This is a genomic window from Glutamicibacter sp. NPDC087583 (assembly GCF_044743685.1).
In the GTDB taxonomy this organism is placed as follows: Bacteria; Actinomycetota; Actinomycetes; order Actinomycetales; family Micrococcaceae; genus Glutamicibacter.
On the sequence record NZ_JBIUWY010000001.1, the window covers coordinates 905,646 to 963,316 of the forward strand.

Here is a 57,671-nt window from a genome sequence, read left to right on the forward strand (position 1 = left end):
ACCTCAACGCCATGCTGAACCTTTACGGACCAGATGGAAAGATCCAGTTTGAGGTGGACCGCTACGCGGCTCGCCAGTACTTCTTGGACCACGTGAACAACAACACCGTGTTCTTCCATGACCTCGATGAGAAGCTTGAATATCTGGTCAAGCACGAGTACTACGAGCGTGAAACCCTCGATCAGTACTCGATGAACTTCATCCGGGATTTGTTCAAGCACGCCTTCGGCAAGAAGTTCCGTTTCGAAACCTTCTTGGGCGCCTTCAAGTTCTACACCTCGTACACGCTGAAGACCTTCGATGGCAAGCGCTACCTGGAACGCTACGAAGACCGCGTATGCATGGTTGCCCTGCACCTGGCACGTGGCGATGAAAAGCTGGCCATGCACCTGGTCGATGAAATCATTGAAGGCCGCTTCCAGCCTGCCACCCCAACCTTCCTGAACGCCGGCAAAGCACAGCGTGGCGAACTCGTCTCCTGCTTCCTGCTGCGCATCGAAGACAACATGGAATCGATTGCCCGCGCAGTCAACTCGTCGCTTCAGCTGTCCAAGCGCGGAGGTGGCGTTGCCCTATCGCTGACCAACCTGCGTGAGCACGGTGCGCCGATCAAGCAGATCGAGAACCAGTCTTCCGGCGTCATCCCGGTGATGAAGCTTCTTGAAGATTCCTTCTCCTATGCAAACCAGCTCGGTGCACGCCAGGGCGCAGGTGCCGTTTACCTGAACGCACACCACCCGGATATCTACCGCTTCTTGGACACCAAGCGCGAAAACGCTGATGAGAAGATCCGTATCAAGACCCTGTCCTTGGGTGTTGTTATTCCGGATGTCACCTTCGAGCTGGCTCGCAAGAACGAAGACATGTACCTGTTCAGCCCGTACGACGTCGAGCGCGTCTATGGCGTACCGTTCAGCGAAATCTCCGTCACCGAGAAGTACTACGAGATGGTAGACGACGCTCGGATCAAGAAGACGAAGATCAGCGCCCGCGAGTTCTTCCAGACCCTGGCCGAGATCCAGTTCGAGTCCGGTTACCCGTACATCATGTTCGAAGACACCGTGAACAAGGCCAACCCGATTGCCGGCCGCATCACCATGTCGAACCTGTGCTCGGAAATCCTCCAGGTTTCCTCCGCTTCGGAGTTCTCTGACGACCTGAGCTACAAGACCGTCGGCAAGGACATCTCCTGCAACCTCGGTTCGATGAACATCGCCAAGGCCATGGACGGCAAGGATCTGGCTACCTCGGTAGACATCGCCATCCGTGCCCTGAGCGCAGTCTCGGACATGTCCTACATCGCCTCGGTTCCTTCGATTGCTGACGGCAACAGCAAGTCGCACGCCATCGGCCTGGGCCAGATGAACCTGCACGGCTTCCTGGCCCGCGAGCACATCTACTACGGCTCCGAAGAAGGCATCGACTTCACGAATATCTACTTCTACACGATCCTGTTCCATGCACTGACTGCATCGAACAAGATCGCCATGGAGCGCGGCGAGACCTTCGATAACTTCGAGAACTCGAAGTACGCCTCGGGTGAATTCTTCGACAAGTACACCGAGCAGGAATGGGTTCCAGCTACCGAGCGCGTGCGCGAACTGTTCGACGGCATGCAGATTCCTACCCAGGAAGACTGGAAGGCGCTGAAGGCTTCTGTCATGGAGCACGGCATCTACAACCAGAACTTGCAGGCAGTTCCTCCCACCGGTTCGATCTCGTACATCAACAACTCGACTTCCTCGATCCACCCGGTCGCAGCGAAGATCGAGATCCGCAAGGAAGGTAAGATCGGCCGCGTTTACTACCCGGCTCCTTACATGAACAACGAGAACATCGACTTCTACGAAGACGCTTACGAAATCGGCTACGAGAAGATCATTGACACCTACGCTGCCGCAACCCAGCACGTAGACCAGGGCCTGTCGCTGACCTTGTTCTTCAAGGACACTGTCACCACCCGTGACATCAACAAGGCCCAGATCTACGCATGGCGCAAGGGCATCAAGAGCCTGTACTACATCCGCCTTCGCCAGCTTGCGCTGGAAGGCACCGAGGTTGAAGGCTGCGTTTCCTGCGCACTGTAAGACCTTGATCCATTGACCGGTTAGCCGGGCAATGGCATCACGCAACAGCTGCCGCATGGTTTCGTCCAACGGCAGCTGTTGCATATCAAAACGACCTCAGATCGTGTCAGCGATCTGACAATAACTTGGGGCCTTGCTGTACAGGCGGCGTTCGAAAGAACGGTAGAGTTGTAAGCAAAGTTCTTAATACGATTTAGCTTTTCGATGAGGGGCAATGACCGAGAAGATTCAGCTCACCAACAAGGTTGAGGCAATCAACTGGAACCGTATCCAGGACGACAAGGACGTAGAGGTCTGGAACCGCCTCGTCAATAACTTCTGGCTGCCGGAGAAGGTGCCGCTGTCCAACGACATCCAGTCGTGGGGAACCCTGACCGAAGACGAGAAGCTGCTGACCATGCGCGTCTTCACCGGTCTGACCCTGCTTGATACCTTGCAGGGCACCGTTGGCGCTGTTTCGCTGATTCCAGATGCGATCACCCCACACGAAGAAGCCGTGTACACCAACATTGCCTTCATGGAATCGGTACACGCAAAGAGCTACTCCTCGATCTTCTCGACCTTGGCATCGACCAAGGAAATCGACGAAGCCTTCCGCTGGTCCACTGAAAATGTGAACCTGCAGAAGAAGGCTCAGATCATTGAGAGCTACTACCACGGCGAAGATCCACTGAAGCGCAAGATTGCTTCGACCCTGCTCGAATCGTTCTTGTTCTACTCGGGCTTCTACCTGCCAATGCACTGGTCCTCGCATGCGAAGCTGACCAACACTGCAGACCTGATCCGCCTGATCATCCGCGACGAAGCTGTTCACGGTTACTACATCGGATACAAGTTCCAGAAGGGTCTAGAAAACGAGACCGAGGAGCGCAAGCAGGAGCTGAAGGACTACACCTTCGAGCTGATGTATGAACTGTACGAAAATGAAGTCCAGTACACCCACGATCTCTATGATCCGGTAGGCCTGTCCGAGGACGTCAAGAAGTTCTTGCACTACAACGCCAACAAGGCGCTGATGAACCTGGGCTATGAGGCGATGTTCCCATCGACCGTGACCGATGTGTCGCCAGCGATTTTGGCTGCGTTGAGCCCGAACGCTGATGAGAACCACGACTTCTTCTCCGGTTCCGGTTCGTCGTACGTGATCGGCAAGGCAGTGAACACCGAAGACGAAGACTGGGATTTCTAATCTAGAAAATCTTCAGCCTAATTGGTGATGGCCAGCAGGCCCGGACTCATGCAGAGTCCGGGCCTGCTGGCATTTAAGCTGTTCCGAAGTTGACGTATCCGGCTGGGCTAACGGTACGTCAGCGGTGGACCGAGCAAGATCTTGGGGAGCCTGTGGTGTTGGAAACGCCAATGGTTATCACGTGCGAACCCGGTGCGTGGACAAATGTCCCGTTTGCGCGGTGAGCAGCGGTTATGAAATCTGGAGTTCGTTCTCGCAGTATCCCCATCGAGACAAGGACAACCGCCAGATCGCGGGGAATTATGGCTTGGGCGGAAGCAACCTGGCCCGCAACCGCAGATGAACGCGAAATGGCGAGATTTCGCAGGTATCGTGAGCAACGGGGTTTGACTAGCATCCACGCGAGTCCAGCCTCTTAAGGCAAAAACTCCTTCGGCCACAAAAGCAGAAGGGAGAGACCTCAGCACGGCGGCCGAATAATCAGATCGCTGCATCATTATGGTTCTCTGCCAAAGCAAGAATGGGGGTCCAAATGCCTAGCTTGCCAGGCAAACTGGAGCGATTGAAACACCAATTATCGGGGCTTGGCGAGGTCTTTATTGTGCCTCCTGCTGAAGATGGATACGTATTCTTGCGGTATGCCGACTCCCAAGAGCTATACGCATTCGACTGCACTTTCGAAGAAGTGCTCAATCACGCGGTTCAATCTGGTGGCGAAGAGATCTGGCCTCAACTCGAACCACTTGAAGCTCAAGTGGCGCTCTTCGCGGTGCACGTCATGGAAACGATCGAGACTGCGCCGGACAAGGCACGTATTTTGAGCTTTGGAGGCAGTGGTCTTGAGGCAGCGAAAGGTAAGCTGCCTACGGCAGCGATTCGTGAAAACGAGTAACTTGAGTAGGCGTAATAGCAATCTCGGTATGCTTCCACAGAAGCATGCGCCGCCGTTGCCCTATTCGAAAGGACCGATCTCACATACGGGTCCGAAATTTTGCGCCTTCGCCGACGGCTCAGCCAAACTGGGGTCTGAAGACCGCGAGATGGACTCCAATCCGGAGCCGCAGAGGTGTTCGCTGTTGATGTGAACCGTGAACTTAAAGTGGGACTGCCTGCTGACCCGGCAGAGCGATACGCCAGTATTATTCGAGCGTCGAAAGATGCGGATCCGCAACCAATGTGAGTTACCTAGCCCATTGAATTGGAAATTCATGGGGATGCGACCACTCCGGCTATAGCCCAGCTTCGGTGGGTCCATAGTCATGCACAGCGGCGCACTCAACGCTCGGAGATAAATAGTAGATACTTAGACAGTACAGGTAGCTATAAATGCGGGGGAGTCAATGTGCAGATCGAATCCACTTCGGATGAACAGCGTTCATTGGATGACCAGCAGATTCAGCGGATTCGACGCAAGTCGATTTCCGTCCTCGCTGCGGGACAAATTCTTGGAGGTCTAGGCGGTGGCGCAACCCTGACTTTGGGGTCGCTGCTGATCGTAAGCATTTCCGGACTCGATGCATTGGCTGGCATGGCCGCGACCATGAATACTTTAGGTGCTGCCATCATGGCGTTGCCTTTGGCATTGCTTGCCCAGAAGTTCGGCCGGCGTATTTCGCTGTCGACCGGCGCATTGCTGGCAGCCAGCGGTGTTGTCGTCATCATTGCCGCAGCTTTTCTGAGATACTGGCCGTTGCTGCTGCTTGGAATGCTGGTTCTGGGAACAGGTTCGGCAATGAACCTCCAATCTCGATTCGCCGCCACCGACTTGTCCACCACGGCTACACGAGGCCGTGACCTTTCCCTGGTTGTGTGGTCAACAACTGCGGGTGCAGTCATCGGCCCGAATTTATTTGAACCTGGAGAAGAGCTAGCGCAGTTCATTAGCCTTCCACCGTTTACCGGCGGCTTTCTTATTGCGATGTGCGCCCAGCTGGTAGGGGTTCTTGTCTACTGGCTGGGCTTGCGTCCCGATCCGTTGCAGATCGCACAGCGTCAGGCGGCTGCCCAAGCGAGCGAGGTTCAGCTTCGCCGCCGCGGCTGGAGCATCCTAAGAAACACTTCTGCTGCCAGGCATGCCGTGCTTACCGTCGCCTTGACTCATCTTTATATGGTGTCCATGATGTCGATGACTCCAATTCACATGCAGCATCAAGGGGCAAGCCTCACGCTCATCGGGATCACCATTTCGGTCCATGTTGCGGGGATGTATGCGCTCTCACCAGTCTTTGGCTGGCTCACAGATATGCTAGGTCCACGAACGGTCATCTTTACCGGGCAGGCGTTGCTAGTTACCGCAAGCATCTTGGTATGGAGCAATGCAGAGAACCATACCGTGACAACTTTGGCGTTGCTTAGTCTAGGCCTCGGTTGGTCGGCGTCGACGGTTGCAGGCGCAACGATGATTACTGGATCAGTTGGCCTTGCCGAACGTCCGAAGTTGCAGGGCACGTCGGACCTCTGCATGAATCTGGCTGGTGTGCTTGGCGGTCTCACCGCTGGCCCAATTTTGGCAGCTGTAGGGTTCCGCGGACTGGCCGTGGTGCTGTTGATTTTCGCGATGTTCATGATCGCTGTGAATATGAAGTCTAATAGCGCTGGAACTGTTCACGAGTAGGGTGCAAATCTAACTCGATAATAGGCATTTCAAATGAAGGAGAGCATATTCATGGCAGGCAGAAGGCAGTGAATCAAAGTTGGGGGAGGGCCGGCTGGAATGGCCGCCGGTTTAATGCTGCTCGCAGCGGTGTGCCAGTAGCGGTTCATGAAAAGCACCGTGAGTTCCTCAGGGACTTTCGCGGTGGCACCATCTGTCCGTCAACTTTGCACGTGCTCGATGAACTGGGACTGGTGGGCGAATTCGAAGAATCGGGTTCAGCAAAGTTACCCAGGCAAGTAGTCCGGTCTCCAACGGATCGCCGGCAACCGTTCCTAACCTGTCGCGAATGCAGCTCCCTTTTCGATTCATTGCCGTGGCGCCACAGTGGAGTTTCCGCAATCTACTAGCCCGTGCAGTTGATAGTCGAATTCCGAGCTGAACTCCGGCTACCGATGCCGATAGCTGCTGCTTTCCGCTTGCCCCCGAAGCAGACGGAACTGCCAGGTAGATTGCTTGGCGTTGGGGTCCTTCGCGAACGACCTCCGGTCGAAGCCTGCAGCTAAGAACCGGTTAAAAGCAACAAAGGTGCAGTTCCAACCTTGCGGGGAACTACACCTTTGAAGAAAGTCTCTTAGCGAGCCTGGATGTTGGTTGCCTGTGGGCCCTTTGGACCAGCTTCCAGGGTGTACTCAACAGTCTGGCCCTCTTCGAGGCTACGGAAACCGAAGCTCTGGATTGCGCTGTAGTGTGCGAAGACGTCAGCCGATCCATCCGAAGGAGCGATGAAGCCGAAGCCCTTTTCAGCGTTGAACCATTTCACGGTGCCAGTGGCCATAGTGTTATATCCTTATTTATTGATTGGCCACGATGTGGCCTGGTTGCCGATCCGAAGTTCCGAATCGGAAAATTTAGGGGTTACCTCGCGCAGAGCTGCCGAGAACGATTCGCCTGCCGTCGATACGGAGAATCGAATACTGATTTTGCCGGTATCGGCCAAAACGGGGGTCGCTGCACTTGCTTAAACATCGTCGGATTCCAGGCTGCTAACGGGTAATGACCCCACGCTAGCGGAGTAGAACAAGGAATCCACAGAAAAGTGACGTACGGAGTCGTCGAGATGTTTTATCTGCAGTGAAGAAGAGAAGATGAAGAATTCGTTTCGATAGGAGCTCATTCGATCTGAAGATCGATGAACCGATTTGTAAAGCACAGACGATTTGTTGGCTGTGCTACAAATCCTACTGCTAACAATTACTGGCGGGGACTCACACCTGCAACCGTTGAGGTAACAAATCAAGCGTACCATTGATCGTTGGTCCGTGGGGCGTGATGCGTGATACTTGGGCGTTTTGGCAATGCAAATCGTTGCATCGACATTCGTTATTTGCCTGTTGACTAGTGTTTTAGTAAATATTATTTTTCCGGAAAATTGATGCGGGCTATTTTCATGCTCACCCTGCGGCCCTGGCTCTACCCCGTTTGGGCCGGTGCCCGAAGGGGTAGAGCCAGCAGTTACGGATTCGCTTGCGCCTGGACCTTAGCTAGCTGATTTCCGAGCAGATCCGCATTTATGGCTGCTCCGGCGATCGTTCCGGCTGCGGCTGCTGCCATGACCATCGCGCCTAGGTTGCTGGCATTCCCTGCCGCATAAACCCCTGGCAGGGCTGTGGCACCCATTTCATTGACCTGGATGAAGGTGCCAAGCGGGTGCTCGGCAAGCTGTCCGCCGAGCTTGAGATAGAGCGAGGCTTGTGCGTTCATTCGGCTTGCAACTACCAGAGCTTGAGCGCTGATCTTCTGGCCGTCTGCCAGCGTGACTGAATCCAGAGTCCCCTGGGTGTCGAAATCGATTGCTTTCACTGGCTGCTCAACCACCGGTATTCCCAATGCGGCAAGTGTCGCGCGATTTTCATCGTTCAATGCATCCGGGGTGTGGTTGACGAAGGTGATCTTCGAGCTGAGCCGGCTGAACATCATTGCTTGGTGCGTGCTCATGGGGCCGATTCCGAGTACCAGGATCTCCTGGTCACGCACTTCCCAGCCGTGGCAGTATGCGCAATGGATCGCGGTATCACCCCATGCTTGGGCCAGCCCCGGAATCGACGGCAAATCATCAATGAGGCCCGTTGCCAGCACGATTCGTTCGGCGCTAAAGGTATTCCCTTCAGCTGAGACGTTGAATCCGGTGTCCAGTGAACCGGTGAGGTTCTCCACCTCGCCTTCGATGATCCGCGCGCCATAGCTAATCGCTTCCTGCCGTCCGCGGGCCAGGAGGTCCAGCGGGTTGATGCCTTCGTTTCCCAGAACGTTGTGGGCATGCTGCGCTGCCGCGTTCCGCGGATTTCCCTCGTCGATGACCAGGACAGTGCGCCGTGAGCGGCCCAATGCGACTGCGGCCGCGAGCCCGGCACTGCCGCCGCCGATAATGATCGCTTCGAAATGTTCCATGATTCCTCTCCCTGCTATTTGTGATGTTGTGTCCACGGTATCGACGTTTTGCGCTGTGGGGTGTACCGTTTTGCGCATGACGCAAGAATTCGAAGTTGACCAAGTTATCCGCCAGCGCATAAGAACGTTGCGGCAGAACCTCGGCTGGTCGTTGGAATCGTTGGCGAGCAAGGCTTCCCTGAGCGTTTCCACGCTCAGCAGGATTGAAACGGGAGGCCGGCGTATTGCTCTTGACCAGCTGGTTCCAATAGCCAAGGCACTGAATACCAGCTTGGATGAGTTCGTATCGACCTCTGAAGCCGAGATTATTATCCGCCCGGAGCCGATTTCGATGCCCGGGATAACCATGTGGAAGCTGTCCACCGATGACGCAGTTAACGGGGTGAATGTGTCGAAAATGCGTTTCGACCCTTCGCAGGCGCCTGCTCCCACCGAGCTGCGTATTCATCCGGGCAAGGAATGGTTCACAGTGCTCCTCGGAGAAATCCAGCTAAAGCTAGGAGATCGCACCTATCACGTGAAGGCGGGGCAATCTGCGCAGTTCGACACAATGACTCCTCATGCCCTGTGGGCGGTCAATGGCATTGCCGAGGTGCTCGGAATCATGGATAATGCAGGCCAACGAGCCCATGAGCACGACACAGCCAGCTAGTTTAGTGATTTCAATTACTCTTGGATAACCTGAGGGCAGAGTATTGAACACTGCGATGCCAGGAGGGCAACGATGACGCACCAGCTCAACGAGGAGCTTGAACAGGTCCTAGCTGATGGCGATTTCTATTTCGAAGCACTCGGTGAAGGCCGCTATCGCTCGTCGTGGCATTCCCAAGGTGCGTGGAATCCCCATGAGCAGCACATGGGTCCCGCCTCTGGAATCTTGGCCTACGCCTTGGAAAATTTCCAGCCTCGTGAAGACATGCGCATCGCACGGATCAGCTATGAGATCCATGGCCTTATTCACGCCGGAGAATTCGAGATCTCAACGCGAATGGTCCGTCCCGGCCGGACGATCGAATTGATCGAGGCCGAAATGACGGCCAAGGGCCGCACCAGCATCGTTGCGCGCGCGTGGCGGGTGATTACGGGTGACACCAGTGCTGTTGCAGGGGTTGAAGACAAGGAAATCCCAGGCCCAGAGGCCTGCGCGGTGCGCGAAATCAGTGAGCAGTGGCCCGGCGGCTACATCAAATCCATCGAGATGCGCGCCAATGATGAGCTGCGGCCGGGTCGAGGTTTTGCGTGGCTGCGTACTCCTTATGACCTCGTCGACACAGGAGACGCCACAGCGTTGTCCAGCTTGGTGGGAATGATCGACACGGCAAACGGTGTGGTGCCGCGCGTGGATCCGGGTGAAGGAACCTGGATCTACCCGAACGTGGATCTGCAGATCCACATGTACCGCAAGCCCGAGGGCAAGTGGCTGGGCCTGGATGTCCAGCAGAGCTTCGGCACAGACGGCATCGGCCTGACCTCAACGGTATTGCACGATGAAGCAGGCCCTTTCGGCCGTGCTGAACAGATCCTGACGGTCCGTTCGCGCTAGCTCGATGCGCCGGTTGAAAGCTTGGCCAGCAGCTTCTTGAGCTCTGGCTTGGACTTCAGCGTGAACTGGCGCTGGCGGTACTTTTCCCGGTCTGCACCGTGGGCCCGGAAAAGTGCATAGCCGCGCTTGACCAAGAACAGGACCGGTTTCCGGCGCTGTGCTACATCGCGCACGAACCGTCGAAGAGCAGTTACCAATGCAGGTTCGTCGACGTAATACGCTTGGACGTTAATGCCCTTGGCGCGCAGCGGATCAAGGATTTCGTAGAGGAAGATGCCTTCGGCGACAATCGGCCCGTCTGCGCAAGCGATTTCACGATGCCCGTTGTAGCTCGAGGTCGTGATCGAGTAGTTGGGGACCAGAGTGGTACCGTGGTGGAGCAAATCATCGATAGCCTGCAGTGCGGCTTCCTGATTCCAGGTAGCCGAATTGTCCCAATCGATTTCGCCGTAATCGGTACGGGGGAAATCAACGGGATTCCCGTCTTCGCTGATCTGGCGGTAGAACTCGTCAAGCGGCAGGTGGGGTCGGCCGAATTTCGACGCGAGATAGGACTTGCCGGAGCCGGACGGTCCGCCGATCAGGATGACAGGGGTAGAAGAATTTGGCACGCCTTTTATTATGGCCCAGAAACCTCGGCCATCGGCAATCGGATGCTGTGACATCTACTCCGCCTGGAGCGAATTGCTGAATTAGACTCAGATTTATGAGTTTGTGGAACCCCCAGTCAGATGCGCCGTTATCTGTGGAAATCGAAAATCCTACCGGAGACCCGGCTGCTGACCTAGAACGTGGAGTGCAACTGCTGCGCAGCGTCCAATCTGGCGAAAGCGGCGCGCTGCTACGGCTCTATCGTCCGGACCCGACCCTGGCCTTCGGCCAGCGCGATGTGCGGCTAGAGGGCTATGAGGCGGCTCGTGACGTAGCGCAGCAGCAAGGCTTTGCTCCTTTGGTGCGCAAAGCTGGAGGCCGGGCCGCCGCGTATCACCGGGGTACATTGATCGTTGATCATATTGAGCCCGAAGCCGAGGCGGTGATGCGCCAGCAGAATCGCTTCGAGGTCTTCGCGCGGGTGTATGCCAACGCTTTCCAGCGCCTTGGCGTGAATGCGCAAGTCGGGCCAATCCCGGGGGAGTATTGCCCGGGAGATCATTCGGTGCATGGCCTCCCTGATGGGAAATCGCCGCGCAACTATCCAGTGAAGCTGGCAGGCACAGCTCAGCGTGTGGTTTCCGGGGCATGGCTGTTCTCTTCGGTCTTTGTTGTCGAGGATTCCGCGCCGTTGCGGCAAGTCCTCGATGGGGTCTACCAAGCAATGGGCATTCCAATGGATCCCACGACGGTAGGCGCGGCTAATGATCTGCTCGCCGCTGTCACCACCGAAGCATTTATTTCAGCGCTGCTCGACGAATATAGCGAGCACGCCACGCTGCAAGGCATCTAGCACAGCTTAAAAAAGAATCGGCACCCGATGCGGGTGCCGATTTTGGTTCGCGGCCGGATCTAGGCGCCGACTCGCTCAACAACCTCGTCAATGCGCGGGTTGGTGGCTGCGGTGCCGTCCGGGAAGATCAGGGTTGGCACGGTTTGGTTGCCGTTGTTGAACGCCTCGACGATCTCTGCGGTGCCTTCGACTTCTTCGATATTCACCTCGGTGTATGCGACACCCTTCTGGTCCATCAGGCGCTTGAGGTTGCGGCAGTAGCCGCACCAGCTGGTGGTGAACATGGTGACTCCGCCGGCAGCGGGAACGTACTGGTCAAGGTTCAATTCGTTGCTCATACATGGTGTAACGGCAATGATGTTTACTTTGTTCCCGGAGCGGTAGAAAAAGTTCGCTGGATTCTTTTGCTCCGCTCGCTAGACTGGGGAGCAGATTTTCCTTGATGCCGGTTCTAAGGGGTAGGCGATGTGCGGACGATATGTGATGGCCAGAGCCATCGGCGATCTGGTGGCAGAGGCCGAGGCGGAAGCGGACGCCAATCTGGAACTGCGCCAGTCCTGGAACGTTGCTCCGACTACCGACGTGCCGGTTGTGCTCGAGCGGCTGATCGACGATGAGCTGCACCGCCAGATCCATGTAGCACGGTGGGGGCTGGTGCCAGGATGGGCCAAGGAGCTGGCGGTCGGGGTGCGCGCCTTCAATGCGCGCAGCGAGACGGCCAGCACCAAGCCGACCTTCCGTTCGGCGGTGAAGAAGCGCCGTGCCGTCGTCCCGGTGGAAGGGTATTACGAATGGAAAAAGGAAGGCAGCAAAAAGCGCCCCTTCTACGTGCATCGCGAGGATGGAAAGCTGATCTTCTTCGCCGGCCTCTACGAATGGTGGAAGGACCAGGACGGGTCCTGGATTCTTTCCACCTCGATCATGACCATGGATTCACCTTCGGCGGAAGAGCCCGGGGTGCTCGGCGAACTTGCGGGCCTGCATGATCGCCTGCCCATTCCGTTGGGCAAGGAGATGATGGGCCGGTGGATGAACCCTGCCGAGGAAGACGGTGAAGGGCTGATCGAGCAGATTCGCGCCGAAGCTTTCGATGTGGCTTCCCAATGGACCATGCATGAGGTCGATACCGCTGTTGGCAATGTGCGCAATAATTCGCCGGAGCTGATTGCGGCGCACAGCAACTCGCTGTTTTAGCCGCGGATGGCTGAGCCGCTGGGCTTGGACCCGAGCCGGAACCCCAGGTAGCTGCTGGCCAGCAGGGTTCCTGCCACAAGTCCCAGCTCGCCCATGACGTGGGCTGCGCTGTCAGGAACGAATGCTGCTTCGCTCAGCGGAGCATAGGCGAACCAGCCGAAGGTTCGAACCTGGTTGTAGTCCCATAGCAGTGCTCCGATGCCACCTGCTGCCAACAACAGCCCGGCGATCAGGAACCAGGCCTTGAACCGAGCGAGCTGGCGAAGCGATAAGCCGCCGGCAACCCCCAGCGCGCCAACGCCGAGCAAAGCCAGCACCCAACCGAGAACTTCGGCGGGACCCGGGCCGAAGTAGGTTTCAGAGTCTTCGACCAGCGGTACATAGGATCCAGAGTAGAAAACTACTTCTTGTTGACTGTCCCACCACAGCACGACGATGCCGACGATGATGAATACTGCTGCGCCCAGGAATAAGGCAGTGGCGGACTTGTAGCGTTTATCTGAAGGCATGTATTTAATCTTGCCATCACCAGATGTTTTGCGCATCAACTTTAAACACGAGCGGCAGCCTGCTCTAAAGGCCTGCTGCCGCTCGATGCGTGGTGCTTAGTGACCGCGCTTGATCCATTCATCCAGGTTCGGCGCTTCTGCACCGATGGAGGTGGCATCGCCGTGGCCGGTATTGACCACGGTTTCAGCTGGCAGGACCAGCAGCTTGGTGCGGATCGACTCGACGATCGTCTCGAAGCTGGAGTAGCTGCGACCGGTAGCCCCCGGGCCGCCGTTGAACAGGGTGTCACCGCTGAACAGTACACCGAGGTCTTCAGCGTAGAAGCAGGTTGAGCCCGGAGAGTGCCCCGGGGTGTGCAGGGCGGTCAGCGTGGTGCCGGCGATGGTGAATGAATCGCCTTCGCTGATTTCTGCGTCCACATCGCGCTCGGGGTAGACAGCTTCCCAGAGCATGCGGTCTTCCGGGTTCAAGAACAGCGGTGCATCCACGGCGTCGGCGAATTCGCCAGCCGCACGGATGTGGTCATCGTGCCCGTGGGTAAGCAGCACGGCCATGACTTCTCGATCGCCCACAGCTTCGCGGATCTTGGCAACATCATGTGCCGGGTCGATGACCATCACCTCGGAATCATCGCCGACGATCCAGACGTTGTTATCGACATCCCACGTCCCGCCATCCAGGGAGAAGGTGCCGGAAGTGACGACGTTCTCGATGCGGGCGGCCACTAGAGCTCCACCACCGAACGAAGCACGGTGCCTTCATGCATCTTGGTGAACGCGTCTTCGATTTCATCGATCGTGATGCGTTCGGTGACAAAGGCATCCAGATCCAGGCGGCCGAGCTTGTACTGCTCGACGAGCATCGGGAAGTCGTGGCTCGGCAGGCAGTCGCCGTACCACGAGCTCTTCAGTGAGCCGCCGCGGCCGAAGACATCGAGCAGCGGCAGCTCGAGCTTCATCTCCGGAGTTGGCACGCCTACCAATACGACGCGGCCAGCAAGATCGCGGGCGTAGAAGGCCTGCTTGTAGGTTTCCGGGCGGCCCACCGCGTCGATGACGACGTCGGCGCCGAAGCCGCCGGTCAGCGCCTGGATGGCTTCCACGGCGTCGACCTTGGAGGAATCCACGGTGTGGGTGGCGCCGAACTTCTTGGCGCCTTCCAGCTTGTCCGGGTTCACGTCCACCGCGATGATGGTGGTTGCGCCGGCCAGCTGCGCGCCGGCGATGGCAGCAGCGCCCACGCCACCGCAACCGATCACTGCGACGGACTCGCCGCGCTTGATCTCGCCGGTATTGATCGCTGCCCCGATGCCGGCCATGACACCGCAACCGAGCAGGCCTACTGCGGCCGGGTCGGCTTCTTCATCCACGATGGTGCACTGGCCGGAGTGGACCAGGGTCTTTTCGGCGAAGGACCCGATGCCCAGCGCTGGGGAAAGCTCGGTGCCATCTTCCAGGGTCATCTTCTGGGTGGCATTGAAGGTGTTGAAGCAGTACTTCGGCTCGCCCTTGGCGCAAGCGCGGCACTGGCCGCAGACTGCACGCCAGTTCAGGATCACGCGGTCGCCGACCTTGACGTTGGTGACGTTCTCGCCGATCTGGCTGACTACTGCGGTGGACTCGTGGCCCAGCAGGTACGGGTACTCGTCGCCAATTCCGCCGAGCTTGTAGTGCAGGTCGGTGTGGCAGACACCGGTGGTGAGCACATCGACAACTACTTCTCCGGGACCCGGATCCGGAACGATGATGTCTACGACCTCTACGGGTGCGTCCTTGACGCGGGAAATAACGGCTTTGACCTTATGGGACATGGGATTTAGCTCCTGGAACGATTGGCTAGTGCTCTCTCGATGCTATCGGTGTCTCAGGTGCTAATCGAGCATTCGAGACACAATGACGCAGGCAGTTTCGCGCAGAGCCAATTTGTGCAGGTTGATCACGGGTTGCCCCCGGAATGGATGTGACGGGGCAGGAGTGCTGCATCCAGCTCAAACACCGCTGAGCAGGAGGACAGCGCCTAGGCCGGAACCCAGTGCTCGCGCGGCATTGGCCCTGATCCACCGTGGCTCATATTTCGCCCAAGCCAACGAATTCTGCTCCAGTCGCCGATTGAGCGGAACATTGACCCCGATGGTGAGCAGGGCACCGCTAAGCACTAGTGCCGCTCCGATCGATATGCGGATATTCTCGTGGACGATGGAGAGGGCAAGGCATCCGGTGCTGGCGAGCAAGCCGAGGAAGAACAAGCTCAGGAATGGGGGCCGTTGGGCGTATCTGTTCACGTGGACCATGAACGTGCTTGCGGAGCGATCATCCATTCGCGCTAGCGCAGGGAAGACCACGAGGGTGAAGGAAACGTAGAATCCGGCAATGATCAAGCCGGTGGCAATTGTCAGCAGCGGCAGGAAAATAGTAAGCAACGGCAGGTTCATGATTTCATTCAACAGATGTTGGGCAGGATTTTGAATGCTCAAGGCTCGACAATGCATACGCAATCGTCCAGAGTGGTGGCGTGAGACCCGATGCATTTTTCCCTTCTGGCCCACGGGCTCGTGAAGCCTTCATTCTCCGCATGTGCATGGAGGGCCAGTGGAGTGTTGCTGTTCGCGATCATTGCCCGCTGACGATTTTGGCGGTGCGCTCGGGATCCTGCAGGGTGCAACGAGGACAAAAGTCCGTGGTGGCGCGGCAAGGGGAACTGGTCGTCATTTGCGGATCAGCCTCCTATGAGGTTCGCTCGGCCAGCGCCCAGACTCTTCCGGCCGCGGCGCCTGGCAACTATGCCATTGCCCCGGGCCAGCAATGCCTGGGGCCATCGGGCCGAGCCATGGTCCAAGAGTTGCGCCATGGGGTGCGTGCATGGGGCAATTCGCCTAATGGCCCCGACCAGCTACTGGTTGGCACCTTCACTACGACCAGCGCTGTCGCTGATCTTGTCTGCGAGGGTACCGATCTGGCAGTTATCGATGACGACGCGGCGTGGCGATGGGCTGAACTGCTGGCGACCGAAGCCGAAAGTGCGGGTCCCGCCCAGCAGGTGGTATTGGACCGGCTGCTGGACATTCTGGCGATCTGCGCCTTGCAGCACTTGCCGGGAACCAGGGCGCTTCGCTCGGCGGCGCCAGGCATTGGGTTGGCGGTGGGGGCGATGTGGGCGCAACCAGCTCGAGCGTGGAGCGTGGAGGGGCTGGCCAGAACAGCTGCGATGTCCCGTTCGGCTTTTTCGCCAGCCTTCCGCCAGGCCATGGGCACCGCACCCATGGGGTACCTCACCAAATTGCGTCTGGGATTGGCTCATGATGCGCTGCTCGCCAGCGATGCACCGCTGTCGCAGATTGCCCGGGATGTCGGATATTCTTCACCCTTTGCGCTCAGCGCTGCCTTTCGCAGGGCTTATTCAACCAGTCCGTCGGCGCTGAGATCCGCTGCACTTGGCTAACCCAAACTGTCGGTCGCGCTGACTAGTGTAACTGTCATTCGAACACGTGTTCGAATAGAATGGTTCTACTAAGTAAGGAGTGCACACGTGGGGATGTTCACCGAGTCGATCGAGGTTACTCGTGCAGCTGATGGAATGCCGTTGCGCGTGAGCTGGCAAGGGCAGGGCTATCGCTTGGTGGCCGAGCCTCAGCGCTGGTTCGAACGCCGCAAATGGTGGGATGAAAACCTGCGGATTCCTCGCGGCGCCGGTGCGGGGATTGCCGACTATGAGATGTGGCGCCTGCAACTGGTCGCGGTGCGCGGATCCCGGCAAGTGCACAGCGTTGATGTGAGTTTTGATGCGCAAACCGAACGGTGGCGTCTGGTGCGTGTGCATGAGTCGCTGGCCCGCAGCGCCTAATTCCCCTGCTGGGGAACATATATTCGAAGGACCTCCATGAGCTTCACCCACCTGAACGTCAGTTCTTCCTATAGCGCCCACTACGGAGTCTCGCACCCAAAGCGGCTGGCCCAAGCGGCCAAAGCGCAGGGTGCCCAGATGCTCGCGCTGACTGACCGGGATGGGCTCTATGGAACGGTCAAGCATGTGGCGGCCTGCATGGCAGAAGGGCTGCACCCGATTCTCGGGGTGAACCTTGCCGTGCTCGATAACCACGGAGAAACCCAAGGGCGGATTGTCCTGCTGGCCCGTGGGCGCTGCAATGGCGCAGGGTATGCGGCGCTGTGCCGAACCATCACCCTCGCGCACAGCACTGCGCACGGGGTTCCGGGGCTGAAAACCGAGCAGCTGGCACACCTGGGTGCTGCCGGGAACCTGATGATCCTGCTCGGCGGCGAATCAGACGTGGCCCGCGCAATCCTCAAGGGAAGCTACGCCCAAGCCCGGGCACTGCTTGCCAGCTGGAAGAAGCGGTTGGGAAAGATGCTGCGAGTGGAAATCACCACGCACCTCTCCAGCCCTGGATCGCGCTACAGCCTCGGTGAAGCAGCCCGCTTGCTGCGCTACGCCCAGGAGCGGGGGATCAGGGCCGTGCTCACCAACGCCGTGCGCTACGTGGACCCCGATGGAGCGGTTACCGCAGACATCCTGGACTCGGCGCGCGCCCTGCATAGCCTGAAGAACCTGGACTCCTGCCAACCCAATGGCCAAGGGTGGCTGAAAACCCCGCCCCAGATGCGCCAGCTGGCCAAGGAGATCGGCCAAGCCACAGAAAGGAGCTGGGCGCAGCAGCTTTTGCGGGAAACTGAAGCGCTCGCCGAATGGGCAGCGGCAGACCCGGTAGCCGATCTTGGATGGAAGCAGCCGGTGATCCCCGAAGCGAAGATCATCGGCCTGCACCGTCCGGCCATGCAAGAACTCTCCGAGCGAGTCCATGCAGCGGTGCCTGGGCTCTTGCCGCACGCCAATCCCAGCCTCATTGAAAGACAGCTGGCTCTGGAACTTGGGGTGATCGACCGGCTGGACTTCGCCGGGTATTTCCTGACCGTCGCCGAAACCGTCAAGCTGATCACCGGCATGGGAATCCGCGTGGCCGCCCGCGGCTCCGGTGCTTCCTCGCTGGTGAACTACCTGCTGGGCATCAGCCAGGTGAACCCGCTGGCCCACGACCTGGTGTTCGAACGCTTCCTCTCCGATACCCGCACCACCCTGCCGGATATCGACATCGACGTGGAATCCGCACGCCGCCACGAGATCTACCGCGAGATCTTCTCCAGCTTCGGGGAAGAGCGCGTCAGCCTGATGAGCATGCAGAACGCCTACCGTGCGCGCGGCGCGGTCCGTGATGCAGGGGCCGCCCTCGGGGTAGAGCAGGAGCAGGTGGATGAGATCGCGAAGCAGCTCTGGCGCTTCTCCGCATCCTCTTTCCGCGAAGCGCTCACCGAGAAGCCGGAGCTGGCCGCATTGGCAGAACGCATTACCGATGACACCCAGCTCGATATCCTCATCGACGCTACCGAGCGCCTGGACCGGCTGCCCCGGCATATCTCCATGCACCCCTGCGGGGTGATCCTCTCCGACGCGAGCCTGCTGGACCGCACCCCGGTCCAGCCCTCGGGTATCGGACTGCAGATGAGCCAGTTCGACAAGCATGACATGGACCTGATGGGCTTGATCAAGCTCGACGTGCTCGGTGTGCGCATGCAATCGGCCATCGCCTACACGCTCGAGGAGATCGCCCGCATGCACCCGGATAAGCAAGCGGCCGCCCGCGCCGGAGGGCACGCCGACGACAGCTATATCTCCGCTACCGGAGCGATAGACCTGTCCAGGGTGCCACTGGATGACGAACCAACTTTCGAATTGATCCGCTCCACCCATACGCTGGGCTGCTTCCAGATCGAATCCCCGGGGCAGCGCGAACTGATCGGCAAGCTCGCGCCCCGCGAATTCAACGACCTGATCATCGATATTTCCCTGTTCCGCCCGGGTCCCATGCAGTCGAATATGGTCAAGCCCTACCTGGAGCACCGCCACGGATTCGCCCCTGCCCAATACCTGCACGAGGATCTGATTCCGGCGCTCGCCGAAACCCACGGGGTGACCGTCTTCCATGAACAGGTGCTGCGCATGCTTGATGTGCTCACCGGATGCGGATTGGGCATGGCCGATGTCTACCGGCGCCTGCTGGGCAACCCGGAGAAGGAACCAGCCGTAGAACGTTATGTGCGCGCCGAAGCGGCCAAGCGCGGTTATAGCCAGGAAACCATTGACCAAGTCTGGGAGGTGCTCTCCGGCTTCGGCTCCTTCGGATTCTGCAAGGCCCACGGGGCTGCCTTTGCCGTACCCACCTACCACTCAGCCTGGCTCAAGGCGCACCACCCCGAAGCTTTCCTTGCGGGGATCTGGGAGCACGACCCGGGCATGTACCCCAAGCGGCTGCTGGTTTCCGAAGCACGCAGAATGGGCGTTCCCATCCTTCCGCTGGATATCAACCGATCCACCGGGCACTACCGAGTCGAACGAATATTCGAATCCGCTCCAGTGAAGGTTCCTGTGGTGCCCCGCGCACCCAGCTCGCTGCGCCCTGGGCGCTATGGAATCCGTCTGGCCTTCCGCGATATCCACCAGATGAGCGAACGCGAAGTACAACGCCTGGTCGCAGGCCAGCCCTATGAGCACCTCGCCGATGTCCGCGCCCGCGCAGGACTCTCGCGACGCACCTACCAGAACCTTGCAGCACTCGGAGTGTTCGATTCCCTATTGGCCGGGACCTCCCGTGCCGACACGATCGCCCACACGCAATCCATGGCGCACAGCTCCCTTCCGGCCAAATACCGGCCGGGACCCGGGCAACTTGCCCTGGATCTGGGGCAGATCGAATATATCGACCAGACCGGCAAAGCACTGGATCCCGCGGAAGTAGTACGTACCGAATTGGACCTCATGCATCTGGACGCCAGCGAGCATCTGATCACCTCGTACCGCCAACGGCTGGCGCACCTGCCCATTACGCAGGCAGCCGAGCTGCTGCACCTGCGCAACGGAACCGAAGTTCTGGTCGCCGGAGTACGGGTGGCCACTCAGACTCCTCCCATGCGCGGAGGCAAGCGTGTGGTCTTCATTTCCGTGGATGATGGGACTGGCTGCATCGACGCCACCTTCTTCGATGACACGCAGCAGCGCACAGCGCCCTTGCTCTTCTCCACACGCATGCTGCTCATCCACGGGGTCACACGCCGTACCGGACCGCGCGGCATCTCCCTCCAAGCGCTGAACGCCTGGGACCTGCATCAGCCGGAGACCCTGCCTGCTGCAAGCTACCTCGCGGAGCTCACCCGGCCGCAACCAAACTATCGGCCAAACCTCGGCGAGGGAGCACGCAAGATCGAAAGTGTCGGGGAACTCGCCAAACGGATGGAAGCTGAAGGCCTAGACCAGAGAGGGGCCTGATGAGCTAGTTCGCTGACAGGGTTTACCTAACAGATACATCGGGTCCAATAGGAGAGATACCTGATGTGAGGGGAGAACGGGCGTAAGCGCAGATGATTGGTGGCTCACTGCAGGTGCACTATCCCAAACAGTTTGGAACGTGCTCGAAGGCAAAGATCCGCAAAGAGGAATTCGTGACTACGACTTCATCTACTTCGATGAAGATACGTCCTGGGAGGCCGAAGATGCGCTCATTCGTGGAGCCAAAGTACTCTTCAAGGGCATGGACGCAGAAATCGAAGTACGCAACGGAGCATGCGTCCAACTTTGGTACGAAGAGCCCTTTGGGGCGCCGGCTATTCCATTCCTCAGCGTCACGGACGCCATCGACCATTTCGCAGCGAAGGCCTGCTGCTTTGCAGGCACTAGTGATGAGCCTGGGCAAATTAGCACCTATGAACCCTGGCCTGAACGGGAGGCATCAAGGAAGATCACTGAAAACTGATAATTCTCAAACCGAGGAAACATGCCCATCGGCGTCGACGACAAATGATGGGTTGTGCACAAAATCCCAGCGGAAGCCATCCGGATCAGCCACACAAGCACTCTTGCCACCCCACGGCTGCACCGTCGGTTCGGTGACAGAAGTCGCTCCCGCATCCAGCGCTCGCCGGTAGTGTCGGTCCACTTCTGCGTCAGAGTGCACGTTGTGTCCCAGTGAGATCGGTGGCGCCAGCTGGCTATGCCCGACGTCGCCGTACTCGCTGGGCATCTGCTTCACATCCCAGAGGGCGAGCATCAAGCCATAGCCGGCACGGACAAAAGCGATTTCCGGGTGGGCTGGCTGAACCAGCTCAAACCCCAGGCCCTCGGTGTAGAACTTCGTGGAAGCACCGACATCGCGCACTCCGAGGGTAATGGCACTGATGACAGGTGGGGCCGGTTTGTTCATATTCCTAGGGTAGGAGGGGTTGAAAATGAAAGCCATGGGTTTGCGGATCTTCCAAGACTTTTCCTGCCTCCTTATAAATAGATCCATTGCTCGTTGCGCAGCGCTTGATACCTCGCCTGGGCAACTGCATCGTCAGCTTGGTGCGTCAACGCAGAAGCATGGCGGTATCTTTTTTCGCTGCTGAAGATTCGCTTCCGGGCTGATCGCTTGAACCGGGAATCGCTGGGCGACGTGGGATCGGAATTCACTTTGGATACTCCTATTCGGTAGAGGCCGCTGGGGCGGGGGATTGTTGAGGGGCGGATGCGCTGGTGAGTTCGGGCGATGCCGCCATCCAATGCTCAGGAAGGGGTATGCGCCGTACCTGCGGTGAGAGCCAGGCCAAGACTGCTGCTAAGGAAACGAATGCCCCGAAAAATATCAGCGTTGGTCCCATGCCGACCGATTCCAGACCAAATCCGGTAAGCAGCGGAGATAAGGGCAAAGCGGCCAGTGCCATAAAGGTGATTAGGGAATTAGCGCGCCCAGACATTTGCTTCGGAATGGAGGCCATGAAGTATCCACCCACCGCAGCGTTGAGAGCTGGAACGCTGAGGAAGCTGATCATCAGCATGGTCCCCATCCAGAGCAGGTTCGTATTAAACCCGATGAGCAGCATGGCTACACCCAAAATGGTGAGACAGGTGCAGGTCAGTAAACCACTGCGGAATTTATCGATGAGCTTCGTTGCGACCAACGATCCGAACAGCATTCCAACGCCCATGAAGGTAGAAGTTAACCCGATAACCCAGGGTTCTTCGGAACGCTGTTGAAGTCCGTAGATCAGCGTTGTCATCAGCCCGTTGACGCCGATGTTGACGACCGTAATCAAAATCAGCAGAGCGCGCAGCTGTGGCCGGGAAAAGCACCAGTGCATGCCTGCCAGAATTCCGTGGGCCACTTCCTCTTCGGAATCATTGCTGGTGCCATTGGAATCTTGCCCAGATCGCTTGGCTGCCCGCAATGGACGACGCAGTGCAAATCCACTGGCCGCAGCGATCAGATTCAGGACACTGACGATGAGCAGGGCAATGCCACCGCCTAATCCCAGAAGCGCGCCGCCCAGGGGAGCGGAGCCGAGCATCAGCACCGAGTCGCGGCCTTGATTCGCCGCCATCGCGCTGCCGAGCTGTTTGGGGTGTACGAGATCCTTTAGGGCGGCATTGGTTGTCGACCCAAAGTACCCGCCGCGCAGTTCCATAAGGATGTGGGCAAGGCATAAGAATGCAACCGGCAGTGAACCGACGCTGCTGCCCAGGGCCATGACTGCCGTGATTGCAGCACCGGCGAAACTTCCTATGAGAATCATCCGAGCCTTGTCGGTACGATCCGCCATGGCTCCGCCGGCCAAAATTACGCTCGCCCGTGCTGCCATTCCCACTGCGGCCAGGGTTCCGGCCAAAACCGGGGACCCCGTAGCGGACAGCAAGATCAAAGGAAAGATGAACCCGTAAATACTGCCCGACAGCAAGGCCGTTGAGTCCGCCAGCAGCCACATCCGGTAGTTGCGCTGCACGCGCAAAGGCGGCAAAGGCTCCGTGATAATCGCTGTGGTGCCTGATGGATCGTTGGCCTGGATGCTGGTCATGGCACCAACTATAGATTCGCAAATAAAGTTGCGCAATAGAATTTGCGCAACTTTATTTGTGGGATTGCTATGCTGTGCTTATGAGCAACCATGAGCCACCGGTCACATTCACCACCCCCATGCTCAAGGCCATCGCAAACCCCTTGCGTCGGCAAATCCTTGACGCGCTTTCGGCAATGGAAACCGCACGCGCGGCAGACCTCGCGCAGGCTCTTGGCGTACCCGCGAACAAGGTCAGTTTCCATCTGCGTGAGCTGGCCAAAGCCGACATGATCGTTGAAGTTCCGGAACTGGCGCGCGATAGGCGTGACCGCGTATGGAAACCTGCGGCTCGCGGCTATACGACCGGCAAAGTGGGAGAGCGCCCGGAGGACCAGACCGGGACGGCTATGGATGCCTACCTCAGCCAAGTGGTCCATGACGAGCAACGCCGCCTGCAAGCGACGCTTCGGCATGCAGAAAGGCACTATCGCGGCGAAGAGTCCGGGGAGATTAAAGCGCAGATGCAAACGAGCAACCTGATGCTTACCCAAGATGAATGCGACGAACTCATGCGTCGCATGGAAGAAGTGATTCCGGCTTTCCGCGAGGATCTGAAAAACGGTAAAGTCACCAGTTCGCAGCCCGCGGGCGATCGTGAAATCTGGCATGTCATGAGCCTGTTCAACGCAGATTCGCTGTTGAACGAGTCACAAGAGGGCGATCAATCTTCGTAAAACCGGAGGTAAACGCACGCTGAGGTGGGGTCCTGAACTAAACTGGATTCTGGCTGGCTGTGGCCAAGGTATGCCACAAGCTATGAAGCCATCACAGATTGAAAGGTAGAACCCGATCTCATGAGCGAGCAGCTGACTCTCACCATTGACGGCGAGCAGGTACAGGTGGACGCGGGAACGACCGGTCTGCAGCATTTTGCCAACGATAAAGACGTGGTTGTCATGCACGTCGATGGCGTATTGCGCGACCTGGCCCGCGAACTGGAAGCCGGAACCACTGTCACCCGCGTAACCATCAATGATCCAGAAGGATTGGAGGTGCTGCGCCACTCGACCGCCCACGTGATGGCCCAGGCTGTGCAGCAGCTGCGCCCGGACTCCAAGCTGGGAATCGGCCCCTACATCACCGACGGTTTCTACTTCGACTTCGATGTCGAGGACCCATTCACCCCGGAAGACTTGAAGCAGCTGGAAAAGATGATGCAGAAGATCATCAACCAGAACCAGCTCTTTGTCCGCCGCGAAGTTTCCCCGGAGGAAGCCAAGGCTGAAATGGCCAACGAGCCATACAAGTGCGAGCTGTTGGCCAAGGCCGACTCCGCCGACACTTCCGGCGAAGGCGTCACCGTTGAGGTGGCCGCTGGCGAAACCACCATCTACGACAACGTGGACCGCAAGTCCGGCGACACTGTCTGGAAGGACCTGTGCCGCGGACCGCACCTGCCGAACACCAAGCTGATCAAGAACGCCTACGCGCTGACCCGCTCGGCTGCCGCCTACTGGCTGGGCAGCGAGAAGAACAAGCAGCTGCAGCGCATCTACGGCACCGCATGGCCAACCAAGGACGACCTGAAGGCCTACCAGGAGCGCCTGGCCGAAGCCGAGCGCCGCGACCACCGCAAGCTCGGTGCCGAACTGGACCTGTTCTCGTTCCCCGATGAGCTGGGCTCGGGCCTGCCGGTGTTCCACCCCAAGGGCGGCATCATCAAGCGCGAGATGGAAGACTACGTGCGCGACCGCCACGTCGAAGAAGGCTTCCAGTACGTGGGCACCCCGCACATCTCCAAGGATGGGCTGTTCCACACCTCGGGCCACCTGCCGTACTACGCGGACACCATGTTCCCGGCGCTGCACATCGATGAAGAGCGCGATGAAGATGGCAACATCACCAAGCAGGGCCAGGAATACCGCCTGAAGGCCATGAACTGCCCGATGCACAACCTGATCTTCCGCGGCCGCGGACGTTCATACCGTGAATTGCCGCTGCGCCTATTCGAATTCGGCCACGTCTACCGCTACGAGAAGTCCGGCGTGGTCCACGGCCTGACCCGCGTGCGAGGTTTCTCCCAGGATGACAGCCACTCCTACGTCACCAAGGAGCAGGCACCGGCCGAGGTTGAGCACCTGCTGAACTTCATGCTCTCGCTGTTGCGCGACTTCGGCATGGACGACTTCTACCTGGAGCTGTCCACCCGTGATCCGGAGTCGGACAAGTTCATCGGCTCGGATGAGCAGTGGGATGAAGCTACCGCCGTGCTGGAGCGCGTCGCCACCGAATCCGGCGTCGAACTGGTTGCCGACCCAGGCGGAGCCGCATTCTACGGTCCGAAGATCTCGGTCCAGGCCAAGGATGCCATCGGCCGTACCTGGCAGATGGGCACCGTGCAGTACGACTTCAACCAGCCAGCGCGCTTCGGTTTGGAGTACCAGGCTGCCGACGGTTCCCGCCAGGAACCAGTGATGATCCACGCTGCGAAGTTCGGTTCCATCGAGCGCTTCCTGGGCGTGCTCACCGAGCACTACGCAGGTGCCTTCCCCGCATGGCTCTCGCCGGTACAGGTTCGCGCGATCCCAGTGGCCGAGGCTTTCAACGACTACCTCGGTGAAGTTGTTGCCAAGCTCAAGGCGCAGGGTGTCCGCGTGGAACTGGATGACTCGACGGATCGCTTCCCGAAGAAGATCCGCAACGCGTCCAAGGACAAGGTTCCATTCGTGCTCATCGCCGGCGGCGAAGATGCCGATGCAAACGCCGTGTCCTTCCGCTTCCGCGATGGCAGCCAGGAGAACCAGGTTCCAGTCGACGATGCGGTAGCCCGCATCGTTGAAGCCATCAAGAGCCGCGACAACAACAACTAGTTCGGATAGGGAGTCCACCAAGCATGCAGGAACAAGCAGACCGGTCCGTCACCGACGACTTTGAACTCGCCGGAGTGCCGGATTCGTTCCAGCGCCTGTGGACTCCCTACCGGATGGCTTATATCAAGGGCGGGCAGGACCAGGTCAAGGATGAGGCCAGTTGCCCATTCTGCGCCGGTCCTGGGCGTACCGACGAAGAAGCGCTGATCGTGCACCGTGGCAAAACCTGCTACGTGATCCTGAATCTGTTCCCGTACAACCCGGGCCACCTGCTCGTGTGCCCGTACCGCCATGTGCCCAACTACACCGATATCACGGTGGAGGAAACGGCAGAAATGGCAGCGCTGGCGCAGCAGTCAATGCGCGTGCTGCGCAAGGTCTCCAACCCCGCCGGTTTCAACCTGGGCATGAACCAGGGCGAAGCCGGGGGAGCAGGCATCGCCGCGCACCTGCATCAGCACATCGTGCCGCGCTGGAACGGGGATGGGAACTTCTTCCCTATCATCGCGCAGACCAAGGCGATCCCGCAGACCTTGTCCGAGGTTCGCAGTGCCATTGCCGAAGCGTGGGACAGCGAAACCCCGAACTAGGCAATAGCTGGTACTTGGGCCCGAGAGAAAATGGAAATGTTCTGTCGGGCCCAACGTCATTTAATGCAAAAGCCACGATGTTGGCCTGCTGCAATGCAAGATCAAATAGACTGTTGCGGCATGTTGGAGCAACTTCTTCCTGAAATGAGCATCGTTGAATATTCCCAGGTCCCCTGAACCAATCGGCACCATCGAAGAAATCCGCGACTGGATTATTAGTGGATCCGAGCATGAAATGCGTTTCGCCATCCAAGGTGCAGCCCGCTACTCAATCGGCATGATTGATCAGCTGCTCGAAGACCTGAGCTACGAGCATGATGCCAACTGCGACAGGTTCCTGCGCGGTTGGCTCGATACCCTGGATCCGCTGGAACGGCTCGCGGCGGCTGTGGCCACCGAGCACCACTACCAATTGAGCCTAGTTGCGATCTCGCAAGCGGCGGACCGGGCATTGGTGCAGGTGATGGAGTCAGTTAAACCGGCAATCGAGGACCTTGCCAAAAATTTTGAATCCGTCCATCAGCGTGCCAGCGACCCGGACCCCTCCTACACCAAACACTTCACTCCGCGATTGCTGGCATATGCGCAGCAATTGCGCTCCGTAGCCGAAGATATCAACGGCGACGTTCCGCTGGTGCAATTTATGTCTGAGGAAGTGGCGCGCATTGAAGCAGCTAATCCTGAAGGCTACGGTCAGCCAGCAAAATATCAAGTGTCGGATGCAATAGCGTCACGCCAAATATTCACCGGCAAAAAGCACTCTGACTAGTTGTTTAGTAGAGATTGCCAATGTTACGCACTAACTCGTAACTGATGGATAAATCTACTATCTGCCAATTATGACGCAACACGCGAGGTAATAAAGCAAAGCGATCCTACGATTACTGGCGTACCACCTCGCTTATATCCCCGAAATTCTGGGGCAAAAACGAGTCACCGCAGTGTCGAAAGGAACCCCTCCTCACCATGTCTACGAACAACCAGAACTCCGTCGTCGGTTCGGACCGCGTCAAGCGCGGCATGGCCGAAATGCTCAAGGGCGGCGTCATCATGGATGTAGTCACCCCAGAACAGGCACGCATCGCTGAAGATGCAGGTGCCGTGGCCGTCATGGCTCTGGAGCGCGTTCCTGCGGACATCCGTGCCCAGGGTGGCGTCTCGCGCATGAGCGACCCGGACATGATCGACGGCATCATCGCCGAGGTCTCCATCCCGGTAATGGCCAAGGCGCGCATCGGCCACTTTGTCGAGGCGCAGATCCTGCAGTCCCTCGGCGTCGACTACATTGATGAGTCCGAGGTCCTTTCGCCAGCAGATTACGAGAACCACATCGATAAGTGGCCGTTCACCGTGCCATTCGTCTGCGGTGCCACCAACTTGGGCGAAGCACTGCGCCGCATCAACGAAGGTGCCGCGATGATCCGCTCGAAGGGCGAAGCCGGCACCGGCGATGTTTCGAACGCCACCGGGCACATGCGCAAGATCCGTGCTGAGATCGCGAAGCTGGCCGCATTGCCAGAAGACGAACTGTACGTGGCTGCCAAGGAGCTGCAGGCACCGTATGAGCTGGTCAAGGAAATCGCGCAGACCGGAAAGCTGCCGGTGGTGCTGTTCACCGCTGGCGGCATCGCCACCCCGGCCGACGCTGCAATGATGATGCAGCTGGGCGCCGACGGCGTCTTCGTCGGCTCGGGCATCTTCAAGTCCGGCAACCCGGTCCAGCGTGCCGAGGCCATCGTGAAGGCAACCACCTTCTTCGACAACCCGGACGAGCTGGCCAAGATCTCCCGTGGTCTGGGCGAAGCTATGGTCGGCATCAACGTCGCCGATGTGCCGGTACCGCACCGCCTCTCGGAGCGCGGCTGGTAAGCGCCGACGTTCCCAGCATTGCAGGCCCACGCCACCGAATTCCCGGTGGCGTGGGCTTGACGTTCCCAGAGCAGTGAGTCGGGTGGAAACCGTAGTCTAAACGGCGTATCCGTCGATAAAGTTGTCTACAGTTGCATCTTGACAAGCAGTCACATACTAACGCTCCCACCGAGCCAATAAACGTCTGCTGAACATCCATCTCATGTGAGCAGATCGAGTGGGTCATTCCGCATTTTGGACTGAAACAAGGTGTATTGTCCGAGATTCATCGCTGTGTCGTGGAACCTCAGGCCAACCAAGGTCCACTGTCTTGATCTGTGTCGATCCAAAAATGAGTGGGCGTTTGTTCCACACTTTGCGAGTCATCTCGGAGAGACATCCAATTGCTGTTTCTATGAATGGACCAGCCTTCGTCTGGTATGTCTGAGGTGTCACTTGGACAGTCCAACTGATGGGTTCGCTTCATCTGTCGTATATGTTTTCCATGGCACCGTTACTCAAAGTGGCGCTTCGATTGCTTCCGCGATTGCTCGTAGACCTAATGCCGAGGAGCGAGGGCTACCAAGCTCGAAACTAGAAAATTTGGGATCGTTGTTCTCGTTTGTCTTCCGGACCGCACCCGGTGCGAGTTCTTGCAAGGTACTAAGGGCCGAGAGAACTTCACTAACCGAAGGCTTGACTTCACTTCGGCGGCCATCTCTAGATATGTCGCGAGGCGTGATCGGGTCACCTGATTCCTTTGCCTCTTCGGCAAGCTGCCCGACCACGTATGTGAGGACTGCGAGCTCACGTTGTTTGTCGGCAATCGCCTTCATAGTTGCGTCGACACCGCCGTTGGACTCAAATAACGCTCCCGATAATTCAGGTCCGATACCTAGCGCTAGCGCCTTGTCCGCGATGGCTCCAAGCATTGATGCGTCGATGAGAGTCCAGTTACGTGCCCGCGCCATATTCTTGATCGTGTCGCCGACAAACGCTGGGGCAATTACCGCAACGTGATCAGCATGATGTTGAACTTTATGTGATTCAAGTGCAACATCACTGACATCCGTGTGCGAGATGCTACCGCTGGAACGCGATTTGGCTTCGACAATTGAGGTACGTTTTGCACCCTTGTGGTCTCGCCATTTTACGAGTACGTCTGTGGTGCCTGAACCACTAAGTACGCGGGCATCGAATCCCATGAGAGTGAAGGCGTCACTGATTGCCCGTTCAAAGGCCTTCCCAGCCCCTCGTTCTTTCGCCATAGGCGTGCGGGAAAGTTCGTCTAATGACTCGGATAGGCTCGAAGAACAGAAAGCTGACTTGTTGTCTGATGCAGGGATATTTTCTGGATCAGAATCGGGCTGAACTTCTGGTTCTGCCAGGGGTAGCTCTTCGAGAAGAGCTACCCCTGTGGGAGTCGTCCGCAGGCTGCCATATTTCGGTGGCACTATGAGCCCCGTGTCCATAAGGAATGCCGCGATCCAGCGGGACTTATCCACATTTAGACCATGGCGTTTTGCTTCAGCATAGACATCGGCTCGAGTCGCGCCGCCCTCCGCCGCAAGGATCATCTCACCGACGAAACGCATATTGGCGTGAAGAATCCGGATGAAGTTAATGTTGCTGCCTGACTGGAGCCATGCACGAGCCGTAGGGGATGCTTGATATATACCTAGACCCACCTCGACGATGAGTCCCGAAGCTCGTAGGAAGGGCAACATTGAGTCCACGCTGGAACGTCGAAGACTGAATGTGTTGGCGATGAATCCGAGGAGTTCGGAACGACTGAGTGGATCGATCAACGCATTCACGATGACACGTAGATTTTCCACCTTGTTTGAATGAGTAGCCGGGCTCGGCACCCAGATATTGTAAGTGCTCCGAGACGACTGCAAACGAGTTCCATCGCTCAGTTCAGCCAGCAAGTTTTTAATCTGTATTGGCGCGGGCTCTATTGTTTCAACTGGAGCTGCTTCGATTTCAAGTGCTTCCGGGGTGACCAAGCGACAAGCCATCAACATCTCTTGGCCAATAGAAGTGATCATCCACCGTCGACCCGCGGTCGCCTCAATTGCACCGAGGGCATCGAGCCAATCTAGGCGCGCACGAACGCCACCAAGGCTTTTCCAGTCGGTGTGGTAAGCAGCTTTGAGGAATTCATCAACTTCCTCCACGGTTTCTGGTGAACTTGCAATAAAATTCAGTGATTCTGAGAGTAGCCGGAAACATCTTGCTAGTGACGTACCCAGAACGGATGGTGAACCGGTGATTAGATACTCATGGCCGACACCGGTGAGCACTAGTTTGGCGTCTTCCGCTCGAACGAGGCCTGCAGCCTTGAGGAATCTGCTGTACTCGCCCCACGTCAATGGCTCTCGTACGGCTGATGCTCCTGATCGTGATTCGGAATCCTTGAATACTGTGTCAGGTATATTCGGACGGGCATTCATCATGATATCCGCACCCGCTGCTTGCACTTGTGATACCAGCTCGAAAATAAGCTTTAGCCATGCGCGCTTCCCACCATGGAGCGAAGGTAAGCTCGCAGACTGTCTACGCCATAGGGCCCGTTGGTCTTCCACGGGAAAGTTCGCTTCGGTGATTGTCGATGACATGGATCAAGTCTATGGGAAATGATCACAATAATTATGGAAGTCATTTATGTAATCTCGAAATTGATTTGTGAATCTCGAAATGCGCATGAATAGATTGGATTTTGAAGATTGTTTACATGCCTGTTGAACCATAACCGCATGTCGGGAAAGGCATCAAAAGATTTGGGTAAGGCACCAGACCAATCTGTCTAGTTACGATTGGATCGCTGGGAACCGCTGAAGATCTGTTCATTGAACCGATCAGCGCCACGGCAACCGAATGGGCCCCTCGATTAGTCGGTGCCTACATTGCTGCTGTGGGAACAGCTAGGCCTGTTAGTCTCACGGGGCCGCTCGGCAGCGAATGGAGTGAGTCTACGAATTCTTCGAGTTCAACCTCCCGCTATCGGTTTGCCTGGCCCCTACACGACCTAAGAATCTGCCTAGATCGTTGGTCGCTTGTAGCCTTTCGCTTCCCACCCAGAAGCGTACCGTGGCCTGCCGCCGAAGTTTGACCAGGGAAATCAATTGGAGAGCGGATCGCCAGATGCTCGAATTAATTCGTAGTATTGGATCATGCCAACCTATGACTGGCCGCTGATTCAGCAGCGAAGTGGCGACTCGATCGAGTCCCTTATTGCAACCCTCCTGCGCCGCGAATTCGTCGACGCGCGGCAGATTAATCCTTCGCAGGGGGATGGCGGGATCGACATCCTCCGCACATTACCCGACGGAGTTGAGATTTGGCAGGTCAAAGGCTTCACGACGTCGATTTCCAGTAATCAATTCGGCCAGGTCAAGAACTCTTGGAAACGATTCCTTGAGGAGCATGTCAGACCCGGTGGGAAGCCAATTATCCGCTATCACCTGGTCACGCCGTGGACCCCTACTGAGGAACGAGTCGCGGACTTCGACAAGCTCACTGCGGGCGTTGCATTCCCCTGTCAGTGGGCCGGTGATGCCTTCATTTCGGGGTTGGCAGACCGCTTTCCCGAGACTATGCAGCGGTTTACTTACGGTGAGGCGGTGTTGGAACAGTTCATTAGCCAGAAAGCCATGCTCGCTGCCTCGCCAGTTGAAAGGGGAGAGCCGTTGAAGATGCTTGATGCCATAGAGACCCGACAGGACGCACTCGATGCCCTCCGCAACACTATCCACGACAACTATCGGATGGAGCACGGCACCCGCACCGTATCCAGCAATCAGGAAATACCACTGCCTCACGAAGGCGATCCAGCGGTCTTTCACAGGATGACTTACCTTGGAGATTGCCGCTGGAAATACGAATCCGTTGTGCCTCGCACGCCCGAGGCCTCGAAAATTGACCCGATCTTCATGGACGTTGAGTTCCTGACGATTCCCGGGACACCCGAGCATGCCGCAGTCCAGGCTTGGGAAGCGTGGGGTACTGCGTTCAAAGACGTGCGGGTCCGGATAACAACCACAGGTGGTCCATTCGCTCATGAGGAAGCGGTGGAGTCCACAGTCTCCATTTTCGAAAGAAGTCATGCCAACATCCCCTTGCTATATCTGCGGTGTACAGAGAGCAACGGGCAACGCCGGTTCAGGATGCCACTGGAAGTTACCTCCCAAACTGTCGGTTCACAAACGGGCTGGCTGCGTCTGGTTCTCGATACGCCAGAGCGGTCGCTGAACTTAGAGCTGCGTTTCAAACCGGGAGATAACGCAGAAGCGAAAGTTCAAATGGGAAACGTCGATGGGCGTAATCCGGAGTCGGTCTGTGATGAGCTCGAGGAGTTATTTGGCATTCGCGAGAGCGACGTCATGTCCGTGGAAACTGAGGCAGGGAGCGCACTTCTCAGAGCGCATGGTGCTGTCCTCCCCTCTGCACTGGAGGCGATCTATCTTCCCGTCGCCCGTCACCTGACCCTGCTTCAAACACATACGTCTCCTGCACTTGTCATGCCTTCGGTCGTTGAGATCACCGACCGTCAATTCCGGCATCTCTCGCTCCTTGCCACTACGTACGGGGGCATTCCTCATCGCTGGAATTGGACGGAACTTACGTTCCAAGTTCCCGAGGGCGGTTTAGAGGTAGCATCCATTAAGAACGTAGTAACCAACGCTATCGCCGGCCGTGGCACCATCGTGCAGGTGGAAGCGCCCGTCTTCGCTCTCGGGAACCGGACTTACACCGTTGATCATCCCCTCGCGAGTAGTGTGCATTCAGTTCAGCTCGAACAAGGTGTTGACCTTGCAAGGCTAAAATCGGGGGACACGTTCCGGCTCGTGCCCGGAGCGGATGACTCGGTCACAACGGCGAAGGTTGTCGATTGGACTCCTGGAAGCATCCAGTTCGGCTAATTCTCTGCGAACTATTTCGTGAACAGGATGGCCGGGTCTGAGTTCAGCGTGTCCGCAGCCCACCCGTGCTCCAGTGCCAGCATGGGCCTTCGAGTGGCCATTCTGCTGTGGCGGCCCAGGCCAGGATGCACGGCGAACGTACCGAACACCGGCCAATGTCCATCGAGTCTGGCAACGGCGGAATCTGGCACGATGCAAACGGCCCAGGCCGGAATTGTCGGTGGATGCCGCCGGGCGTAGGTTGGTGGAACCCGGAATTCGCGCCGACCACAAGAAGCTGACATGTGCCGCTGGCTTCCTATCGGGGTTCCCCGATCGCCATCGCCGATATTCTCGTGCGTCCCACGCATTCGCTGATCGACCAGAGGCTGCATGCCCGCCAGCTCTACCTTCCCCTGGATGAGCTCGACTCCGGCTTCGCGGACCATGCCTTCCCGACCAACGGCGACGGGCTCGGCATGGCCTGGGCAGGGTACTCGGGAATGCTCGGACAGTACCGGCAGATCGGACCGGCCTCGGACAGCCAGAATCTGCGGCACCTGGCGGCGCAGATCGCCTTAGAATGCATCCTGGCCCATGTGTGCGCGGCGCCGGGCGGGACCATCACCGAGCAGAACTGCCAACCTTTCGTCGATAAGGGCTGGATTTTCCAGCACAACGGGTCAATTCCGGACTTCGACAGGCTCAAGCGCGAACCGACCTTCGACGTGGACCCGGTGCGCTATCCGGGAATACTGGGCAACGCCGATACCGAAGTGTGCTTCTATTCGGCATTGAGCTACGGGCTTGCCGATGATCCGATAGCTGGCCTGTCGCGCATGGTAGCCCGGGTGGAGCAGGCGCGCGCTGAGCATGCGATAGCAGAACCCTTCCGCGCGACCATCTGCGCCTCGGATGGCCATCAGCTGGTCGTGTTGCCCTGGGTTAGTCCGGACGCCGAAGACTCAATCGCGCCCTCGCTCTACCACGCCGACGGGCCGACCATGCTGCTTACCGAAGACGGGCAGGAAGACCGATTGCCGGAAAACGCCCAACTAGTGGTGTCCGAGCCATTGGAACTGCACTGGAGCCGCAATACCTGGCATGAAGTTCCTCCGGGAACCATCGGGGTCATGCGTACCGGAAGAGACCCGGTATTCGCACCCGTGGACCTTGGTATGTAGGTGCATTCCTGTGGCAAACTAAATGCCATGAGCCAGATTATTTTCGACGCGGCAGTAACCCTCAACGGCTATCTGGCAGATGAGAACCACAGCCTGCAGTGGCTCTTTGACGTGCCCGGGGCCCACGAACCCGACCCGGACCTGCTGCCCAAGAACGTCGGCGTTCATATCGAAGGCGCGAATACCTATAAGTGGCTGATCGAGAATGAGCAGTTCATCGAGAACCCGCAGAAGTGGCAGGAATACTATAAGGGGATCACCACCTACGTCTTTACCTCGCGGGACTTGCCGATTCCTGATGGTGCAGACGTGCGCCTGGTTAATGGCCCGGTCAATGAGTTCTTGCCCGAAATCCGCGAGACCGCGGGGGAGAAGAACATCTGGGTGCTCGGCGGAGGGGAGCTTCTTGGGCAATTCCTGGACATCGATGCGCTCGATTCCTTGGCATTGACCATTGCTCCAGCAGCGCTGCCAGCGGGTGCCGCCTTGCTGCCGCGAAGAATTGGCAGCGAGCGATTGGAACTGGCTGAAGCAAGGCAGGCCGGGCCGTTCGCTCGACTTGTCTATAGAGTTCTTCCGAACCGGTGAGCAAGCCTTAATGAACTCAACCGGCCACGGGAAATCCCGGGGCCGGTTGGGGTCCTGCCGTATTAGATGATCCCTACTGCTTCCAGGAGCGCAAGATCATGTGGCGTCCACGACCAAGGAGCTTGAGCCCATTGGCGCTGAAGAAGTCGGCGCTCGACGGCGTGGCGGCAGCGAGCAGCTCCTGCGGTACCTCATCGTCTGGCGGCGACAGCGGATTGATCATTGATCGCGACAGGCCATGGAGCAAGGCAGTGCCAACGCCATGGCGGCGATGTTCCTTGCCTACGGCCAAGGAATGCACCATGAGCTGGCCGTTCAGGCCCTGCTGGGCAAAGCCCCGGCCCACGATCTCTCCCTCGTCGGTACGAGCCAAGGCATGCTCGACGCGGCGCAATGCCGGATGCCCGCTGGAGAGCTGGGTGCTGGTCTCGCGCCAAAGGTTCGTCACATTCAGCTCGGCCGCATCAGCTCCCGTGGCCTCAGGCACGTTATTGCCCAAGCGGATCTTGCCGGTCCAACGATCCATTGGAATGGCCAATGGGCCGGCATGCCAGGAAACCTGGGCATTATCGGAGAAGCCGGTCGCCCTCAGCTCATCCGCGTGGGCGCCTGAGTTAACCCAAGCTTCCACACGCCGGGCGCCGAGCCGATGGCCTTCGGCTAGCGCCGGACGCAGGCCCGCCTGTTCTGGCTGTTCGGGGAACAGCAGGATCAGCCGCTTGCGTACTGGCTGCCATGCCCATGAGCATCCGTGGGTGGTAAAGATCTTGCCGCCGGTGGCGACTGCAAGTGCCTGATGCCAGTGGCTTAGTGCTTCCTGTGCGGAGGCAATAGTGGTCATTATTCTGCGTTCACCAATCCTCGACGGCGCAACAACGGTTCAACCAATGCGGTGCGGCCGCGGAATAATTCGTAGGACTCAAGGGGATCGCGCGTATTTCCGCGCGAAAGCAGTTCCTCACGGAACCGATTACCATTTTCGCGCATTAAGCCCCCATTTTCCTCGAACCACTGCACAGTGTCGGCATCGAGCACCTCACTCCAGATGTAGGAGTAGTAGCCAGCGGAGTATCCATTGGCGAAAATGTGCTGGAAATAACCGGTGCGGTAGCGAGGCGGAATCATTGCGGAGTCGAAGCCGGCGCCCTGAAGCACGTCCTGTTCGAACTGCAGCGGATCCTCGATAACAGTCCCGGCGCTGATGGTGTGCCAGGCCCAATCAAGGACACTGGCGGCAAGGTACTCAGTGGTTGCAAAACCCTGGCCCCATAGCGAAGCCGCGCGGATCTTCTCGATCAGCGCATCGTCCAATACTTCGCCGCTCTGGTGGTGGATAGCATAACCGGATACGACATCCTCGTGGAGCATCCACATCTCGTTGACCTGCGATGGGAACTCCACGAAATCGCGGGGGACCGAGGTGCCAGAAAGCGAAGCGTACTTTCCGCTGGAGAACATCCCGTGCAGCGCATGGCCGAACTCGTGAAACAGCGTATTTGCCTCATCCATGGACAGCAGAACCGGATCACCCGGCGCAGACGGGGTGATGTTCAAGGTGTTGGTGACGATTGGCCGCTCGTCCAGGAACGAAGCGGCATCGCGCAGGCTGGTCATCCATGCACCGCCCTTCTTGGTATTCCTGGTCAGGTAGTCGCCGGTGTAGAGCGCCAGCGGCTTGCCATCGGCGTCGAAAACTTCGAAGACGCGAACATCCTGGTGGTAGGTGGGAAGGTCGAACCGCTCGCTGAAGGTAATGCCAAACAGCTTGGTAGCGGTCGCGAAGACCCCATCGACCAGGACCCGGTCTAATTCGAAGTAGTTGCGCAGTGCCTCGGAATCCACCGAGTACTCCTCACGCAAGACCTGGTTGGAGAAGTATTTCCAATCCCACGCGTTGATTTCGGCACCGGCGATCTTGCCCAGCACCTGGGCTTCCTGGCGGGCATTTGCGGTGGCGGCCTTGGTTAGCTCGGCCAGCCGTTCTTCCACCGCAGCGGTGGAAGGTGCAGTGGCCTGGTCGAGCACGGTTTCTGCATGGTTGGCGAATCCGAGCAGAGCGGCGCGTTCAGCGCGAAGCTGTGCCATTTCGGCGGCCACATGGATGGTCGCGTTTTCCTCGGTGCCACGGCTGATCGAGGCATTGAACACCTTGCGGCGGGACTGGCTTGACGCGAGCGACTCCAGGACCGGTTGCTGGGTAGGCGAAACCAGCGTCAGCAAGTATCCCGATGCGTGGCCTGCTTGCTTGGCGGCTTGCGCAGCGGACTCGATCGCTTGGCTGGAAAGACCTGCGAGTTCCTCAGCATCGTCGAAGTGCACAGCGTGGGCATTCTGATTTTCCAGGACGAGGTCAGCGAACTGCGTGGAAAGCTCAGCGAGTTTGGCGTTCAGTGCCTTCAACTGGTCCTTTTCGGCGTCGCCCAAGCCTGCGCCGGCCAACTGGAAATTCTTCAGTGTTTGCTCGGCTAGACGGGCATCTTCACCCTGGAGACCCTCATAATTCAAAGCTTGTAGACGCAAGTACAAGGTTTGGTTTAGGTAAATCTCATCTTCTTGCCTAGTCCAGATCGAAGAAATCTCCGACTGAATCGCCCGCAGATCTTCGGTGCCGTGGGCGGAAATCACCGAGAAATACGTCATGAGCGCACGGCGCAGGGTCTGCCCGCTGGCTTCCAGCGCCAAGAAAGTGTTCTCAAAAGTGGGAGCCTGGGCATCGTCGATGATGCGCTGCAGCTCCTCACGCTGTTCGGCTGCGCCGAGCCGGACTGCCTCCAGGTAATGCTCAGCGGTGAGCTGGTCGAAGGCTGGCCATTGGTAGGGCCTGGTACTGGGAGTCAGAAGCGGGTTTTGCATAGGCCTAGGTTTTCATGGAAAACGTGATTTAGCTTGCATTTACACCCCAGATGCCCAGCTGAGCTAGGCTCGATGCATGCCCCAACGTGCACTGCCTGCTTTTCTTCCGCTGAGCTCAACGCTGCTGGCCGCATTGCTGATTGGCGGTTGCTCTGCAGTCCCAAGCGATCACGCAGAACCAGCAACCCCGCAGCCTTCCGTCCAGGCCAGCGTTCCTGCCTCGCCGGAACCGGCTCCGAGTTCAGCCATAGCGGATGCCTCGGCCGCACCTTCGGCACCCGAAGAGCTATCGCTGATGGTTACCGGCGATGTACTGCTGCATCCGCAGCTATTGGATGAAGCGAAGCAAGCGGCTGGAGCGGAAACGGGCAACGGCGGCGACTACGATTTCAGCCCCTTGCTTGCGGGCCTGGCACCCTATGTCCAGGACGCAGATGTGGCGCTATGCAATCTGGAAACACCGATTGGTGTCCCTCCGTATTCGGGGTATCCGCGGTTCACGGTCCCAGATCGAATCCTGGCCGACCTCGGCGCTATTGGCTACGACGGATGCACCACTGCCACCAATCACACGGTAGATGCCGGGACGGCCGGAGTAGAGCGAACGCTGGACGCTCTGGAAGCGAATGGGCTTTTCGCGACCGGCTCCTACCGCAGTGAAAAAGAATCCGAGAAGCCATCGATCCTGGACATGGAAGGCGTGAAGCTCGGTGTAGTAACCAGCACCTATTCGCTCAATGGCTTGCCGGAAGAAGCTGACTGGCAAGTCGATACCGGGGTGGATGCGCAGCAACTGATCGCCAGGGGCAAGGCAACGCGCAAGGCGGGAGCGGACATCGTCGTGGCTGCCGTGCACGATGGGGCTGAATACAGCACCGAACCGACAGCGTCCCAGAAAAGGCTCGGTCGAGCCTTGGCAGAGTCCGGTGTCTTCGATTTCATCTACATGCACCACACCCACTCGGTATTGCCCATTGAGAAGCACGACGGAACCTGGATCGTCTACGGTTTGGGCAATTCCGTGGCAAAACACGCCACACCAACCATTCTCAACCGCGAAGGCATCAGCGTAAAGGCAACGTTTACCCAGGGAGCGCCCGGCGAATGGGATGTCAGCGAATTGCGGTGGGTACCGCACCAGCTCTCAAATGAACCTGTGGCCTGGTGCCAAGTCTTCGATGCTGCTGGATGCATACGGGAAGATGAAGCAAAAGCCTCCTTGAAGCGCAGCGAGGCCACAGTGAATGCCTATGGCGCATTCGACGACGGACTTCGAGAGTGGACGCTGGACTGACCTAGCGCAATGGCCAAGGTGCCCACACGCGGCTTGAGGGAAGAATTGCGCGTGCTCTGGCTAGCCGTGCCGGCGATATGTCTTCGAGGCCGCGGGACTGCTCGCCGAATCCTGTCCGGTCAACGTCGAAACAGTGCACGAGGCGGTCCATGCCTCGATCCAGGAACTCGCCGAATCCTCCGGACGCGGCGGCACTCACCTGGATCTCGAGTTCCTCAAGGATTTCTGGGACAACTTCGTCGCATCCATCGCAGCCGCACGGCGGAAATGTCGCGCGGTACAACGCGCCGAGCTCCAGGTGCACCGCGGGAAACGTGGTGAAGACCATGCCCAGTGGCGCGCAGCGCGAATCCATCGGAAATACGCGAACAGAGCGCACCACATGGCCCGGTTGAATCCGCATTTGCCTGGCCAGCCCGGGATCTTCGAAGCAACGCACCTCGAACTGCTCGCGCAGGCAATCCAGCAACGCCTGGGCTACCTGCGGCACCGGGGCAAAGCGTTGCACATGGGAGGTCAGCGAATAGCTCTCCGCTGGAGGCTGCTCATCCCAGCGCTGGCCATAGGGGATCAGCGCACCGTGCTCGTCGAAGTAATCCGCCACTTCGATATCTGGGCGCTGGTAGCCGTGAAGCATGTTTGGGTTCTCCGTTTCTGCCGCATGCAGGTATTGCGGGAATTCAGTGCCCGAACTCATCCGAATCGGTGAAGGGGCCAGCACCGGTATCCATGGCATTGATGGCGGCCATTTCCGCCTGGGTGAGCTGGAAGTCGAAAATGTCCAGGTTCTCGCTCTGCCGCCGCTGGTCTGCCGATTTCGGTGCCGCTGCCCGCCCGGACTGGACATGCCAGCGCAAGGTCACCTGCGCGCTGCTCTTCCCATGCGCTTGGGCGATCCGGACCAGGGCAGGATGTGAAAGGAGTCCAGATTTCTTGCGTCCCAGCGGGGAATAGGATTCCGTCCGAACGCCATGCTCGGTGTTGAAACCTTGCCAATCGACGCTTTGCCGTTCAGGATCAACCTGGATCTGGTTCAGCGCCGGCACGAGCCCCGAATCCAGGACGTTCTGCAGCTGGTAGGGCTTGAAGTTCGAGACTCCCGCAGCCCGGATCTTGCCCTCGTCTACTAGTTTGCCCAGCTCAGTGAAGGCTTCGACATAGGTGTTCTGCGGGGGGTTGGGCCAGTGGATCAAGAACAGATCCACATACTCAAGACCCAAGCGGTCCAGGGAGTTCTCCAACGCCTGGCGCACGCCTTGGGTCGAATGCCATTGCTTGTTGAATTTGGTGGTTACGAAAATTTCATCGCGATGAAGCCGGCTCTGTGCCAGGGCCTTGCCCACGGCGTCCTCATTCTCGTAGTTCTCCGCTGTATCAATGCGGCGGTAGCCCACGTCGAGGGCGGACAGCACCGCTGCGGCCGCCTCGTATCCACGCATGGGCCACGTGCCCAAACCGATCGAGGGCATGCTCACGCCACCGGCAAGTTCGAGGGAAGAAATATCAGCAATCATGTCCTTGAACCTACCAAGTTCCACCACTTGCCGGGAGGCGGCGTCGAAGAATCCGCGACACACCGGGAAACAAAACAGGCGCACGGCGTCTCTGGGTTTAACGTTATTTCGGCGCATTTTTCGTGCTGCCAACCACTGAACACCATGAAGGTTAGAACCATGCCGAAAATAGGCGTCCTCGCTCTGCAAGGGGATTTCCGCGAACATCTGGCCTCTTTGGAACGGCTCGGGCAGCGCACGCACATGGTGCGCACCGTCGTCGATTTGGAGCAGGTTGACGCGCTGGTGATTCCCGGCGGCGAGTCCTCGGTGATTGACCGGCTGTCCCGCAACTACGGGCTAGCTGGTCCCATCAAGGAGCGCATCGCAGCAGGCATGCCAGCCTACGGCTCCTGCGCCGGAATGATCATGCTGGCCGATCGCATCGAGAACCCTGCAATCTCGCGAGATGGCGCGGTACAGCAAAGCTTCGGCGGCATCGACATGACGGTCAAGCGCAACGCGTTCGGGCGCCAGATCGACTCATTCGAGCACCAGCTGGACTTCAACGGGCAAAATCTCGAAGCGGTGTTCATCCGCGCACCGGAAGCCGTGCAAATTGGCCCGGACGTGCAAGTGATCAGCACCGTTCAAGCGGGGACGGATCACGAACAGGGTAGAATTGTTGCAGTACGCCAGGGAAAATTGTTGGCAACCAGCTTTCACCCGGAAGTCACCGGCAGCACCGCTATCCACCAATTTTTCATCAATCTCACGCGAGGAGACGCTTAAAGCATGTCAGGCCACTCCAAATGGGCAACTACCAAGCACAAGAAGGCCGCGATCGACGCCAAGCGCGCCAAGGCCTTCGCAAAATTCATCAAGGGCATTGAAGTTGCCGCCCGTGCCGGCGGCGCCGACATGGCCGGCAACCCGGCACTGGAACTTGCTGTCAGCAAGGCCAAGAAGAACTCCGTGCCGATCAACAACATCGACCGCGCCGTCAAGCGCGGCGCAGGCCTGACCGGCGAGGTCGTCGACTACACCGAGATCATCTATGAAGCACGCGGCCCGCAGGGCTCGGCCCTGCTGATCGAGTGCCTGACCGACAACAAGAACCGTGCAGCCTCCGAGGTGCGCGTGGGCATCACCCGCAACGGCGGCACCATCGCCGACCCGGGTTCGGTCGCCTACCTGTTCAACCGCCAGGGCGTTGTCCGCCTGCCCAAGGGCGAGCTGACCGAAGACGACCTGCTGATGGTCGTGCTGGACGCCGGTGCCGACGAGATCATGGACGAGGACGAGAACTTCGCCATCGTCTGCGACCCTTCGGACCTGCGCGCTGTGGCCGCTGCGCTGGATGAAGCGGACATCGCCTACGAGTCCGACGAAATGGAATTCATTCCATCGATGAAGGTCGACCTGGACGTTGAAGGAGCTCGCAAGTTCCTCAAGCTCTACGACGCGCTGGAAGAACTGGATGATGTCCAGGGCATCTACACCAACGCTGATCTGTCCGACGAGGTTCGCGCCGCGCTGGACGAAGAGCAGTAAGGCTTGGCCTTACGTGTTGTTGGCGTCGATCCCGGCCTGACCCGTTGCGGTCTTGCCGTGGTCGACGTCGCCGCAAACAGGCAAGTTTCGCTGGTCGACGTCACCGTCGCCGGCACCCCTCCGGGCACTCCGCTCGATGCCCGGCTCTTGAAGATCGCCAACGCCATCGACGAATGGCTGGATCTGCATCAGCCCGATGTGCTCGCCTTGGAACGCGTGTTCGCATCGGCGAACGTCTCCACGGTCATCGGCACCGCGCAGGTCACCGGCGTTGTCATCACCGCGGCAGCGCGACGCGGAATACCCGTGGCCCTGCACACGCCGACCGAGGTCAAGGCGGCGGTTACCGGTTCGGGACAGGCCACCAAGGCGGCGATCGGCAAGATGGTTGCCAAGATCTGCCGGCTCGATGAACCGCCTAAGCCTGCCGACGCCGCTGATGCGGTGGCCTTGGCGATTACCCACGGCTGGCGCGGTGCGGCCACCGGCTCGAATGCCTCGGCCTCCGCGGCTAATGCCGGTGGTTCGTCGCAGCTGACCGGTGCGCAGCAGGCGTGGATTGCCGCCGAGGCGTCGGCCAAGCGCCGTGCAGTGCGCCGCTAGCCGGCCAGCACGGCAGCGGCCCCGACCCACCGGGGAACGCGGCGGATCGATATTCGTAGGTATCTTCGATAAACTGGGTTCGATCGAACATATATCCCAAGGAGTGGCATGATCAGCTCATTGACCGGCACCGTGCAGGCGGTAGCCCTGAATACCGCGGTAATTGACGTTAACGGCTTCGGGATGCTGGTCAATGCCACCCCCGGGACGCTGTCCACCCTGCAGGCAGGACGCGAGGCAACGGTATTCACCTCCATGGTGGTCCGCGAGGATTCGATGACCCTCTTCGGCTTCGCTACCGCTGAGGAACGCGATGTCTTCGAGGTCCTGGTTTCCGTATCGGGCATCGGGCCGCGCACAGGCTTGGCCATCTTGGCGGTGCACTCTCCGGAGGAAGTCCGCATCGCGGCGAACACCAAGGACACCGCCGCTTTCACCAAGGTATCGGGCATTGGCCCCAAGGGCGCGAGCCGCATCGTGCTGGAACTGAACGGCAAGCTGATCCCGACTGGCGCGCCAGTGGCTCCGGTTTCCGGCGGCGGCAACGCGAGCGTCTGGGAACCGCAGGTGATCGAGGCGCTGACCGGCCTGGGCTGGAGCGAAAAGGATGCAACCAGCACCCTGAAATCGCTGTCCAAGGCTGATCCAGATGTCGTTGCCACCGGCAACGTCGCAGAAATCTTGCGTGCTGCACTGCGCAGCATGTCCAGCGGAACCCGCGCCTAAGCGGTCTGCGAGAGGATCAACTGATCATGAATGACTCCACCGGGCTCACGAATGCCGGCAGCGAACCCGAGGAACGGGTAATCGAAGCGGCCCTGCGCCCGCGGAACCTCGACGACTTCGTGGGCCAGTCCCGAGTGCGCCAGCAGCTCTCGCTGGTGCTTGAAGCAGCGAAAATCCGCGAACGCACCGCGGACCACGTTCTGCTCTCTGGCCCGCCGGGCCTGGGCAAGACCACCTTGTCGATGATTATCGCCGCCGAGATGAACGCGCCATTGCGCATTTCCTCCGGCCCAGCGATCCAGCATGCCGGTGACTTGGCCGCGATCCTCTCGTCGCTGACCGAAGGCGAGGTGCTGTTCCTCGATGAAATCCACCGCATGTCCCGGCCGGCCGAGGAAATGCTCTACATGGCCATGGAAGACTTCCGCGTAGATATCATCGTCGGAAAGGGCGCCGGCGCCACGGCCATTCCACTGGAGCTTCCGCCCTTCACTCTCGTTGGCGCAACCACGCGCGCCGGACTATTGCCCGGCCCGTTGCGTGACCGCTTCGGCTTCACTGGCCATCTGGAGTTCTACGCGGTCAAGGAGCTTGAACTGGTTTTGCGCCGTTCGGCCATGATGCTTGATCTGAGCGTCACTTCGGCCGCGTTCACCGAGATCGCCGGACGCTCCCGCGGTACGCCCCGTATCGCCAACCGCCTGCTGCGCCGCGTGCGTGACTGGGCGCTGGTGCATAAGCTCGAAGAGATCGATGCCCAAGCGGCCGAGGCCGCCTTGGACATGTACGAGGTCGATGCACGTGGCCTTGATCGCCTGGACCGGGGTGTGCTCGAAGCCTTGTGCACCAAATTCGGCGGGGGACCGGTGGGGCTATCGACCCTGGCCATCGCCGTGGGTGAAGAAACCGAAACCGTCGAAACTGTCGCAGAGCCATACCTGGTGCGTGAAGGGCTGATGGGCCGGACCCCGCGCGGTCGTATTGCCATGCCCGGAGCCTGGGCGCATTTGGGCTTGGCGATGCCAAAGGATGCCATCTTCGCCAGTGCGCAAAGCTATGAAAACGATGAGGATTAGGCAAGCATTACTTCACTGCCCGCGTAAATGGTCTGCCGGTTCACCGTGACGCATTAGACTAAAGACGCCCGACCTATGCCCGTTTCGGGGCGAGGTGGGGCGTCTTTGCTGTATTACGCCAGAAATAGCCGCAACAGCATCCCAGAACTTCAGATCAAATCGCAACAATTCGTTAGCAGGTAAATACGTGAATCCCCTCGTAATCGCTCAGGCCGCTGGTGGCGGCTTCAACCCTTCGCTGATCCTGATGGTCGCGCTGTTCGCAGTGCTGATCTTCATGATGTTCCGTGGCCGCAAGAAGCAGTCCGCCCAGCAGGAGAAGCTGAAGAACAACACCGTGCCAGGCGCCAAGGTGATGACCAACTCGGGTATCTTCGGCACCGTCGTCGGCGTTGACGCAGAGGATCGCGTCCAGGTCGAGGTCGCGCCGGGCGTAGTGCTGAACCTGCACCGCCAGGCCATTGCCACCTTCCTGGACAAGGATGCAGCAACCCCGGCCGTGGCCGACGGCGCTGCAGAATCCACCAGCACCACCGAAACCCCGGAAGAGTCCCTGCGTCGCCTGAACGATGAGGGCAAGGACGAGCGCAACGCCTAAGTCCCGGGCAGCATAGCGGTGGCCTGAAGGCTAAGCCACCCAAACCAGAAAGCACAATAGATGTCATCAATCAGACCTGTTAAGCAGGCGCGCAAGGCGTTGCTATGGTTGCTGATCGTCTTCATCATCGCAACCGGCGTGTTGGTAGCCGGTGCAGCGAACGGTAAAACCGGATGGGGACCGAAGCTCGCCCTCGACCTCGAAGGCGGTACCGAGATGATCCTGGCCCCTCGGGTCCAGGGCGACGAAGCAATCAACCAAGAACAACTGGACCAAGCGGTTGAGATCATCCGCCAGCGTGTGGACGGTTCCGGTGTTACCGAATCGGAAATCACCACCCAGTCCGGTCGCAACGTTGTGGTCTCGATGCCCGGCACCCCGGACCAGACCACTCGCGATTTGATCCAGGCCTCGGCCAACATGGAGTTCCGCCCGGTGCTGATCACCGGCAGCTACGCAGCCACCCCTGAGGAAGATCGCACTCCCAAGGAAGACCTGCCAAAGCCTGAGGGCAAGCCAGAGAACCCATCGGACACCAACTGGATCACCGCAGAGCTCTTCCAGGAGTTTGAAGGCTACGACTGCGAAACCGAGCTCAAGGACCGCGGAGGCGACGCTGCGGACCCGGCCAAGCCAATGATCTCCTGCGATACCGACATGGGCGTCAAGTACATCCTTGGCCCACAGGAAATCTCCGGCGACAAGATCAAGGACGCATATGCGCAGCTCGCTCGCGGCGTCAATGGTTCGGTCACCGGCGAATGGGTCGTCGTCATCGAATTCGATGCCGAAGGCACCAAGATCTTCGCCGATACCACGCAGCGTCTGATTGCCCTGCAGGGTTCGCAGAACCAGTTCTCCATCGTGCTTGATGGCGAAACCATTTCGGCGCCAACCACCAATGCGGTGATCTCCGATGGCCGTCCGCAGATTTCCGGTGGCTTCACCCAGGAAACCTCGCAGGCGCTGGCCGAGCAGCTGAAGTACGGCGCACTGCCAATCAGCTTCGACATCCAGTCAGAGCGCCAGGTTTCTGCAACGCTGGGTGCTGACCAACTGACCGCGGGCCTCATTGCCGGTGTTATCGGCCTGGTCCTGGTATTCATCTACTCGCTGTTCCAGTACCGCGCCCTGGGCTTGGTGACCATCGCTTCGCTGCTCGTCGCCGGTGTGCTGACCTACCTCTGCCTGGTCCTGCTTGGCTGGGGCATGAACTACCGCCTGTCGCTGGCGGGCGTGGCTGGCTTGATCGTGGCGATCGGCCTGATCGCGGACTCGTTCATCGTGTACTTCGAGCGTGTTCGAGATGAGCTGCGCGAAGGCCGGCCATTGGCAAGCGCCGTGGATATCGGCTGGAAGCGTGCCAAGCGCACCATTCTGGCTTCCAAGGCCGTGAACGTGTTGGCTGCAGTAGTGCTCTACATCGTTGCCGTGGGCAACGTGCGAGGCTTCGCCTTCACCTTGGGCCTGACCGCAATCGTTGACCTCGTGGTCGTGTACGGACTGACCCATCCAACCTTGGTCCTGCTGGCACGCACCAAGTTCTTCGCCAACGGCCACCCGCTCTCGGGCATGGATCCATCGTTGCTTGGCGTCAAGCCGCTGTACCAAGGTGCAGGCAAGGTTCGCCGCTTCGATGAAAACGTTGTGGCAAACCGCGGCAAGAAGAATGCGAAGGCCTCGGCTGAGGCCGCCAAGCGCATGACGATTGCCGAGCGTCGCCGTGCACAGGCCGAACAGCCAGCCAGCACGCAGGCCAAGGCCCAGGAGGAGAACAATGAATAAGCTAGTCACTTGGGGCAACGAGCTCTACACCGGCAAGCGTTCCTACCCGTTCACCTCCAAGTACCGGTTGTGGTTCCTGATCGCCGGTATTCTGGTGATGCTGTCGATCCTGCTTCCAGTGGTCAAGGGCGGCTTCAACCTGGGCATCGACTTCCGCGGTGGTTCTGAATTCACCGTTTCGGATGTGCAGAACACTGATATCTCGATTGGTGAAAAAACTGTTAGCTCGGTGGCTTCGGGTTCCGAGGCAACGGTCACCAACATTGCTCCGGGCACCATGCGCGTGCAGACTGAGCGTTTGAGCGATGACCAGACCTTGGCCATCGCCGGCCAGCTCGCGGAGAACTACGGCGTCTCCAGCGATGAAGTTACCAGTAACTTCATCGGCCCAACCTGGGGTGAAGACGTTTCGCGCCAGGCACTGGTTGGCTTGGTAGTCTTCGTGGTCCTGGTGGGCTTGCTGATGGCTGCCTACTTCCGAACCTGGAAGATGTCGCTGGCAGCGATCGTCGGACTGATTACCGTGGTGATCGTGACTGCGGGCATCTACTCGCTGTCCGGTTTCGAAATCACGCCCAGCGCGATCATCGGCTTCCTGACCATTCTGAGCTACTCGCTGTATGACACCGTGGTGGTTTTCGACAAGGTCCGCGAAAACACCAAGGACTACACCCAGCAGTCCAAGCGCACCTTCGAGCAGCTGGTGAACCTCGCTGTGAACCAGACCCTGGTTCGCTCGATCAACACCTCGGTCGTTGCCGTGCTTCCAGTGGCCGCGATCCTATTCATCGGTTCCTACCTGCTGGGTGCCGGTACGCTCAAGGACCTGTCCTTGGCGCTGTTCGTCGGTATCATCGTCTCGGCCCTGTCGACCTTGTTCGTGCAGGCGCCAATGTTCCATTGGCTCCGCCACAAGGACGACGACGTGGTAGCGCACGATAAGAAGATGGCTGCTGCCTAAACCGATCCGAAGATCTGAATTTGGTGCTCCCAGCATTTGCTGGGGGCACCAATTCGCTTAAGCGGGAAGATGCGTAATTAGTTGTCACCGCCCGAACGTGCTATAACGTTTGAACTAAAGAAGGTGTTTTTTCAGTGCACGGCTACCAGTGATCTGGTGGCCCGGAACTACCGTTGGATTCCGTCGGGCTTCACGCAGGCTCGGTAAAGAATCCAACGGCAACGGGAAGGAGCGGGGCATGGCGAATACGCCTAACCTGAACAATTCGAAACGACGCTCTATCTCTCGTTTGGTGCGCTTTGCTGGCCGGGGGAGCACCCCGAGCACATCGCCGACCCTTGAACCGCTATTGCGCACGGTCAAGTCCAAGCATCCGAAGGCGGATTTGGACCTGCTGGTCCACGCCTACGAGGTCGCCGAAAAGTACCATGAAGGCCAGAAGCGCAAGAGCGGCGACCCGTACATAACGCACCCGGTCGCCGTCGCCACGATCCTGGCGGAGATGGGGATGACCGGCTCGATTCTTGCCGCCGCCTTGCTGCACGACACCGTTGAAGACACCGATTACTCCCTGGAGTCGGTTAAGAAGGAATTCTCCGAGGAAATCGCCATGCTGGTCGATGGCGTGACCAAGCTGGACAAGGTCACCTATGGCGATGCGGCCCCGGCAGAGACCGTGCGCAAAATGGTCGTGGCCATGTCCCGCGACATCCGCGTGCTGCTGATCAAGCTGGCCGACCGCCTGCACAATGCCCGAACCTGGCGCTACGTATCCCCGGAATCTTCCTCGCGCAAGGCGAAGGAAACCCTGGAGATCTTCGCACCGCTGGCACACCGTCTGGGCATGAACACCGTCAAGTGGGAGCTGGAGGACCTGTCCTTCGCTGCCTTGCACCCGAAGGTCTACCAGGAGATCGTCCGCATGGTGGGCGATCGCACTCCGGAACGTGAAAAGTACCTCTCCTCGATCCGCCAGACCCTTTCGGGCGATCTCGGCGATGTCGCCATCCATGCCTCGGTGTCCGGCCGGCCCAAGCACTACTACTCGATCTACCAGAAGATGATCGTGCGCGGCAAGGACTTCGACGATATCCATGACCTCATGGGCGTGCGCATCCTGGTGGATACCGTCAAGGACTGCTACGGCGCCCTGGGCGTCGTGCATGCGGAGTGGAATCCACTGCCTAACCGCTTCAAGGACTACATTGCGATCCCGAAGCTGAACCTCTACCAGTCGCTGCACACCACGGTGATGGGTCCTGAAGGCAAGCCGGTGGAGATCCAGATCCGCACCCACGATATGCACGTACGCGCCGAATACGGTGTAGCAGCGCACTTCCAGTACAAGCATGGGCAGACCGATAACTCCATGCTTTCGCCGGAACAGAATATGGATTGGCTGCGTTCCTTGATGGAGTGGCAGGCGGATACCGCCGACTCCGAGGAGTTCCTGGACGGCCTTCGCTACACGATCAGCTCCGCTGAAGTCTATGTGTTCACCCCCAAGGGCGACATCATGTCCTTGCCGGTTGGTGCCACACCGGTGGATTTCGCCTACTCGATCCACACCGACGTCGGCCACCGCACCATCGGCTCCCGCGTCAATGGCAAGCTCGTCCCACTGCATACCGAGCTCAAGCAGGGCGATGTGGTGGAGGTCTTCACCTCGAAGGCCGAAGGCGCTGGCCCATCCCAGGATTGGCAGAACTTTGTCCGCTCGCCTCGTGCCAAGGCAAAGATCCGCGGTTACTTCTCCAAGGAACGCCGCGAGGAGGCCATCGAAAAGGGCAAGGAGCTGCTGACCAAGGAACTGCGTCGCAACCAGCTGCCATTGCAGAAATTGATGACTCACGACCTGCTCACGGCGGTAGCCAACGAACTGCACCACACGGACATTTCGGCCCTGTACCAGTCCGTGGGCGACGGCCATACCAGTGCACAGAACGTCATTGAGCATTTAACGGCCCTGATTGGCCCTCCAGAAGCCGAACAGGTCGATGAGGAAGCGGTAGTCCGCCCAATGGCTCCCAGCCCGGCTACGGGCAACGACGCCGGCGTGATCGTCGAGGGCCTGGGGGATGTGCTGGTGAAGCTGGCGCGTTGCTGCACCCCGGTGCCGCCAGATGAAATCCAGGGTTTCGTAACCCGTGGCGCCGGAGTCTCGGTGCACCGCACCGACTGCCTGAATCTGACGCAGCTCGCCGAGCAGCCGGATCGACTGGTCAATGTCACGTGGGCCACCAAGCACCATGGCGTGTTCCTGGTGGAGATCCAGGTCGAAGCATTGGACCGCAAGTCGCTGCTCTCCGACGTCACCCGGATACTCTCCGAAAGCCACTTGAACATCCTTTCGGCCAGTGTGCAGACAAGCAAGGACCGTGTGGCAATCTCCCGTTTCTCCTTCGAAATGGGCGATCCCAAGTTCCTGAGCCACGTGCTGAACCAAGTACGCCGCATCGATGGCGTCTACGATGTCTACCGCACCACCGCAGGGTCCCGCCGCTAATAGCGCGGTGCACCCCGCGGCGGCAGCCTAGGCCGCGTGCGCCGTATCGGAGAAGGACTGGACCAGGCGCAGGGCCCGGGAGCGCTCGGGTGAGGGAACCTCAGATGCCAGGGCTTGTTTGATGGCGTCCAAAGTCAGGTAGGGATCTGCCAGCGCCGCGACTGTGCCCAGTACGCGGCTGGCAATGGGCAATGGATCGTATTTCGCGCAGTCGCAGGCGCTGCGCAATGCGGTGGTCACCCTGATGCGGCTGCGGAACACCATGTCCGTATCCGGCACCTGCATTTGGGCGAATTCCGCCCTCAGCCCGTGCCCGGGGTAGAACGGCCGATGGTAGCTCTTGGTGTAGATGCACAATGTGGACACTGACGGCAAGAGCCCATGGATCCAGGCTGCAGTTTGGCGAGCTAGCACCGCATCGCGGGCCAGCTCGCGGCCACAGGCGAAACCTGCAATCCGTGCCCGCACCGACGCGTTGACTCGGATGCTGCTGGGCAAAAAATAATCACCGAGGACCTCGATCAGCAGGCCGTTGTGGGCCATGGCGTGCAGCTCGTTGCGGGTGAACATCTCACCAGCGATCCACAGGTCCCCGGGAATGCGCAACGCGGCGGCGCGAGGTCCGGTAGCTGGGGAATTTCTCGTTTCCATAGAGCTACTGAACCAGTTCGCGCCGCCGCGTTGGCGGTGTGCAAGCGATCTGTGGATTACTTACTGGAAGTCGGCAGCCGACTTCTCCAAGGTGCTCAGCCACATGCGGCGTGCATCCAGGGCTTCCTGGGCTGTCGCGATCTGCTTGGCGTTGCCCTTGGCCTGTGCTGCTGCCAGATCATCTTCCAAGGCGGAGATGGTGTCCTGCAGCTGCGAGAGCATCGAGTTGGAGCGGGCCTTGGTCTCCGGGTTGGAACGGCGCCACTGTTCGTCCTCGGCACCCTTGACCGCGTCCTCGACCTGGCGCAGGGCCGATTCAATGCGCTGCAGGTCGTTGCGCGGCACCTTGCCGGCAGCTTCCCAACGGGTGCGGATCGAATCCAGCTTGTTCTTGGCAACAGCCAGATCCTTGATGGGAAGCAGCGCGCGCGCTTCTTCCAGCAGGGCTTCCTTCACCACGAGGTTCTGGGAGTACTCTTCATCGATCTTGGCGTTGGCCGCGGCGCGGGCCTGGAAGAAGACATCCTGGGCGGCACGGAAGCGGCTCCAGAGCTGGTCGTCGTCCTTGCGCGAGGCACGGCGCGACTTCTTCCACTCGTCCATGAGCTTGCGGTATTCGGCGGCGGTAGCGGTCCAGTCGGTGGACCCCTGCAGCACCTCGGCGCGAGCGATCAGCTCTTCCTTCACTTCCTTGGCGGCCGCGTTGGTCGAATCCAGCTGCGAGAAGTAGGCCCGGCGATGGCGGTCGAAGGTGGTGCGGGCGGAGCGGAATCGCTTCCACAGCGCATCTTCGGTGGACCGTGGCAGGCGCACCGAGGAACGCTGCGAACCCTTCCAGGCGTCGAACAGCTCGTTCATCGCCGCCGAAGCGGTCTTCCACTGGATCTGCTCCGGGCGCTTGCCGGCCAGCTCTTCAGCCTGTTCGACGATGGCTTCGCGGGCAGCGAGCTGTTCCGCGCGAGCTTCGTCGTTGGCCTTGCGCTGTTCGCTGGTCAATGCCTCGACGGCTACGCGGGCATTCTCGAGGCGCGTTTCCAGCGCCGGGATGTCGCCGACCATATGGCGTTCGGCAACGGTGGCCGAGAGCGCCTGCACAGCCTTGCTGAGCTCGCCGGCCGGGGCCTTGGCAACGACGCGCTGCTCCAGGAGCATCAGCTGCGAGAGCGCGTCGTCGTATTTGCGCACGAAGTAGCCCAGGGCTTCGTCCTGGGTTGCGTCGGGGTATTGGCCCACTGGGAATTCGGCGCCGTCAATGATCACGAAGACGTGGCCGTCCTCGGTCACACGGGCGAACTTTGCCGCTTCGTCGAGGGGAGTGGTATGTGCGACGCTTGGCGCTACAACCGGCTTTGCGGCAGGCTTCTGGGCCTGTGGCAATGGGGTCTTCTGGCTGTCGTCGGATTGCTGACTGGTGGTCACCGCTGAAACTCTTTCACTTTACGAGCACTTGCTTTAGCCAACTCTACCTGTGACCTCCGCTTCTTAGTAAGCCGACGTGCACAGGTTTCTCGGGTTTCGGGCTATAAGATGGGTAGGTAGCCCAATTTGCACTAAGGAGTTTCATGGCACGCAAGGCCTCACTATCAGGTTTCCCGGAATGGCTTCCCGCCGAACGGGCAGTTGAACAGCATGTGCTCGATACCTTGCGCCACGTCTTCGAACTGCATGGATTCGCCAACATCGAGACCCGTGCGGTGGAAACCCGAGCGCAACTTCTGCGCAAGGGCGAAATCGACAAGGAAGTCTACGGACTGTCACGGCTGGCCGCGGAGGATGAGAAGAACGATCCCAACGCGTTGGCCCTGCACTTCGACCTCACCGTGCCTTTCGCACGCTACGTGGTGGAGAACGCAGGCCACCTGGCCTTCCCCTTCCGCCGCTACCAGATGCAGAAGGTCTGGCGTGGCGAACGCCCGCAGGATGGCCGCTTCCGCGAATTCACCCAGGCCGACATCGATGTCGTGGGCGATGGCACCTTGCCCTTCAGCTACGACGTGGAGCTGGCGCTGACCATTGCCGACGCGCTCTCCGCCCTGCCGATCGGTGATTTCCGCCTGCGGGTGAATAACCGCAAGCTGGCCGAGGGCTTCTACCGCGGCCTGGGCCTGGAAGATCCGGATGCAGTCCTGCGCGCCATCGACAAGCTGGAAAAGATCGGCGATGATGCCGTCGCCAAGATCCTGGTCGAAGAAGTCGGCGCCACCGCGCAGCAGGCCGCCGCCGCCCTGGCCCTGGCCAAGATCCGCACCATGGACACGTCCTTCGTGGAGCAGGTCCGCGCACTGGGCGTCAGCCACGAACTGCTGGATACCGGCTTGGATGAGCTCTCGCAGGTCATCGATGCCGCATCCAAGCGCGCACCGGGCAAGGTCATGGCCGATTTGTCCATCGCCCGCGGGCTGGACTACTACACCGGCACCGTGTACGAAACCGTGCTGGTGGGCCACGAATCCCTGGGTTCGATCTGCTCGGGCGGGCGCTACGAATCGCTGGCTTCCAAGGGCAAGAAGAACTACCCGGGTGTGGGCTTGTCCATCGGCGTCACCCGCCTGGTCTCGCGCATCCTTGCAGAAGAGTCCGTGTCCGCAAGCCGTTCGGTGCCTTCGGTGGTATATGTCACCTTGGCCAACGACGAGTCCTGGCACGAAGCGCAGGATGTAGCCTCGCAGCTGCGCGAGCGCGGCATCGCCTGCGAGGTAGCAGCCAGCGCGGAGAAGTTCGGCAAGCAGATCAAATTCGCTGATCGACGCGGGATTCCGTTCGTCTGGTTCACCCATGCCGATGGCGCCCACGAGGTCAAGGACATCCGTTCCGGCGAGCAGGTCGCCGCGGATCCGTCCACCTGGATGCCGGCCGAAGCGGACCTGAAGATCGCCATCAGCTAGTTCTCGGGCATGATCGCCCGCCCGCGCACCAATCACGGTGCACTAAACTTCATGGGAAGAAACTTTCCCAACCGACCGAAAGGATCGTAGTGCTACGCACTCATCAGCTGGGCGTCTTGAACGCCGAGCACATTGGACAGCAGGTCACACTCACCGGTTGGGTCGCGCGTCGCCGCGACCACGGTGGTGTCGCCTTCCTGGATTTGCGTGATGCTTCGGGCGTGGCCCAGGTCGTCGTGCGCGATGAAGAGGACTTCCATCCGCTGCGCAATGAGTTCGTGCTGCAGATTCTCGGCACCGTCGAGCGCCGCCCGGAGGGCAACGAGAACCCGAACCTGCCTACCGGGCAGATCGAGGTCATCGCTGAGACCGTGACCGTGCTGAACACCGCGGCCCCGCTGCCATTCCAGGTCGACGAGCACGTCGAGGTCGGCGAGGAAGCGCGCCTGCGCCACCGCTACCTGGACCTGCGCCGCCCGACCCCGGCCCGCAACATCCGCCTGCGCTCCGAGGCCAACCGCGTGGCACGCAACCTGCTGCACGACCAGGGCTACATCGAGATCGAAACCCCGACGCTGACCCGCTCCACCCCGGAAGGCGCCCGCGACTTCGTCGTGCCGGCCCGCCTGACCCCGGGCAGCTGGTACGCCTTGCCCCAGTCCCCGCAGCTGTTCAAGCAGCTGCTGCAGGTCGGCGGCTTCGAGAAGTACTACCAGATCGCCCGCTGCTACCGCGATGAGGACTTCCGCGCGGACCGCCAGCCGGAGTTCACCCAGCTGGACATCGAAGCATCGTTCGTCGAGGAAGATGACATCATCGAGCTCGGCGAAAAGTTGGTCACCGAACTGTGGAACCTGATCGACGTGCAGGTCCCGACCCCGATCCGCCGCATGGCGTACTCGGAGGCCATGGCCAAGTACGGTTCGGACAAGCCGGATCTGCGCTTCGGCCTGGAACTGACCGAAATGACCGAGTACTTCGCGAACACCTCCTTCAAGGTCTTCCAGTCCGAGTACGTCGGCGCCGTGGTCATGCCTGGCGGCGCATCGCAACCGCGCCGCACCCTGGATGCCTGGCAGGAATTCGCCAAGCAGCGCGGTGCCAAGGGACTTGCCTACGTGCTGATCAAGGAAGATGGCGAGCTGGCTGGCCCAGTGGCCAAGAACCTGTCCGAGGAAGAGAAGGCCGGACTGGCCGCAGCTACCGGCGCAGCCGCCGGAGACTGCATCTTCTTCTCCGCCGGCAAGAAGAACGAATCCCGTGCACTGCTCGGTTCGGTCCGTGTCGAGATCGGCCACCGCACCGGCCTGATCAAGGAAGGCGACTGGGCCTTCGTCTGGATCGTCGACGCACCGATGTTCGAAGCTGCCTCCGACGCTGTCGCCTCGGGTGACGTGGCCGTGGGCGCTGGCGCTTGGACCGCTGTGCACCACGCGTTCACCAGCCCCAAGCCGGAGTTCATGGACACCTTCGACACTGATCCTGCATCGGCCCTGTCCTACGCCTATGACATTGTCTGCAACGGCAACGAAATCGGCGGCGGTTCGATCCGTATCCACCAGCGCGACGTCCAGGAACGCGTCTTCAAGCTCATGGGCGTAACCCAGGAGCAGGCTGACACCCAGTTCGGCTTCCTGCTCGAGGGCTTCAAGTACGGCGCCCCACCGCATGGCGGCATCGCCCTGGGTTGGGACCGCGTGCTGCAGCTGCTGACCAACTCGGAGTCCATCCGCGACGTGATCGCCTTCCCGAAGACCGGTGGCGGTTTCGATCCGCTGACCGCGGCTCCTGCGCCAATCACCCCGCAGCAGCGCAAGGAAGCCGGCATCGACTTCAAGCCTGAGAAGAAGAAGGCCGAAGAGACCGAAGCCAAGGCCGAAGCCAAGTAGGTTCACGCAGCTTCGTAACGCCGGATGGAACGCTTGAATGCGTTCCATCCGGCTTCTTTTTAACCTGGAATTAGCTCTTTTGGTGGACTATGAGTATTTTTAATACTAGGTTTGTTTTTGACTTAGTTTGCAGAACCAGTTCTCACGACCACTTTGGAGCGATACGTGCCAGCAGAAGAACCACACGATATCATCGAACGTTACCCAGAAGCGGACCAGGAATGGGCTAAAACCTTTTTCGCTTCAATGGTGTGGAACGACCTCACCAATGCGCAGGTGGTGCTCGAACTGGACCGCACCCTGAGCATGGTTCGCGATAGCGGGCAGCGGGCCGAGGAACTCTTTGGCCATTCGGGCGAATATGGTGCGACGCGGGCTCAATGTCTATTGACGCCAGAGCAGCGCGCGGACGCGGAACTTCCCGTCGAATCAAGTACTGCGCTATTGGCGGTTGTTGGGATGCTTGTTGGCCTGCTGTGCACTGGATTTGGAATCTGGATCGGGTTCCGCGATGGGTGGACCTCGAGTTCGTGGCACTACTGGCAGCTTTCTGCTCTAACTGCCGGGGCAGGGATCGCACTATCGGGATACCTGTGGTGGTTTAACCGATTGAAGGGGAAATTCGGCCTGTCCTGGATACTGGGACCGGTAGGTATCCTCGTGTCGGTTGGAGCTGCCGCTCTAATCGTGCAGATAGGAGGAAGCAATAATCTGCTGCCCCTGCCAAATTGGTTAGCTCCAATTCTTGGCGCAGGGCTGGTGGTTGCTTGCTTCTATCTGATGCCTGCCTATAAAGCGCAGAAAGCCGCTGGCGGGCAACAAATCCTTCTCGGCACCGACGAGTGGTTCGCGGAAACCACCAGACTGCTGCGCGGACGCTACGGCATGAGTCACAAGGAAGCCAATGAGTCGCTGAGTACTGCGCGAGAACATCTCGATGATGCGGCGACCCGAGGCGAAAAAGCTGACCCAAACCTTGAATTCGGAACGCCCAATGAATTCGTGATTGGGCTGGCAGTGAACACCGAAAAGGCGCTCAAGCGTCGTTGGCTTCTACGCCGCATGGCCACCTTGACCGTAGTCGCTTTATTCGCGGTCGGCGCGGTCGCTGGCCTGATGGATCCAGCGCGAAATGGCGGGGATATTTTCTTTGGGGTCGCAGTGCTGGTGTTTGCCGCGGTGAGCGTTTACGAGCTGCGTCCGGCTGACCGCAAGGCCTACGTCCAAGAGAAGCTCAAGGAACGAGCAGCCAATGCCCGGGCACTGCAGGAGCGCGACGATGACTAAGCCCGAAGGCTTTCCGGGTAGCTGGCAACGCGCCATGTTGCCGATGCTCTTACTCGCCGAACTCTCGGCTGGCCAGGCCCACGGTTATGCACTGGCGAAATCCCTGCAGGAACGCGGTTTCGGGCCGATCAAGGGAGCCACGCTCTACCCCGCATTGGCCAAACTCGAGGCCTCGGGTTTTGTTGAAACCCGCTGGGAAGAAGGCCAAGGTGGCCCGGGGCGAAAGGTCTACGAACTCTCCGCCACCGGACGGGTGGAACTAGCCGAGCAACGAGCCAGCTTCGACCAACTGACCCAACTGGTACAGAGCACCGGCCGCTAGGGTAGGTCTGCCGAGTCTACGATCATCGTGAACGGTCCGGTATTCGTTAGCGAGACATTCATCATCGCGCCAAATACACCGGTCTGAACGCTCGCACCCAATTCGCGCAGGTGCTCCACGAAGTAGTCGTACAACGGTTCGCTGATAGGACCGGGCGCCGCATTGGACCAGGATGGGCGACGGCCCTTGCGCACCGAACCGTACAGGGTGAACTGGCTGATCACTAGCAGTGGTGCATTCACCCCGGCGGCGGAGGTTTCATCCTCCATGATCCGCAGCTGCCAGATCTTTTCGGCCACCTTGCGTGCGGTCGCCTGATCA

General features: G+C 59.2%; 51 protein-coding genes and 1 pseudogene (2 of these 52 cut by a window edge). 34 read left to right on the plus strand and 18 right to left on the minus strand.

What is annotated here, in order from left to right:
• From nrdE to ACIOU9_RS04340, 4 genes are all read left to right on the plus strand, one after another.
• A protein-coding gene (gene nrdE, locus ACIOU9_RS04325; RefSeq protein WP_105661397.1) for a class 1b ribonucleoside-diphosphate reductase subunit alpha crosses the window boundary here: on the plus strand, positions 1 to 2,087 show its 3' portion. 52 nt of this gene lie to the left of the window's left edge; 2,087 of the gene's 2,139 nt are visible here — the last part of the coding sequence; the start codon falls outside the window, past its left edge; it ends in the stop codon at positions 2,085 to 2,087.
• Positions 2,088 to 2,301: 214 nt separating this feature from the next.
• Complete coding sequence (gene nrdF, locus ACIOU9_RS04330; RefSeq protein WP_105658533.1) at positions 2,302 to 3,276, plus strand: class 1b ribonucleoside-diphosphate reductase subunit beta; 975 nt, start codon at positions 2,302 to 2,304, stop codon at positions 3,274 to 3,276.
• Between the two features lie 532 nt (positions 3,277 to 3,808).
• Positions 3,809 to 4,168: a hypothetical protein gene (locus ACIOU9_RS04335; protein ID WP_146112901.1), complete on the plus strand. Its 360-nt coding sequence runs from the start codon at positions 3,809 to 3,811 to the stop codon at positions 4,166 to 4,168.
• Between the two features lie 450 nt (positions 4,169 to 4,618).
• The gene (locus ACIOU9_RS04340; protein WP_105661395.1) at positions 4,619 to 5,890 is read left to right on the plus strand and encodes an MFS transporter; all 1,272 of its coding nucleotides are present in this window, start codon (positions 4,619 to 4,621) and stop codon (positions 5,888 to 5,890) included.
• A gap of 613 nt (positions 5,891 to 6,503) precedes the next feature.
• Here ACIOU9_RS04340 and ACIOU9_RS04345 read toward each other — a convergent pair.
• Together ACIOU9_RS04345 and ACIOU9_RS04350 are read right to left on the minus strand one after the other, a co-directional pair.
• On the minus strand, positions 6,504 to 6,707 hold the full coding sequence (locus tag ACIOU9_RS04345; RefSeq protein ID WP_013349123.1) for a cold-shock protein: 204 nt from the start codon (positions 6,705 to 6,707) through the stop codon (positions 6,504 to 6,506).
• A 677-nt stretch (positions 6,708 to 7,384) separates the two neighbouring features.
• Complete coding sequence (locus tag ACIOU9_RS04350) at positions 7,385 to 8,320, minus strand: NAD(P)/FAD-dependent oxidoreductase (protein ID WP_402696126.1); 936 nt, start codon at positions 8,318 to 8,320, stop codon at positions 7,385 to 7,387.
• Between ACIOU9_RS04350 and ACIOU9_RS04355 the strand changes: the two genes are divergently transcribed.
• A complete protein-coding gene (locus ACIOU9_RS04355) occupies positions 8,319 to 8,972 on the plus strand; it encodes a helix-turn-helix domain-containing protein (protein WP_402696127.1) in 654 nt (217 codons plus the stop codon). The genes ACIOU9_RS04350 and ACIOU9_RS04355 overlap by 2 nt on opposite strands.
• A 72-nt stretch (positions 8,973 to 9,044) precedes the next feature.
• Complete coding sequence (locus ACIOU9_RS04360) at positions 9,045 to 9,863, plus strand: thioesterase family protein (protein ID WP_332595148.1); 819 nt, start codon at positions 9,045 to 9,047, stop codon at positions 9,861 to 9,863.
• Here ACIOU9_RS04360 and ACIOU9_RS04365 read toward each other — a convergent pair.
• Positions 9,860 to 10,474, minus strand: coding sequence for a uridine kinase (locus ACIOU9_RS04365; RefSeq protein ID WP_105661392.1), 615 nt, complete (start codon positions 10,472 to 10,474; stop codon positions 9,860 to 9,862). The genes ACIOU9_RS04360 and ACIOU9_RS04365 overlap by 4 nt on opposite strands.
• A gap of 95 nt (positions 10,475 to 10,569) precedes the next feature.
• Here ACIOU9_RS04365 and ACIOU9_RS04370 point away from each other — a divergent pair, with 95 nt between their 5' ends.
• Positions 10,570 to 11,307, plus strand: a complete 738-nt coding sequence (locus tag ACIOU9_RS04370; protein WP_105661391.1) for a lipoyl protein ligase domain-containing protein — start codon at positions 10,570 to 10,572, stop codon at positions 11,305 to 11,307.
• A 59-nt stretch (positions 11,308 to 11,366) separates the two neighbouring features.
• On the opposite strand, the gene ACIOU9_RS04375 is transcribed toward ACIOU9_RS04370, so the two are convergent.
• Positions 11,367 to 11,645 (minus strand): glutaredoxin domain-containing protein, encoded by a 279-nt coding sequence (locus ACIOU9_RS04375; RefSeq protein WP_105661390.1) that lies wholly within the window; start codon positions 11,643 to 11,645, stop codon positions 11,367 to 11,369.
• 127 nt (positions 11,646 to 11,772) lie between these two features.
• Between ACIOU9_RS04375 and ACIOU9_RS04380 the strand changes: the two genes are divergently transcribed.
• Positions 11,773 to 12,501 (plus strand): SOS response-associated peptidase, encoded by a 729-nt coding sequence (locus ACIOU9_RS04380; protein ID WP_402696130.1) that lies wholly within the window; start codon positions 11,773 to 11,775, stop codon positions 12,499 to 12,501.
• On the opposite strand, the gene ACIOU9_RS04385 is transcribed toward ACIOU9_RS04380, so the two are convergent.
• The 4 genes from ACIOU9_RS04385 to ACIOU9_RS04400 all read right to left on the minus strand — a co-directional run bounded on the left by ACIOU9_RS04385 (position 12,498) and on the right by ACIOU9_RS04400 (position 15,442).
• Complete coding sequence (locus ACIOU9_RS04385; RefSeq protein ID WP_105661388.1) at positions 12,498 to 13,010, minus strand: hypothetical protein; 513 nt, start codon at positions 13,008 to 13,010, stop codon at positions 12,498 to 12,500. The two genes, ACIOU9_RS04380 and ACIOU9_RS04385, sit on opposite strands and share 4 nt — an antisense overlap.
• Before the next feature lie 96 nt (positions 13,011 to 13,106).
• Positions 13,107 to 13,736 carry an MBL fold metallo-hydrolase gene (locus ACIOU9_RS04390; RefSeq protein ID WP_105658255.1) on the minus strand — a complete coding sequence of 210 codons (630 nt, stop codon included), beginning with the start codon at positions 13,734 to 13,736 and terminating at the stop codon, positions 13,107 to 13,109.
• Positions 13,736 to 14,821 (minus strand): S-(hydroxymethyl)mycothiol dehydrogenase, encoded by a 1,086-nt coding sequence (locus tag ACIOU9_RS04395; protein ID WP_105658256.1) that lies wholly within the window; start codon positions 14,819 to 14,821, stop codon positions 13,736 to 13,738. The genes ACIOU9_RS04390 and ACIOU9_RS04395 overlap by 1 nt, the downstream gene beginning before the upstream one ends.
• A gap of 177 nt (positions 14,822 to 14,998) precedes the next feature.
• Positions 14,999 to 15,442, minus strand: coding sequence for an anthrone oxygenase family protein (locus ACIOU9_RS04400; RefSeq protein ID WP_400289268.1), 444 nt, complete (start codon positions 15,440 to 15,442; stop codon positions 14,999 to 15,001).
• Between the two features lie 80 nt (positions 15,443 to 15,522).
• On the opposite strand from ACIOU9_RS04400, the gene ACIOU9_RS04405 reads away from it, so the two are divergent.
• From ACIOU9_RS04405 to ACIOU9_RS04420, 4 genes and pseudogenes are all read left to right on the plus strand, one after another.
• A complete protein-coding gene (locus ACIOU9_RS04405; protein ID WP_332730714.1) occupies positions 15,523 to 16,449 on the plus strand; it encodes an AraC family transcriptional regulator in 927 nt (308 codons plus the stop codon).
• A 93-nt stretch (positions 16,450 to 16,542) separates the two neighbouring features.
• Positions 16,543 to 16,851, plus strand: coding sequence for a hypothetical protein (locus ACIOU9_RS04410; RefSeq protein WP_286134296.1), 309 nt, complete (start codon positions 16,543 to 16,545; stop codon positions 16,849 to 16,851).
• Between the two features lie 36 nt (positions 16,852 to 16,887).
• Positions 16,888 to 20,343, plus strand: a complete 3,456-nt coding sequence (locus tag ACIOU9_RS04415; protein WP_402696132.1) for a DNA polymerase III subunit alpha — start codon at positions 16,888 to 16,890, stop codon at positions 20,341 to 20,343.
• Positions 20,344 to 20,446: 103 nt separating this feature from the next.
• Positions 20,447 to 20,827: pseudogene (locus tag ACIOU9_RS04420) on the plus strand (nucleotidyltransferase family protein); the annotation flags it as partial.
• A gap of 6 nt (positions 20,828 to 20,833) precedes the next feature.
• Here ACIOU9_RS04420 and ACIOU9_RS04425 read toward each other — a convergent pair.
• Both ACIOU9_RS04425 and ACIOU9_RS04430 read right to left on the minus strand, forming a co-directional pair.
• Entirely contained in the window at positions 20,834 to 21,274 is a 441-nt protein-coding gene (locus tag ACIOU9_RS04425) for a VOC family protein (protein WP_105658261.1), read from the minus strand.
• Positions 21,275 to 21,533: 259 nt separating this feature from the next.
• The gene (locus ACIOU9_RS04430) at positions 21,534 to 22,901 is read right to left on the minus strand and encodes an MFS transporter (protein ID WP_402696134.1); all 1,368 of its coding nucleotides are present in this window, start codon (positions 22,899 to 22,901) and stop codon (positions 21,534 to 21,536) included.
• An 80-nt stretch (positions 22,902 to 22,981) separates the two neighbouring features.
• Between ACIOU9_RS04430 and ACIOU9_RS04435 the strand changes: the two genes are divergently transcribed.
• The 5 genes from ACIOU9_RS04435 to pdxS all read left to right on the plus strand — a co-directional run bounded on the left by ACIOU9_RS04435 (position 22,982) and on the right by pdxS (position 28,212).
• Entirely contained in the window at positions 22,982 to 23,617 is a 636-nt protein-coding gene (locus ACIOU9_RS04435) for a helix-turn-helix domain-containing protein (protein ID WP_332486082.1), read from the plus strand.
• 120 nt (positions 23,618 to 23,737) lie between these two features.
• Positions 23,738 to 25,753, plus strand: a complete 2,016-nt coding sequence (thrS, locus tag ACIOU9_RS04440; protein ID WP_105658264.1) for a threonine--tRNA ligase — start codon at positions 23,738 to 23,740, stop codon at positions 25,751 to 25,753.
• A gap of 23 nt (positions 25,754 to 25,776) precedes the next feature.
• On the plus strand, positions 25,777 to 26,343 hold the full coding sequence (locus tag ACIOU9_RS04445; RefSeq protein WP_105661379.1) for an HIT domain-containing protein: 567 nt from the start codon (positions 25,777 to 25,779) through the stop codon (positions 26,341 to 26,343).
• 154 nt (positions 26,344 to 26,497) lie between these two features.
• Positions 26,498 to 27,112, plus strand: a complete 615-nt coding sequence (locus ACIOU9_RS04450) for a hypothetical protein (RefSeq protein ID WP_105658266.1) — start codon at positions 26,498 to 26,500, stop codon at positions 27,110 to 27,112.
• Between the two features lie 197 nt (positions 27,113 to 27,309).
• On the plus strand, positions 27,310 to 28,212 hold the full coding sequence (gene pdxS / locus ACIOU9_RS04455; RefSeq protein WP_105658267.1) for a pyridoxal 5'-phosphate synthase lyase subunit PdxS: 903 nt from the start codon (positions 27,310 to 27,312) through the stop codon (positions 28,210 to 28,212).
• 497 nt (positions 28,213 to 28,709) lie between these two features.
• Here pdxS and ACIOU9_RS04460 read toward each other — a convergent pair whose 3' ends face one another.
• On the minus strand, positions 28,710 to 30,812 hold the full coding sequence (locus tag ACIOU9_RS04460) for a restriction endonuclease (protein ID WP_388022128.1): 2,103 nt from the start codon (positions 30,810 to 30,812) through the stop codon (positions 28,710 to 28,712).
• 555 nt (positions 30,813 to 31,367) lie between these two features.
• On the opposite strand from ACIOU9_RS04460, the gene ACIOU9_RS04465 reads away from it, so the two are divergent.
• The 3 genes from ACIOU9_RS04465 to ACIOU9_RS04475 all read left to right on the plus strand — a co-directional run bounded on the left by ACIOU9_RS04465 (position 31,368) and on the right by ACIOU9_RS04475 (position 34,867).
• Positions 31,368 to 33,116, plus strand: a complete 1,749-nt coding sequence (locus ACIOU9_RS04465) for a hypothetical protein (RefSeq protein ID WP_402696136.1) — start codon at positions 31,368 to 31,370, stop codon at positions 33,114 to 33,116.
• Positions 33,117 to 33,400: 284 nt separating this feature from the next.
• A complete protein-coding gene (locus ACIOU9_RS04470; protein ID WP_388022124.1) occupies positions 33,401 to 34,279 on the plus strand; it encodes a class II glutamine amidotransferase in 879 nt (292 codons plus the stop codon).
• 27 nt (positions 34,280 to 34,306) lie between these two features.
• Positions 34,307 to 34,867 (plus strand): dihydrofolate reductase family protein, encoded by a 561-nt coding sequence (locus tag ACIOU9_RS04475; RefSeq protein WP_402696138.1) that lies wholly within the window; start codon positions 34,307 to 34,309, stop codon positions 34,865 to 34,867.
• A gap of 73 nt (positions 34,868 to 34,940) precedes the next feature.
• Here the strand turns inward: ACIOU9_RS04475 and ACIOU9_RS04480 are convergent, their stop codons facing one another.
• A complete protein-coding gene (locus ACIOU9_RS04480) occupies positions 34,941 to 35,708 on the minus strand; it encodes a GNAT family N-acetyltransferase (protein WP_388022120.1) in 768 nt (255 codons plus the stop codon).
• Entirely contained in the window at positions 35,708 to 37,720 is a 2,013-nt protein-coding gene (locus tag ACIOU9_RS04485; RefSeq protein WP_402696139.1) for a M3 family metallopeptidase, read from the minus strand. The genes ACIOU9_RS04480 and ACIOU9_RS04485 overlap by 1 nt, the downstream gene beginning before the upstream one ends.
• 76 nt (positions 37,721 to 37,796) lie before the next feature.
• Here ACIOU9_RS04485 and ACIOU9_RS04490 point away from each other — a divergent pair, with 76 nt between their 5' ends.
• Positions 37,797 to 39,014, plus strand: coding sequence for a CapA family protein (locus ACIOU9_RS04490; RefSeq protein ID WP_332727545.1), 1,218 nt, complete (start codon positions 37,797 to 37,799; stop codon positions 39,012 to 39,014).
• A 1-nt stretch (position 39,015) separates the two neighbouring features.
• Here ACIOU9_RS04490 and ACIOU9_RS04495 read toward each other — a convergent pair whose 3' ends face one another.
• Positions 39,016 to 39,651, minus strand: coding sequence for a DUF6226 family protein (locus ACIOU9_RS04495; protein WP_332595181.1), 636 nt, complete (start codon positions 39,649 to 39,651; stop codon positions 39,016 to 39,018).
• Between the two features lie 43 nt (positions 39,652 to 39,694).
• Positions 39,695 to 40,528, minus strand: a complete 834-nt coding sequence (locus ACIOU9_RS04500) for an aldo/keto reductase (RefSeq protein WP_332486101.1) — start codon at positions 40,526 to 40,528, stop codon at positions 39,695 to 39,697.
• Between the two features lie 159 nt (positions 40,529 to 40,687).
• Between ACIOU9_RS04500 and pdxT the strand changes: the two genes are divergently transcribed.
• The 9 genes from pdxT to ACIOU9_RS04545 all read left to right on the plus strand — a co-directional run bounded on the left by pdxT (position 40,688) and on the right by ACIOU9_RS04545 (position 50,316).
• Entirely contained in the window at positions 40,688 to 41,299 is a 612-nt protein-coding gene (gene pdxT / locus ACIOU9_RS04505; RefSeq protein WP_105661372.1) for a pyridoxal 5'-phosphate synthase glutaminase subunit PdxT, read from the plus strand.
• Positions 41,300 to 41,302: 3 nt separating this feature from the next.
• Positions 41,303 to 42,061 carry a YebC/PmpR family DNA-binding transcriptional regulator gene (locus ACIOU9_RS04510; RefSeq protein ID WP_105658275.1) on the plus strand — a complete coding sequence of 253 codons (759 nt, stop codon included), beginning with the start codon at positions 41,303 to 41,305 and terminating at the stop codon, positions 42,059 to 42,061.
• A 3-nt stretch (positions 42,062 to 42,064) separates the two neighbouring features.
• A complete protein-coding gene (ruvC, locus tag ACIOU9_RS04515; protein ID WP_105658276.1) occupies positions 42,065 to 42,664 on the plus strand; it encodes a crossover junction endodeoxyribonuclease RuvC in 600 nt (199 codons plus the stop codon).
• A gap of 108 nt (positions 42,665 to 42,772) precedes the next feature.
• Positions 42,773 to 43,390, plus strand: a complete 618-nt coding sequence (gene ruvA, locus ACIOU9_RS04520) for a Holliday junction branch migration protein RuvA (protein ID WP_105661371.1) — start codon at positions 42,773 to 42,775, stop codon at positions 43,388 to 43,390.
• 26 nt (positions 43,391 to 43,416) lie between these two features.
• The gene (gene ruvB, locus ACIOU9_RS04525) at positions 43,417 to 44,466 is read left to right on the plus strand and encodes a Holliday junction branch migration DNA helicase RuvB (RefSeq protein WP_105661370.1); all 1,050 of its coding nucleotides are present in this window, start codon (positions 43,417 to 43,419) and stop codon (positions 44,464 to 44,466) included.
• 187 nt (positions 44,467 to 44,653) lie between these two features.
• Entirely contained in the window at positions 44,654 to 45,064 is a 411-nt protein-coding gene (gene yajC / locus ACIOU9_RS04530; protein WP_105661369.1) for a preprotein translocase subunit YajC, read from the plus strand.
• 60 nt (positions 45,065 to 45,124) lie between these two features.
• Positions 45,125 to 46,849 carry a protein translocase subunit SecD gene (gene secD / locus ACIOU9_RS04535; RefSeq protein ID WP_332486111.1) on the plus strand — a complete coding sequence of 575 codons (1,725 nt, stop codon included), beginning with the start codon at positions 45,125 to 45,127 and terminating at the stop codon, positions 46,847 to 46,849.
• On the plus strand, positions 46,842 to 47,810 hold the full coding sequence (gene secF / locus ACIOU9_RS04540) for a protein translocase subunit SecF (RefSeq protein ID WP_105658281.1): 969 nt from the start codon (positions 46,842 to 46,844) through the stop codon (positions 47,808 to 47,810). Before secD ends, secF begins: the two co-directional genes overlap by 8 nt.
• A 238-nt stretch (positions 47,811 to 48,048) precedes the next feature.
• Complete coding sequence (locus ACIOU9_RS04545; RefSeq protein ID WP_105658282.1) at positions 48,049 to 50,316, plus strand: bifunctional (p)ppGpp synthetase/guanosine-3',5'-bis(diphosphate) 3'-pyrophosphohydrolase; 2,268 nt, start codon at positions 48,049 to 48,051, stop codon at positions 50,314 to 50,316.
• 27 nt (positions 50,317 to 50,343) lie between these two features.
• Here ACIOU9_RS04545 and ACIOU9_RS04550 read toward each other — a convergent pair whose 3' ends face one another.
• Positions 50,344 to 50,967, minus strand: coding sequence for a hypothetical protein (locus ACIOU9_RS04550; protein ID WP_332486116.1), 624 nt, complete (start codon positions 50,965 to 50,967; stop codon positions 50,344 to 50,346).
• Between the two features lie 60 nt (positions 50,968 to 51,027).
• Entirely contained in the window at positions 51,028 to 52,386 is a 1,359-nt protein-coding gene (locus tag ACIOU9_RS04555; RefSeq protein WP_133833327.1) for a DUF349 domain-containing protein, read from the minus strand.
• Positions 52,387 to 52,529: 143 nt separating this feature from the next.
• Here ACIOU9_RS04555 and hisS point away from each other — a divergent pair, with 143 nt between their 5' ends.
• The 4 genes from hisS to ACIOU9_RS04575 all read left to right on the plus strand — a co-directional run bounded on the left by hisS (position 52,530) and on the right by ACIOU9_RS04575 (position 57,350).
• Positions 52,530 to 53,852, plus strand: a complete 1,323-nt coding sequence (gene hisS / locus ACIOU9_RS04560; RefSeq protein WP_105661364.1) for a histidine--tRNA ligase — start codon at positions 52,530 to 52,532, stop codon at positions 53,850 to 53,852.
• 89 nt (positions 53,853 to 53,941) lie between these two features.
• Positions 53,942 to 55,741, plus strand: a complete 1,800-nt coding sequence (gene aspS, locus ACIOU9_RS04565) for an aspartate--tRNA ligase (protein WP_105661363.1) — start codon at positions 53,942 to 53,944, stop codon at positions 55,739 to 55,741.
• 165 nt (positions 55,742 to 55,906) lie between these two features.
• Positions 55,907 to 57,028 (plus strand): hypothetical protein, encoded by a 1,122-nt coding sequence (locus ACIOU9_RS04570; RefSeq protein WP_402696143.1) that lies wholly within the window; start codon positions 55,907 to 55,909, stop codon positions 57,026 to 57,028.
• A complete protein-coding gene (locus ACIOU9_RS04575) occupies positions 57,021 to 57,350 on the plus strand; it encodes a PadR family transcriptional regulator (RefSeq protein ID WP_105661361.1) in 330 nt (109 codons plus the stop codon). The genes ACIOU9_RS04570 and ACIOU9_RS04575 overlap by 8 nt, the downstream gene beginning before the upstream one ends.
• Here ACIOU9_RS04575 and dtd read toward each other — a convergent pair.
• Positions 57,347 to 57,671 carry the 3' portion of a D-aminoacyl-tRNA deacylase gene (gene dtd, locus ACIOU9_RS04580; RefSeq protein ID WP_402696144.1) on the minus strand. It continues 113 nt past the right edge of the window, so the window shows 325 of its 438 coding nt (coding positions 114-438); its start codon lies off the right edge, out of view; its stop codon occupies positions 57,347 to 57,349. The two genes, ACIOU9_RS04575 and dtd, sit on opposite strands and share 4 nt — an antisense overlap.

Bases quoted from the DNA above. Each gene is read 5' to 3' on its own strand.
- nrdF (WP_105658533.1), top strand. From the start codon at position 2,302: ATGACCGAGAAGATTCAGCTCACCAACAAGGTTGAGGCAATCAACTGG.
- ACIOU9_RS04335 (WP_146112901.1), top strand. From the start codon at position 3,809: ATGCCTAGCTTGCCAGGCAAACTGGAGCGATTGAAACACCAATTATCG.
- ACIOU9_RS04345 (WP_013349123.1), bottom strand. From the start codon at position 6,707: ATGGCCACTGGCACCGTGAAATGGTTCAACGCTGAAAAGGGCTTCGGC.
- ACIOU9_RS04355 (WP_402696127.1), top strand. From the start codon at position 8,319: ATGATTCCTCTCCCTGCTATTTGTGATGTTGTGTCCACGGTATCGACG.
- ACIOU9_RS04350 (WP_402696126.1), bottom strand. From the start codon at position 8,320: ATGGAACATTTCGAAGCGATCATTATCGGCGGCGGCAGTGCCGGGCTC.
- ACIOU9_RS04360 (WP_332595148.1), top strand. From the start codon at position 9,045: ATGACGCACCAGCTCAACGAGGAGCTTGAACAGGTCCTAGCTGATGGC.
- ACIOU9_RS04370 (WP_105661391.1), top strand. From the start codon at position 10,570: ATGAGTTTGTGGAACCCCCAGTCAGATGCGCCGTTATCTGTGGAAATC.
- ACIOU9_RS04375 (WP_105661390.1), bottom strand. From the start codon at position 11,645: ATGAGCAACGAATTGAACCTTGACCAGTACGTTCCCGCTGCCGGCGGA.
- ACIOU9_RS04380 (WP_402696130.1), top strand. From the start codon at position 11,773: ATGTGCGGACGATATGTGATGGCCAGAGCCATCGGCGATCTGGTGGCA.
- ACIOU9_RS04385 (WP_105661388.1), bottom strand. From the start codon at position 13,010: ATGCCTTCAGATAAACGCTACAAGTCCGCCACTGCCTTATTCCTGGGC.
- ACIOU9_RS04395 (WP_105658256.1), bottom strand. From the start codon at position 14,821: ATGTCCCATAAGGTCAAAGCCGTTATTTCCCGCGTCAAGGACGCACCC.
- ACIOU9_RS04400 (WP_400289268.1), bottom strand. From the start codon at position 15,442: ATGAACCTGCCGTTGCTTACTATTTTCCTGCCGCTGCTGACAATTGCC.
- ACIOU9_RS04410 (WP_286134296.1), top strand. From the start codon at position 16,543: ATGTTCACCGAGTCGATCGAGGTTACTCGTGCAGCTGATGGAATGCCG.
- ACIOU9_RS04415 (WP_402696132.1), top strand. From the start codon at position 16,888: ATGAGCTTCACCCACCTGAACGTCAGTTCTTCCTATAGCGCCCACTAC.
- ACIOU9_RS04425 (WP_105658261.1), bottom strand. From the start codon at position 21,274: ATGAACAAACCGGCCCCACCTGTCATCAGTGCCATTACCCTCGGAGTG.
- ACIOU9_RS04430 (WP_402696134.1), bottom strand. From the start codon at position 22,901: ATGACCAGCATCCAGGCCAACGATCCATCAGGCACCACAGCGATTATC.
- ACIOU9_RS04435 (WP_332486082.1), top strand. From the start codon at position 22,982: ATGAGCAACCATGAGCCACCGGTCACATTCACCACCCCCATGCTCAAG.
- thrS (WP_105658264.1), top strand. From the start codon at position 23,738: ATGAGCGAGCAGCTGACTCTCACCATTGACGGCGAGCAGGTACAGGTG.
- ACIOU9_RS04445 (WP_105661379.1), top strand. From the start codon at position 25,777: ATGCAGGAACAAGCAGACCGGTCCGTCACCGACGACTTTGAACTCGCC.
- pdxS (WP_105658267.1), top strand. From the start codon at position 27,310: ATGTCTACGAACAACCAGAACTCCGTCGTCGGTTCGGACCGCGTCAAG.
- ACIOU9_RS04460 (WP_388022128.1), bottom strand. From the start codon at position 30,812: ATGTCATCGACAATCACCGAAGCGAACTTTCCCGTGGAAGACCAACGG.
- ACIOU9_RS04465 (WP_402696136.1), top strand. From the start codon at position 31,368: ATGCCAACCTATGACTGGCCGCTGATTCAGCAGCGAAGTGGCGACTCG.
- ACIOU9_RS04475 (WP_402696138.1), top strand. From the start codon at position 34,307: ATGAGCCAGATTATTTTCGACGCGGCAGTAACCCTCAACGGCTATCTG.
- ACIOU9_RS04480 (WP_388022120.1), bottom strand. From the start codon at position 35,708: ATGACCACTATTGCCTCCGCACAGGAAGCACTAAGCCACTGGCATCAG.
- ACIOU9_RS04485 (WP_402696139.1), bottom strand. From the start codon at position 37,720: ATGCAAAACCCGCTTCTGACTCCCAGTACCAGGCCCTACCAATGGCCA.
- ACIOU9_RS04490 (WP_332727545.1), top strand. From the start codon at position 37,797: ATGCCCCAACGTGCACTGCCTGCTTTTCTTCCGCTGAGCTCAACGCTG.
- ACIOU9_RS04495 (WP_332595181.1), bottom strand. From the start codon at position 39,651: ATGCTTCACGGCTACCAGCGCCCAGATATCGAAGTGGCGGATTACTTC.
- ACIOU9_RS04500 (WP_332486101.1), bottom strand. From the start codon at position 40,528: ATGATTGCTGATATTTCTTCCCTCGAACTTGCCGGTGGCGTGAGCATG.
- pdxT (WP_105661372.1), top strand. From the start codon at position 40,688: ATGCCGAAAATAGGCGTCCTCGCTCTGCAAGGGGATTTCCGCGAACAT.
- ACIOU9_RS04510 (WP_105658275.1), top strand. From the start codon at position 41,303: ATGTCAGGCCACTCCAAATGGGCAACTACCAAGCACAAGAAGGCCGCG.
- ruvA (WP_105661371.1), top strand. From the start codon at position 42,773: ATGATCAGCTCATTGACCGGCACCGTGCAGGCGGTAGCCCTGAATACC.
- ruvB (WP_105661370.1), top strand. From the start codon at position 43,417: ATGAATGACTCCACCGGGCTCACGAATGCCGGCAGCGAACCCGAGGAA.
- secD (WP_332486111.1), top strand. From the start codon at position 45,125: ATGTCATCAATCAGACCTGTTAAGCAGGCGCGCAAGGCGTTGCTATGG.
- secF (WP_105658281.1), top strand. From the start codon at position 46,842: ATGAATAAGCTAGTCACTTGGGGCAACGAGCTCTACACCGGCAAGCGT.
- ACIOU9_RS04545 (WP_105658282.1), top strand. From the start codon at position 48,049: ATGGCGAATACGCCTAACCTGAACAATTCGAAACGACGCTCTATCTCT.
- ACIOU9_RS04550 (WP_332486116.1), bottom strand. From the start codon at position 50,967: ATGGAAACGAGAAATTCCCCAGCTACCGGACCTCGCGCCGCCGCGTTG.
- hisS (WP_105661364.1), top strand. From the start codon at position 52,530: ATGGCACGCAAGGCCTCACTATCAGGTTTCCCGGAATGGCTTCCCGCC.
- ACIOU9_RS04575 (WP_105661361.1), top strand. From the start codon at position 57,021: ATGACTAAGCCCGAAGGCTTTCCGGGTAGCTGGCAACGCGCCATGTTG.